Raw genomic sequence first — 57,671 nt, forward strand, 5'->3', positions numbered from 1 at the left:
CTATTTGGCGAATAACCATTTTGTTTTATGTACAGAGTCGTACATTTTTTATATTCTTGCCGTAACCCTGTTTGCTTATTTCCCTATCTATTTAGAACACAAGGACTAAAGCGACCTTGAGTTCTTTTTGGTGTTCAGCAATCTTTAAGGTTCAAAGCTCGTTTTTTCCCTTGTGTAAGCCCTATGAATGGGCATTTCCCACAGGCTTTGATACTTCCTATTTGTTGTACTATGTTTCTTTTTTTCTTTCGGGAACTCAATGAAGCAAGGGGTTTTACTGCGCAGTGGCCGTGCCGATGCTTTCATGGCTTTAGGTGAGGGCGGTCGACCGGTATTTCGCTCCGCTTTACAGTTGCGAGAAGCCTTGCGCCGTCGGGCAGGCAACTTTGCTGACCATCTGGCGATTCCGCAAAGCAATGAAACGGGTTCCACGCTGGATTGGTACAGCCCGGTCTCCGGCCAGGTTGTGCCCTGGACTGCAGCCACCGAGCAAGAACGCGAAGAAGGCTTGAAGCAATTAAGTGCTTTTCAGGCCCGGCTGAACGAGATGGCCCCAACGATGGATGCCCAAGAGCAAGAGGCTTTGGGCGACAAGGCTCTGTTTTCCAGCTTGCTGCGCCGCGTGCTTTATTTCCCGGACGACAACTTTGTTTATCTGGTCAACGGCAAGCCCGTTTTGACCTTCTGGGGGTTTCTGCACCATGGTGCGGATCAGAACCAGGACCCCTTATTGCCGTTGAGGCCAGCGCCTAAACCCGCAGCCGTGGTGGCCCCGCCGGTAGTGCCGCCTGTCGAGCCCGTGGTCGCCCCTGTTGTGGCCCCGGTGGCCGCCAGTTGGTGGTCCCGTTGGTGGTGGCGTTTGCTGGCTCTGCTCTTGTTGCTGGCCTTGCTCTTGTTTGGTTTGCGCTGGTGCACCACGCCGGTCGTGCCCGATACACCGTTGGGTTCTTTCACCTCCAGCGTAGGCAGCTATTTACCCGAGAAAGTCCGTAATTGGTTGGGCTGGTCCTTGCCCAAACTGGATACGGGCGCCTTGCTACCGAATGGTCGTGTGGATGCGACAGGCCTTGTCCCCACGGGCACCGTTCCAGTGCTTCCAGGCGCTACGGGTGCTGGCACCGCTCCCGGTGTTGAAGCACCAGGGGCAGCCGCTCCGGGGGCGGAAGCTCCTGCCGCAGCGGGTGCTCCGGATGCGGGGCAGGCTCCTGATGCCACGCCGCCTACACCGCCAGCCGAACCCGGCGCAGACGCCAATCCTCAGCCGCCTGAATTGCCTCAAGACCCGGCAAACCCGCCTGCTGATCCTGCCGCGCCCCCAGCACTGGATGCCAACCCGACTGCTCCGACAACGCCTGCTACCCCGCCTGGTTCCTTGGTGGTGCCGCCCGATGCCTTGCAGTCCGGCAAGATGGATTTCCTGAATGGCCAGTGGGCTGCCCGCATGGGTGTGCAAGACAGTCAGACCGGCAAACCCGTGCAACTGCAATATCAGTTGAAAGACGGTGCCGGCAATGTGCAGATCAAGCGGGGTGACGGCGTTCAGTGTGAAGCCCCCGTGTCTGCTTCGTCTGAGCAGGGCCGCCTGATTTTGAATGCCAATTCCGCCGCGAAGTGCACGGACAATGCCGCTTACGATATGCCCAAGATTGTGTGCGATCCCGGTGCGGCGGGCGCTGCCGCCCAATGCGCGGGCATGTACGGCTCCAATGCCTTTCCTTTGATCTTGCAGCAATCCGAATGATGAGTGCTTGAATCTTATGTTGCCTGAATTACTCAAACACGATGGCTTGGTTACCTTGATTGAAAACACCGGAGTCCAGTTCATGGACTTCGGTTTTGACATCAATGCTCCCACTTTGGGCAGCAAGAAGCTGGGCACCTTGAACCATTCTTTCTTCAGCACGAACGGCCAGAACTGGCGCTTTCTGTTTGAAGGCCTGCAGTTTGGTCAGGAGCAAACCCTGTTCCATCAGCCCGAAGGCGAGGTTGGGGTGTACCAGGGTGGTGGCCGCAATGATCAGGAATGTGATGTCTCTTTGAGCCGTACCCTGGACCTGTTCGATGGCCTGTGGCTGCCCGTGCCCTATGTGCGCTTTGTGGCGCCGCATCGCTTTGACCATGGCCCGGCCAGTTGGAGCCGCCTGCGCGTGGTGCGCCTGGAAACGCCTGATCGCGACGGCAATACGCACCGTATTACGCTTGCCTGCGATACCAGTGTGGTGGACCTGACCGAGGGCGCGGCCTACCTGGCCCCCTTGCGTGAAGATATCAATGCCGGAGCCTTGTTCCGCATTGCCTGCGACAGCGCGCATATGGACTGGTTCCTGAACCGCGACTGGGTTCAGGAATGGTTGCTGGAAGTCTATAAAGACAACGTCAATAAAACACGCAACATCGATTTTGGTGAAGATGTCAGCGCCTTGCACTCGGCACAGCTGCATTTCCTGAATTTGCTCAGCCTGTTTGCGCCGCCGCATGAGTGTGTGGATGGCCGCTCCGAGGCCTGGGTGCGTCTGCCGGACATCAAGGTGCTGGCCGCTAACTGGCAAAGTGAGCAGGTCATTCCTGTTGATTTGGTGCTGGACGTGGGGAATTCGCGCACTTGCGGGATTCTGATTGAAAACCACGGTCAGGACGATTCCGGCTTGCGGCAGAACTATGTGCTGCAATTGCGGGACTTGTCGCATCCACATCAGGTGTACAGCAAGCCTTTTGAAAGTCGCGTGGAGTTTGCGCAGACGGACTTCGGCAAGAACCACTTGTCCCTGAAAAGCGGACGTCCCACCGCCTTTTCCTGGCCCACTTTGGTGCGTGTCGGGGATGAGGCCGCGCGTCTGGCTGCCCGCCGTCGCGGCACCGAGGGTACGACCGGGCTATCCAGCCCCAAGCGTTACTTGTGGGATGAAAACGAATACAAGCACGGCTGGCGTTTCAGCCAGCAGTACGACCGCTCCGATGCAGAACCGCGTGCCTTGGCGGCACCGTTCTCCCTGCATATCGACGAGCGTGGCGAAGCCCTGTACACCCTGGACGAAGATGATCGTCTGCCGGTGTTCGAGCCTTTCTATTCACGCAGTTCGGTCATGACCTTCATGCTGACCGAGGTGCTGGCCCAGGCGCTGCTGCAAATCAACAGCCCGGCCCAGCGGGTACGCCAAGGCCACTCCAACAAGCCACGTCGCTTGAGTAATATCGTTCTGACCGTGCCGCCCGGCATGCCGCTGGTAGAGCGCAGCCTGCTGGCCGAGCGTTTGCGTCAGGCCATTGGTTTGTTGTGGACCAGCATGGACTGGTATCAAGGCGAAGAAGACCCTTATGGTCTGGAGCCTTCCGAGTCGGGCCGTATGCCGGAGAACCTGCTTGTGCCTCTGCCCGAGTTCCGGGTGGAGTGGGACGAAGCCACCAGCTCTCAACTGGTCTACCTGTTTACCGAAATTACTCAGAACTTTGCAGGCCATGCTGACGAGTTCTTTGACGCGGTTGCCGCTCCCTACAAAGAAGATCGGGAAACCCTGACGCTGGGCATTATTGATATTGGTGGCGGTACCACCGATATCGTGATCAGCGACTACACCTTGCGTCGCCCGGCAGGGGCGGGCGGTGGCAGCAATCTGACCATCTCGCCCAAGCAGCGTTTCCGCGACAGTTTCCGCGTGGCTGGGGATGACATCTTGCTGGACGTCATTCAGCGTTATGTGCTGCCTGCTTTTGAAGACGCCTTGAGCCATGCCGGTGTGCAAGACACGGATGTGTTCCTGTCGCGGCTGTGCGGCAATGAAAAAGCCGATGCTGATAAAGCCGTTTTGCGTCAGCAACTGGCCCTGCAGGTTTTTGTACCACTGGGCCTGGAGTTCCTGAAACGCTACGAAGCCTACGATCCGCATGAAGACCCGCGCGCCGTCCAGTCCTTGCCGTGGGGCGAGCTGCTGGAGTTCGAGCATTTGCAGGGCGATCAGGCCAACGCACCGCTGTCCCATGCTTCGGCAGGTTCGGCGGATGCTTTGCCACGGGTCTCCAGCAAGGTCGTTCAGTACGTTCTGGACGAGCTGCACAAACATGCCGGTCAACGCGTCGATCTGGAATTGGCCAAGGTTGAACAGCCTTTTGATCTGGCCCATTTGCACCAAGGTCTGGTCAGCGGTTCCCTGAACATCAACGACCCCTTGCGCGCCTTCAGTGAGGTGCTGAACTACTACGATTGCGACATTGTGCTGATGGCCGGACGTCCTTCGCGTCTGCCGGGTGTCCAGGCCTATATGCGCTCGCAAATGCCGGTATCGCCAGCGCGTTTGCTGCCTTTGCATAATTACCGCACCGGTAGCTGGTATCCCTTCCATACCAATGGTCGAATTGACGATCCCAAGAGCACGGCCTCGGTAGGCGCCATGTTGTGCCTGCTTTGCTACAACATGAATATTGACCAGTTCAATTTCAAAGTATCGAATCTGCGCCCGCGTTCCACTTTGCGCCACATCGGGATTATTGACTCCAATAATCAGATCAAGGATCAGGACATCGTCTACAAGGACGTGCTCCAGATGGACCCCGATAGCCGCGAGGAAATGGTGACGCTGGAAAGTGTCAGCAGCGAAGACTCCGATGGTTATCACCTCTTGATGCAGGGCAGTTACTTGCGCCTGGGTTATCGACAGCTGGATGTGGAGCGCTGGCCCGCCTCGCCCTTGTATTACCTGCACTTGAACGAGAAGGTGCGTCGCCAGATGGCCGATGCGCCCGACGATGATGGCCAACTGCCATCCATGGAAGTGACCTTGATGGTGGATAAGGCTTCCCAAGGTGGGCAAGGGCGCCGTTTGATCAGCGATCGTCTGAAGATCAAGAACTCGGCACCCCGAGATTTCAAACTGAGTGGCGTGCCCAAAGGGGCCGTCCGTATCCAGCTCAACACCATGCTGGAAGCAGGCCTGGGTGATTCTCCATATTGGCTCGATAGCGGGAGCGTAGTGCTCAAATGATGGACATGACGACCTTACAGCAGGATTTGTGCCAGGACTGGCAGAACGTATACCAAGGTGCCGGACAAGCGATTGACTGGGTGATGCAGGCGCGCGCTTCGTCGCAGCGCCTGAACGCACAGGCCGATAGCCTGGTGCTGGAACTGCGCCGTGCCCGCAATACCGCCCGTAGTCTGGGTGTGGTCTCGGGCCGCCCCATGACGATTGGTTTTTTTGGTCTGTCGCAGGCGGGCAAGTCTTATCTGATTTCCAGTCTTGCCGCGGGTGGCAATGGCCGCCTGGAAACCAATTACGGCGGTGAAACCATCGACTTCCTGCGCCACGTGAACCCTCCAGGGGGCGGTAAGGAAGCCACGGGTCTGGTGACGCGCTTTAGCCGCAATGCCACCGCAGGCCCTGATGCCTATCCCGTCGAACTGCAGATTTTCTCTGAAGTCGATATGGTGAAAATCCTGGTCAATAGTTATTTCAATGACTTTGACAAGGAACAGATCGGCTACACCTTTGCCGCAGACCGCATCAAGGCCTTGATCGAATCGCTCAAGAGCCTTGCTGGTGCTAATGATGCTGGTTTGAGCGCCGATGATGCCGTGTCCCTGTGGGATTACGTGCGCAGCAGCTTTGGCAATACCACTCGCTTGCTGGATAGCACCTACTGGCCGGAGGTCATCAATCTGGCCCCCTCCTTGCGTCTGGAAGACCGGGCACAGTTGTTTTCCATCTTGTGGGGCGAGCAGGCTGAGCTGAGCGAACTTTATATTGGCCTGGCTAAAGTGCTGCAGGCTCTGGGTCACCCCAGCAAGGTCTACGCACCGCTGACAGCGCTGATCCGTCGCGAAGGCGATGGCTTTGTACAGCAAGACAGCATCATGAACGTGGATGTGCTTGAATCGCTGGGCAGCCCCACCGAGAAAAGTCTGAGCGTCTTGCCCGTGCGTGAACAGGATGGCCAGCCCGTCGTTGCCGCCCAAGCGGTGGAAGTGCCTTTGGCTCATCTGGCGGCGTTGACGGTGGAGCTGACTTTCCCCCTGATTGGTGAGACCCAAGGCGGCGGCGTGGACAAGGTCGATCTGCTGGATTTCCCCGGTTATCGTGGTCGCCTGAATATTCGGTCCGTGCAGGATGCCGGTGCCGCTTCGGAAAGCAGCGGTGGCAACCCCGCTTCGCAACTGATTCTGCGCGGCAAGGTGGCTTATCTGTTTGAACGCTATACCGACCAGCAGGAAATGAATGGCCTGGTCATGTGTACCGCTTCGGACAAGCAAAGCGATGTGAAAGATGTAGAGCCCGTGCTGACACGCTGGGTCCATCGCACTCAGGGTGCCACGCCGCAGGAACGCCAGAACCGTAAAGTGGGGCTGATGTGGGCCATCACCATGTTCGACAAACGTATCGGCGCCTCCCTGATTCAGGACGATGCCCAGGTGCGCGACAGCTGGGACGGCTTGATGAAGATGAGCTTCAAAGAGCGTTTCGGCCACTGCGAATGGTTGCAGCAATGGCGTCCGGATCAGCCCTTCTCCAACACCTTCCTGGTGCGCAAGCCCGGTATGCCCACACCCTTTATTGATCTGGACACCGAAAGCCGGGAGCTATCCATTACGGCATCCGTGGCTGACAAAATGGGGCGCATGCGCGGTAGCTTTGTCGAAAACCCTCTACTGGCACAGCAATTAAGCGATCCCGCCGAAGCTTGGGATGCCATGCTGGCCTTGAACGATGGCGGCATGCAGCGTCTGCGTGCGTATGTGGCTCAAATCGGTGGCCTGGACTTCAAGCTGATGCGCTTGCAGGAACAGTTCCGTAGCTTGCATGACAGCCTGGTCAAGAAGTCCCTGCACTCCTGGTACAGCCAGGACGGCGACCGGCAGTCGGTGGTCAAGGAAGCCCTGGCCAAACAGTTCCGAGAGGAACTGCCTGCTTACCGCGCCATTGTGGGCGAGCTGCTGGCTGCGCTGCACTTGCCACAAGACACCTTGCGGGATCTGTTCCTGAGCCTGGGGTCCAGCAAGTCCGAGCCGGACGAGCCGGGCGTTCTGACCCAGGAGCAGCCCTTCGAGCAGCAGTACGCCGATCTGGTGTACCGCAGCTGGGTCAGCCAGTTGCGCGAGCTGCCTGCCAGCCGTACCAATCAGAACGTGCTGCGCATGCCGGTGGATTTGCTCTCCAGTCTGGTTGAAGAGCTGATTGTGGCCTCGGACCGTTGGGCCTTGCGCGACAAATTGCTGGCTGTGCTGACCAAGCGTCGTCAAAGCGGTGTGCGTCGCGAGCGTCTGGCCGATCGTCAGGTTTGCAATGTGGCCATGGCGATCAGCGAGTTTGTGACCTGGTTCTACCTGAAAGGCGGCAGCGACGACTTCTTCAAGAGTCCCAAAGCCTTCGCCCAGGATGGCATGCCGGTCCTGCCGGCAGAGCCCCAGGATCACGGCGCGATTTTCTTTGAACAATGGCTGGCCGCTTTGGCCCATACCACTTTGCATAACGCCGGTTATGAAGGTGGCCGCGAACTGAGCCTGGAACAGAACCAGGCCTTGGGACGCATTCTGGAACGATTTACCGATAAGAGCGTGGCATGAAATTAAGATTTAGTTTGCAGGCTTTGGAGCCCGCGGTCCCTGGCCGCGCTCGTCTGTATGTGCGGGATCTGGATGAAGAGCTGGACCTGGGCGAATACTCGATCGCCATTCAGCGCAGTCAGAACAGCTATTACTTGCACTCGGCCCAAAGCTGGGATGCGTCCTTGCGCTGGTTGCCGCAGCAAGGCTGGACCGAGCATGAAGAAGGTATTGCCGTCCTGCTGAACGCTGACATTGTGGATTCGCTGCTGGCCAATGCCAGTGATGCGTATCAGATCACCCTGGCCGATAGCAGTGGCGAAGAGCTGGGCCGCAGTCCGCTGAAGCTGGACAAGGCGATCTTGCCTTCCACGGCCGGTGGCAATGCCCAGGCCATGGAGTTGACCATGCCAGCAGCGGTTGTGCCCGAACCTCCCGCACCGGAGCCTGTCGTTCAAACACCGCCGGTGGTTGAGGTAGTGGAGCCTGTGCCAGAGCCCGAACCGGTCAAGGTAGAAGCACCTGCTCCCAAGAAGGAGACGGTGGCTCCTGTCGCGCCTCCCGCCAAAAAAGGTGGCATGGGCAAATGGATCGTCTTGCTTGTTCTTTTGTTGATTTTGGCAGGCGCAGCAGGCTACTGGTTCTACAGCCAATCCGCCAAGGGCGACAGCCCGGCCGTGCCCGATGCTCCAGAGTCCAGGCCTGCGGTGGTGGAAACAGACAATTGCACCATGGACAAGTTGGCAGACCGTCCCGGCCTGCAATTTGTGCAAGAGTGCGTCAAGGAGAGCAAAACCTCCGAGCAATGGCTGGCTGTGATTGAAGAAGCCAAAAAAGCGGAACAGTGTGACGTGGCCCAGCGTTTGTACGTGAACAAGGCACAGTCCGGTGATGTGAAAATCGCCATGGCTTACGCCCGTGAATACGACCCCAAAGATCACCAGGCCAACACCTGCTTTAGCAAGCCCAATCCTGCTACCGCTGCATACTGGTATGAAACCGTCTTGCTGTCCGAGCCTGATAACGCGCAAGCCAAGGCCCGCTTCCAGGAGTTGAGTCAATGATGATGCGTCCCCTTGTTCGATTCAGTTTGCTTGGTGCTCTCCTGTTGGGCGCAAGCCAGGCACAGGCCGCGGCTCCCTTGCTGCAAGAGGGCAAGAAGACGCTGTATCAACGTGTTCTGACCACACCGTCCTGCCGTCTGTTCTCTTCGGAAGCGGATCAGCAGGGCAAGCCGGTTCCTGCGTTCAGCCGCTTTTACATTTATCAGCGTACCGAGCAGGGCGGGGCAGAGCGCGTGCAAGTTGGCCCGGATAGCCAGGGCAAAACCGTAGGCTGGCTGGACAAGGCCTGCACGGTGGACTGGAAAATGCAGTTGACCCTGGCCTTCACCAACCCGGCTAACCGCGATCGCATGCTGTTTTTCCAGGATCGCGCCTTGCTGGAAAAAGTGCTGGACACGCCAGACCCGGCCACTTTGGTGGCCCCTATGCGTCAGGCTTTGCGTAAAGACTCGCAAACAGAGGGCGTATTGGCGCAAGAGCCCGAGTACTTTGTGGACGTGCAGGAACAGTTCTACCTCTTGCCCGTTTTGAGTGGCGAAGAGGTCATGACTGAAAACGGCTTCCGTACCCGTTTGCTGAATGTGGCGTCCGTCACCAAGCACACCGCAGATCAAAAAGAGCCGGAAGCCGCCAAACAAGAATCTGAGCAAACCCAGGATCAGGACGCCGCCCAACGCACGTCCCAGATCAAGGGTTTTAGCGCTGCCGTGGTCTTTGTAATTGACTCCACCATTTCCATGGACCCCTACATTGATCGCACCCGCGAGGCCGTGCGCAAGGTCTATAGCAAGGTGGAAGAGCAGGGCTTGTCCGATCAGGTCAAGTTTGGTCTGATCGCGTTTCGCTCCAATATGGAAGCGGCGCCAGGGATCGAGTATTTGACGCATGTGTATGCGGACCCCAATACCGTGACCAGCAGTGAAGACTTCCTGTCCAAAGTGTCGGACTTGAAGCAAGCCAAGGTATCTACCGTTGCTTATGACGAAGATGCCTACGCGGGCGTGCTGGAAGCGCTGGACAAGGTGAACTGGAACAATTTTGGCGCACGTTATGTGGTGCTGATTACGGATGCCGGGGCGCTGGAAGGTAATAACAAGTACTCCTCGACCGGACTGGACGCGCCACAACTGCGTATTGAAGCGGCCAAGCCCGGCGTGGCGATTTACACCCTGCATTTGAAGACGCCATCGGGCAAGAACAACCACGCCAAGGCCGAAGACCAGTACCGCGAACTGTCCACTTACGGTGGCACACAGACCTCGCTGTACTACCCGGTTAATGCCGGTGACGTGAACCAGTTTGGCAAGATGGTTGATAACCTGGCGACCGCGCTGACCGAGCAGGTCAAAGTGGCTTACCAGGGAGGGGATGCGATTGGCAGTGCGGCGCGTGCCCAGGAGACCGGCGACACCACTACCGACCAGATGCTGACCGACGCCGAGCTGATCGGCCATGCCATGCGCCTGGCGTATTTGGGCAAAACTACGGGCACCACCGCGCCTGAAGTGTTCCATGCCTGGATCAGCGACCGTGACCTGGTGCGTCAGAACATCCCGACAACCGACGTCCGAGTCCTGCTGACCAAAGCCCAACTAAGTGACTTGAGCGATGTGGTCAAACAGATTCTGGATGCCGCTAATGAAGGCATGATCTCGCCTACTGATATGTTCAACCGCCTGCGTTCCGTGGCGGCGGCGATGGGAGCGGACCCCAGCACCCTGAAACAGGAAAAGGGCACCAAGCTAGCCGAACTGGGTTTGATGAGCGAGTACCTGGAAGATCTGCCTTACCAAAGCGCGGTGCTGACTTTGGATGAAGATACGTGGACCAGCTGGGATGCCTTGAGCCAGGAAAAATTCATTCGCGATCTGAGCACCAAGCTGCGCCACTACGAGCGCTATAACGCCGATGCGGATCGCTGGGTGTCCTTGGCTGAAGGCGCCGATGCACGTGATGACGTTTATCCCGTGCCTTTGGAGATGATGCCCTGACATGCTCCGCATTCAGCAGCTAGAGGTCTCCCGGGGGCACGGCCCCCACGCTTTTCGTGTGCAACTGCCCGAGCTTGCTCTGGAGGCGGGGCAGATTGTGGCCGTGACTGGCGTCAGCGGATGCGGCAAAAGCACCTTGCTGGAAACCCTGGGGCTGCTCCTGCGGCCCACTCAGGCCCAGGTTTTCACCTTGGGTCAAGAGGCCAAGGATATCAGGGCCTTGTATGCCAGCGGGCGCGAGTCTGAATTGGCTCAATGGCGGGCCAGAAACCTGGGCTTTGTGCTGCAAAACGGCGGCTTGCTGCCGTATCTATCGGTTTGGGAAAACATGGTTTTGCCGCGTCGATTATTGGGTTTGCCTGCCAAGGCAGACCATTTAGACGCCGCTATTGCCACCCTGAACCTGGAGCGGCTGCTGAATCTGTATCCTTCAGCCTTGTCGATTGGGGAACGACAGCGCGTGGCATTTTCTCGCGCCATTGCTCACGCCCCAGGTCTGGTGCTGGCCGATGAGCCTACTGCCGCTCTGGATCCCGAAACGGCTCACAATGTGTTCCAGCTGTTTTTCAGTCTGGCCAAGGAACTGGATTTGGCGGTTTTGCTGGTCTCGCACGATTGGGACAGCTTGAGCCAGTTCGCTATCCCACGCTTGCAAGCCAAGCTGGAACCGGGCTTGAGCATTTTTGTTCCCGAGGTTGCCGCCCCATGTTTGTAAACGTCTTTCGTCTGGCCTGGGCCGACTTGCGTTTTGACTGGCGCATCTCTTTTTGCATGGTTGCTGCCATGGTGGCCGTAGTGGCCCCCTTGCTGCTGCTCTTTGGTCTGAAGCACGGTGTGGTCACCCAGTTGCAGCAAGAGTTGCTGCAAGATCCGCGCAATCTGGAAGTGAAGATGTTGAGCAGCGGCAGCTTTGACCAAGCCTGGCTGAACAAGCTGCGTCAAATGCCCGGCGTGGGCTATGCCATTGGCATGACGCGCTCCTTGAATACCCAGGCGGATCTGCGCCTGGACCGACGCCGCTTTCTGGAAAATGTAGAAGTACTGGCCAGCGCACAGGGCGATCTCTTGTTGCAAACTCAGGCCCGTGACTTGTCTCCCAATGAAATCATCCTGACTCAAGAAGCCGCCCGTCGTTTGAACTGGACGGCAGGTGAGTCTGTGCATCTGCGCCTGAACCGTCGCCTGGACGGGCAGCTTGAACAGGGCAACAAGGCCATGACAGTGGTAGATGTGCTGGCGGAGCACCGCTATTCGCGTCCTGCTGTATTCGTCGCCCCGGAAACTTTGCTGGCCCTGGAGTACGCTCGCGATGGTTTTCAAATCCCCGACTTTTCCCTGCTGACTGGCAAGCCTTTAGCCACCGATATGCCCGTGCTTTACGCCCGCGCCCGTGTCTATGCCAGTACGATTGATCAGGTCGGCGAGGTGGCAAAAGGACTGGAGCAGCAAGGCATTCCAGTCGCCAGCCGCTACGCCGATATTGAAAATGTACGCGCCATTAATCGGGTGCTTAGTTTGATTTTTGGTGTGATCGCTCTGACAGCCATTGTGGGCTGCGCCGCCTCTTTGGGCGGGGCATTTTTAGCGAACGTGGATCGTAAACGTAAAGATCTGGCGGTCCTGCGTTTGCTGGGTATTGATAGCGGTGGCGTCATCCGCTACGTGCTGATTCAGGCCATTTTGTTAAGCCTGCTCGCTTACGCCTTGGGACTGGGCCTGTATGGCCTGGGCAGTACCTTATTCAATCAATTACTGGTGGGAGATGGCCTGCAGACGGACTTCGTGTGTCGCATTACCTTGGCCCATGCCCTGTACGCCTTATTGATGGTGGCAGGGTTGGCTTGTGTGGTGGCAGCAATCGGAGCCTGGCGGGCCGTTCGTGTTCAACCTGCGGAGAGTTTGCGTGAAATTTAGACCGTTGTTTAGTGCAGCCAGCTTGCTGCTGGGTTTCAGCGCAGTGGCGCAGGCAGCGCCCTGGGACGAGAAGTACTACAACCCCAAGCCAGCCGAAGGCGATGTGGTTCTGCCCATGCCTTGCGAAGGCGCCATGGTGTTTCGCCGTGTGGCCGTGCCTGTCGCCGGTCCTTTGGATGATATGCGTGTGGTGGTGGGGCAGGAAGCCGAGGAGTGGGGCTATATCGAACACAAGCGCCCCGAGTTCATTGCAGGCAGCTTTACCGATAGCAAGGCGGGTTCGTCGCGCTACTACCTGATGGCCAAGTACGAGCTGAACAAGTTGCAGTACCAGGCCTTGACCGAAGCCACTTGCCCTACGCCCAAGAACAACTTGGTGGTGCCGCAGACCGACATCAGCTGGATGGATGCGGTGCATTTCTCCGATCTGTACAACCAGTGGCTGCGCGAGAACGCGGCCGACAAGCTGCCCAAAGAAGATGGTTTGGCCGGTTTTGTGCGCCTGCCTACGGAAATTGAATGGGAATATGCTGCCCGCGGCGGCTCAGCCCTGTCCTCGGCCGAGTTCCGTGATGTGCGTTACCCCATGCCTGAGGGCATGAATGACTACGAGTGGTATGCCGGTGCCCAGTCCTCCAACGGGGCGGTTCAGTTGATGGGACGGCTCAAGCCCAACCCGCTGGGCCTGCATGACATGCTGGGCAATGTGGACGAGATCATTCTGGAGTCCTTCCGCTTGAACAAGCTGGATCGTCAGCACGGGCAAGCCGGCGGTTTTGTGGTGCGCGGCGGTAATTTCCTGTCCAAGCCCGAAGCCTTGCGATCCTCGGCGCGTAAAGAGCTGGCGTACTACGGACCTAAAGGGCCAACAAAAGCCAAAACAACCGGCATGCGTTTGGCCTTGGTGTCGATTGCCTTGACCTCACGCGAGCGTGTGCAGGCTATTGAAAAGAGCTGGCAAGCCCTGGGCACCGAGCAAGGCACGGTGAACCCGAATGAACCAGCTGAAGAGTCCGCCGTGCAGCGCTTGGGCTCTTTGGCCAGCAGCCTGGAAGACGACAAGCTCAAAGCCCAGTTGAAGCAATTGGAAGGAGATTTGCGAGCAGCCAATCTGCGTCAGGAGGAGATGCGAGATCAAGCCATTCGCGCCAACCTGGAGCTGGGCTCTTTCCTGTGCACCAAGCTGAAGGACGACGTGCTGTTCGTGGAATTGCTGTACCGAAATTATGACGCCTTGTGTGAAGCCGATACGGACGACAAGCAATGTGCCAGCCGCAAAGTGAAGTTGGACGAACAGGAAGACCGTGTCGCCAAATTGGCCCGCTATTATGCGAGCAATTTGATTGATGCCTCGTCCTTGTATGGTCTGAACTTGCTGGAAAAACAGGTGCCGGTAGAGCGCCAGATGATGGAACAAAACAAGAGCCTCAGTGCCCTGAAACCCTACCTGGAAGTGCATTGGAAAAATCAGAAGGATTATCTGAAAACAGATGCCATTGATATCAATGCCTGGAAAAACAGTTGTAAATCCGTGCCCAACTCGTAAAACACGAGTCAATAAAAATAGACGTACTTCAAATGGAAGAGGAAGTTATGCAACACGTGCGCCGTTTTACCCCTAGAACTTTGCTGGGCAGCCTGATGCTGGGCGTGGCCTTGCTCTCGGGTTGTGCCAGTACTGGCAGTAGTTTGCTGGGCGGTACCCAGGCCGATGACCGTCTGACCAGTGGTCAGGATGCCAAATTCTTTAGCCGCTCGGGCTTTCAGGCGTGTGCGGGTGCCGCGGCAGTGGGTGTACTGGCTTGCATGTTGTCCAACTCCAGCAATAAAGCGGCTTGCGCGATTATTGCGGGTGTGGCCGCTTGCGGTGTCGCCATGGGGACCAACTACTATCTGGACCAGCGCCGCACGGAATACGCCAATACCTCGGATCGTCTGGCCGCCATGCAGCGCGACGTCGAAGCGGATACGGCCAACATCATTGAGCGCACCAATACGGCTCAACAAGTGATTGCTGATGACAAGCGGCAGATTGCTGAAATCGAAAAGCACCTGAAAGAAAAAACGATGGAGAAAAAACAGGCTGAGAAGCAGTTGGCCCGTATCGATAAAAATATCGAAGTGCTCAATCGTGATCTGAAAAACATGAACGAAAAGGTCAGTCTGTACCGCGACGTGGCCGATGCTGAACGCAAGGACGGGGGCAAGAAGTCCGAAGTCCAGCGTCTGGATCGTCAGATTGACCAGATGAATGTGAAAGTGGCCGTACTGCAAAAAGAAGTAGACGACCTGTATTCCATGCGTTCCGCCGTTACTTTGGGTTAAGGATTATGAGAGTATTTCTGCGTTGGGCCCCTTTGGCAGCCAGCCTTTTGCTGGCCGGTTGTGCCACTACCATGAGCGAATGTGATCCTTCTGATCAGGACGCCGGCTTTTTTACCAAAATCAGTTGCGACACCTCGGGTGCGTATCGCCAGCATATTGATGCGCGCGAACAAAGCCTGCTGAGCGCGCAGGAAGCCAATGCGCTGTTTCATCAGGTTTACAAGGATATTCAGACACAGCAAAGCCTGAGCAAGGCCAGTCTGGCCCAGCAGCGTCAGGCCCAGACGGCGTTGAACCGCTCCATGGGGCAACTGGTTCGCAGTTTGCAGGCCAGCAAAGGCAAAGAAGCCGGTTTGCAAAACCAGCTCAAGGACCTCGATAAAGGCCTGAAAGACGTGAACCGCTCTACCGAAGACAACAGTCCGGCCGCGATCGCCCAAAAGCAGCAGCAATTGCAGAAGCTGCAAAAAGACGTCAGCCGCCTGCAGTCCAGTTTGGGATACGACGAGTAAAAGCCTATGCAGCGCGTCATTCTTGATTCGGTTGGACCATCCTCGGCCTATCAGCAGCATCAGCATGCGCTCAATGTACTGAAACGCCAGGACGAACCCTTAACGCATCTGTTTTCCACCTATCAGGTTGATGGTTCTGACACCACAGCCTGGTGGACGGGCATGCAGGGCCAGGCCGTGCCCAAAAGCAGCTTGTCGGCGGCACAGCAACAGGCTCTGGATGCGCGTTACCAGCAATCGCTGGACCGGATCGAGGTTCTGAGCCGCCAACTGCAAGAGCAGGGGGCGACGCAGGACGCGCAAGCGCTGCAAGCCTTGCTGAAAGATGTGTCGGCCAAAGGGGCGGTTTACAGCGTAGGCGGCAAGCCTTTGCTGGTCATGAGCGAGAACCCGGCGCTGTCGCCCGAGCCCTTGTTCGAGTCCTATCAGAAGCGGGTGGCGCCCCCATCGCCTGTGCCTCCTGTGGTGCCTGCGGCAGCAGTCGTGGGGGCAGGGGCTGCGGCGACGACGGGGGCCACCTCCAAAGGTCGTCCGTGGCTGTGGTTCTTGCTGGCTGCTTTGCTGGCTGTATTGCTGGCGCTGTTCTTGTCGTGGTGGTTCAAGTGGCCTCCGGGCTGGTGGGACAAGGAGGTGGTACCAGTAGAGCCGCCCGCCGTGGTCAAGCCTGATCCTGTGGTGGAAGAGCCTGTTATCCCTCCAGCGCCACCACCCGAAGAGCCGGTGGTGCCTGTTCCTGAACCGGAACCCGAGCCAGTTAAAGTAGAGCCCGTACCCGAGCCCGTGGTGGAAGAGCCGCCTGCGCCTCCTGCACCGGAGCCGCCGCCCAAGCCCGAGCCACCACCGAAACCCAAGCCTGAACTCAAACCCAAGCCGGGTCCCAAGGTGTCGTCTGATCCTAACTTTGTGTGTGCTCAGGACGAGAAGGGTGAAGTGCTCAAGCTCGAGGTCTACATCATTTTTGATTCCTCCATGTCCATGTTGCTGAGCGTCGATGCCAAGATCCAGGACGAGGAGTGGTTCTTCAGTCAGGATCTGGACGATATGGGCTCCTGGAGCGATTACGCAACCCAGCGTGCTCAAACCCTGTTCCGGGGTACGTCGCGTATCGATGCGGCGCGCAGTGCGTTCTCCAGCATGGTGGACAGTTTGCCAGCCGGGCAGGATCTGCACTTGGTGACCTTTGCGCAGCAGTGTGCAGTACCCAATTACCAGGGCCGCTTTACGACTGCACAGCGTGGACGCTTGAAGAGCTTGATCCAGAATATTGAGGCCAAGGACAGTACCAACCTGGTGCAGTCCCTGAATCTGGCGGCCAGCCGGGTCGATGGGGTGAATCGGGATGCCTTGATCGTCTTGTTTGTGGATGGCAATGACGGTTGCGATCAGGATATTTGTGCCGTGTCGCGCAGCATTGCGCGTGCCAAGCCACGTTTGCGTATCAATGTGGTGGATATCACCGGCCAGGGTCTGTCGGCCTGCGCGGCAACGGCAACTGGCGGGGTCACGCTGGCTCCGAAGCAGTCTGGTCAGATCGCCAAAGCCCTGCGTGATGCCACAACGGACTTTGTGAAGCGCGCCGAGCAAGCCTGCAAATAAACACATAGCTTGATGATGTGCCGTGATTAGCCTGGGTTCGCCCAGGCTGATTCGTTTCTGGACAGGCAGAAAAAGACAGGGTCACAATAAGGGCCTGGTGACCATGTGTGAGCTTGCCAAGAGGGCTGAGGTCTGGCTCTGTCCGCATTGACTGTAAGTGATGCCAGGCTCGCAATGAGATTTCTGTGACAGAACGGGTGGTCTGAGGCTTGGAATCGTTTTCCCCGAGACTTGGCTTCGCACTATTCAATACCGCTTTTGCGCTGAACTACGCATAGACTGTGGAAATGTCTACATCATCCTCTCGCCCTGACTCGCCCGAACGCCGCCTGCGCCGCATGAAGCGCAGCGCTTTGGCCTTGTTGGCGCTGACTATCTGTCTGTTCCTGCTCAGTCACGCCATGATGCGGCAAGGCCAGGCGGCACCTATCGCCGCATTCTGGCCCTGGCTGCGTGCTTTTAGCGAAGCCGCCACAGTCGGTGCGTTGGCAGACTGGTTTGCTGTCGTCGCCTTGTTCCGCCACCCGCTGGGTTTGCCGTTTCCACATACTGCGATTATTCCCAACAAGAAAAACAGCCTGGGTGAAAGCCTGGGCGTCTTTGTGCGCGACCACTTTCTGGACTCCGCAATGCTGCTGGAAAAGCTGCGTAGTCTGGACCCGGCGGCGCGCTTGGGGCAGTGGCTGTCGCAACCCGAACAAAGTGAACGTGTCAGCCGTGCCTTGCAAACCGCTATGGGTGAGGCTCTGCGTTTGCTGGACGAGCGCAGTGTCAAACAAGCACTGACCGATGGCGTACGCGGCTATTTGATGCGGGTGGATATGGCTGGCTCCAGTTCCCAGATTCTGGGGCTGCTGACACGCAATGCCCGGCACCAGCGCCTGCTCGATGAGGTCTTGCAGCAATTGGGTGGCTATCTGTCCAATGAGGCGGTCAAGCAGCGCGTGGCCGATGTGTTGGTGCGCTACGCCCAGCGTGAATGGCCCAAGCTCCTGGCCATGGTCGGAGTGGTCACGTCGGTAGATGAGCTATCGGGAAAAATGGCGGACCGTCTGGCGCGTGCCCTGGTGGACGAAGTGCAAACCATTTTGAGCGAACCCGAGCACCCTTTGCGCAAGGATTACGAGCAATGGGTACACGACTATATTCAGCGTTTGGGTCAGGACCCGGAGTTGATGGAGCAGGTGGAGGCCATCAAGCAGCGCTTTTTGCACCATAAGGATGTGGGTGAGTACATTGATGGTGTCTGGACGGATGTCATGCGAGTTGTACGCAATGACCTGGCCAAAGAGGACTCTTCTGTGGCGGCCCATCTGCGTCAGGTCGCTCAGGATTTGGGTACGCGCTTGAATACGGATGCGACGCTGCGTGAAACCTTGAATGAACATATGCTATCCGCGGCAGCGGGCCTGGCCGAGCAATTGCGCGAGGGGGCCAAAGACCATATCGCGCGCACCGTGCGTCAATGGGATGACAGGCAACTGGTGCGCGAGCTGGAACTGACTGTAGGTACGGATCTGCAATACATACGCTTTAACGGCACGGTGGTGGGCGGCTTGGTTGGTGTAGGCCTGCACGCGATCCTGTTATTGGGTCTGGTTTAAAAAAGAGCCTGCTAGATCAGCCTTATGCGAACGCCTTGGCCGTGTTTGGAAAACATAACAGGGCATTGCTGATCAGGATGGGCTTAATCCACGGCCTTGTCGAATGTGGAATATAAGGGGGGCTAAGAGATGTTTGGCGCTTTGCCCCCAATATTTTTTATCAGGCCACTTTCAGCAAGGGCACAGGCTCCTGGGTGGCATTCGGATCAGGGACATACGTGGAGCGGCTAGCCACACCCGTATTCAGCAATTGAATGGACAGTTTCAGCTCTTGTGCCTGGCGACTTAGCTCGTGGACGGTCTCTCCCAGGCTGCGGGCCAGATCGGCATTGTCGTTGGTGTCATTGTCCATGGTGGAGACGGCATCGTTAATCTGTGCTAAGCCGCTGGCTTGCTCATTAGAAGCCGTGGAGATCTCGCTGATCAGATGCGTGACATCCGAGACCGACTGCATGATCTCATCCATGGTGGTGCCGGCGCGTTTTGCATGATGAGCACCAGTTGCCATGCGGGCCAAGGAATCTTCCACCAGGGTTTTAATTTCCCCAGCGGCCTGTGCGCTTTTTTGCGCCAGGCTGCGTACTTCACCAGCCACCACCGCAAAACCCTTGCCGGCCTCACCGGCCCGAGCCGATTCCACGGCGGCATTCAGCGCCAGAATATTGGTCTGAAACGCCAGCCCTTCAATAATTGACACAATATCGCCAATACGTTCGGAGCTATTGTGGATGTCCTGCATGGTGCTGACCATATCCTGGACCACTTCACCTCCACGGCGCGCATTGGACAGGCTTTGGTCGGCCAACTGATTGGCCAGTCGGGCATTGTCTGCGGTTTGCTGCACATTCATGGTCAGTTGCTCCATGTTTGCAGCTGTGCGTTGCAAGGAGCCGGATTGGGCGGCGGTACGGTTGGATAACTGGCGGTTGCCGTCTGCAATTTGCGTGGAGACATCCAACGAGGCCTGAATGCCTTGATGCACGTCGGTGGCCAGGCTCAGCAGGCTTTTGCGCATCATATCCATGTAAAAGTACAGTTGCGCAATTTCCTGGCTGCGGGTGTGTTGCGGGTTCAGGTCGATCAGCAAATTGCCAGTCGCAATTTGCTGGGCGATATGGGTGGCACTGTGCAGGGGTTGCATCATGCGCTGGGTCACAATCCAGCCATAGGCCAGCGTGGCCAGACTGACCACCCCCAGGCAGGCTAGCCCGGTTGTCAGATAGGAGCCCGAGGCACCACTGCCCAGGAGCAGTCCAACGCTTAGGCTGACCAAGGCGCCTGTTAGAACCCCGAAGCGCAGCAAGCTGGCGCGCAGGCTGCGGTTCAAGGGCTGCAACAGGGTGCTCAGGGCAGAGCGCCAGCCTCTGGCTTGCAACTGGCCTTCATGCAGACGAAAGCCGCGCAGCCCTTGTTGCTGGATGGAGTGGTACAGATATTCTGCTTCTTTGATTTCTTTGGGCTGGGCGCGTACTCGTACCGAGGCATAGCCATTGACGCGGCCGTTTTCGATTAAAGGAATGACGCGGGCCTTCACCCAGTAAAAGCCGCCGTCTTTGCGGCGGTTCTTGATCAGTCCCGACCAGGATCGTCGTTGCTTGAGGGTCTGCCATAAATCCTGAAAAATCACGGCGGGCATATGGGGGTGGCGCACGATATTGTGGGGAGCCCCGATCAACTCATTGTGGCTGTAGCCGCTAACCTCGATAAAGACCGGATTGGCGTAAATGATGCGCCCCTTCAGGTCTGTTTTGGAGATTAAATAGGTTTTTTCGGGTACCTGTGTTTCATGAGACGTAATGGCTTGATTTTCACGCATGATCTGGCCCTGTTAAAGACGTAGGCGGAAAAGGACAGATCATTATGTTGCATATCGACTCAATTTTGTTACCTAGTATTTGTATTAGAGTCTAAATGTTTCATTGTGATGACATGCAGAACCCAGGGTTTAAGGGGCAGGGTTTTGTGTCTTAGTTAGTTGATTTTATTATTGATTATTTTTTTCAGGGATGTCGGGTTTAAAACTCGATCCCAGATTTATTGTTTTGTCTAGCTGTCAGTTGTGTCAGGCTCGGTGAGGGAACCGCCGAGCCTGATTTTATGGTTTAGCGGCGAATCGCTTCCAGGCGGGCGTTCGCTGTTTTGGCACTTTGAGCCTGAAAGGGGGGCGTGTTCTGGTAAGACAGCACCTGCATGGTGGGCGCCTTGCTCAGTTGGGTCAACGCGGGGGCATTTTGGGTGGTTTCGGCTGAACCGGTATTCAAGGCCTTGATCGCGTCAGCCAGTTCGGACGCTTCCGTGGCCAGATCGCTCATGGTGTTGCCCAGATCCTGCACCAAGGCTGCATTTTGCTGGGTGACTCCATCCATCTTGGCCATGGCTTCGTTGATCTGATCCAAACCGCTGGCTTGTTCGATCGAGGCGGTGGAAATCTCGCCAATAATGTCGGTGACGCGTTTAACCGAATCGACGACCTCACCCATGGTGTCGCCCGCGCGGGCGGCTTGCTCGGCACCCACGGCCATGCGGTTCACCGAAGCATCAATCAGGTTTTTGATCTCGCCTGCGGCTTGCGAGCTTTTCTGGGCCAGACTACGCACTTCACCGGCCACCACGGCAAAACCACGGCCTGCTTCACCAGCACGGGCTGATTCCACGGCCGCATTCAGCGCCAGGATATTGGTTTGGAAGGCAATGCCTTCAATCACGGTGACGATATCGCCAATACGACGCGAGCTGTCGTGAATGCCTTGCATGGTCTGCACTACTTCATTGACCACTTCGCCACCCCGTTGGGCAATCTGCATACTGGCATCGGCCAGTTGGCTGGCTTGATTGGCATTGTCGGCGTTCTGGCGTACGGTCACCGTCAGCTCTTCCATGCTGGCGGCGGTTTCTTGCAAGGACGCGGCCTGGTCCTCAGTGCGCGAGGCCAGATTGGTATTGTTCACTTCCAAAATGCGCGCAGCATGGATAGAGGCGTCAATGCCGGCGCGGGCGTCGCTGGCAATCCCCACCAGGCTCTTGCGCATCAAATCCAGACAGAAGTAAAGCTGACCAATTTCCGAATTGCTTTCGCTGGAGTTCAGGTCAATGTCCAGTTGCAGGTTGCCGGTCGCAATTTGTTGAGCAATCAGAGAGGCTTGGTCCAGGGGGCGGATCACGCGTTGGGCAATCAGCCAGCCGTAGCCCATCATCACGGCACTGGCCAGACACAAGCCGCCCGTCAGCCACAAGCCCGAACCTTGTGGAACTCCACCGGTCAGGGCGAAGTATAGGGCCGTGCCGGTGGTCGCCAGCGCCAAGGTGCCCATGCGGAACAGGCTGGCACGCAGGGAATTGCTGAAAGGGCGGCGTAGTTGGCTCAGGGCTTTGCGCCAGCCTGTGGGAACGGCACGGCCTTCATGCAAGCGCACGCCCTTGGCGCGTCCTTCATTGATGGCGGCATACAGGCTTTCTGCCTCGTCGATTTGTTCCTGGCTGGGTTTGACGCGCACGGATGCATAACCGGCCACTGTGCCATTTTCATAAATGGGCACCGCCATGGCGTACACCCAGTAAAAGCCACCGTCTTTGCGACGGTTTTTGACCACGCCCATCCAGGGGCGTTTGCTTTGCAAGGTATCCCAGAAATCCTGGAAGGCCTCGGGCGGCATGTCGGGGTGACGGACCAGATTATGAGCCTTGCCAACCAGCTCCTCACGCGTAAAGCCGCTGATTGCAATAAAGGCCGCGTTCGCGTAGGTAATTCGACCTTTCAGATCGGTCTTTGAAATGAGGTACTGATCGGCCCGGACGCGAACCTCGTCCTGGGTAATGGGGAAATTCTTACGCATTCATCATCCTGGAGGAGAACAAAGGGGGCGCGGGGGGCCGTCAAGCCCGCATGGACCATGCAAAAGGCATAGGCTTCGGTTTGTCTGGAAACAAGCTAAATTGTCAAAAGCCTTATATTTTTGCGAATGGCGGAGCAGAACAAAGCGTGAAACTGTTGTCTGATCAGGCCTCTGACTGAGCGCTTGCTTGTCATTTATGGCAAACACATACAGTTCAAACGCTTAACGGCAGCCAGGTTCATTTCTTTAGGCTTAGATGTTCATGAATGATAATTTGATCATCTGAAAATAATGTACTGACTGTATTTGCCGGTAGTGTGGCTGTCGTCAACCGGAGCAAGGCGGGCCTCGCTTATAATCCGCCAGACGCGCACTGGCGCGATTCAGAAGGAGAATATGTGAGCGATATGCAGGAACCTGTAGTCAGTGCGGAACTGGTGGCTGTTTTGGTGGCTGTCAGTGACGGTGAGCCTCGTGTTTTGACCACGGATGCCGGACAGGCCTTGCCCGCCGGACCGTTTCAGCACACGCACCGTTCTTTGCAAACGGGGCTGCGCGATTGGGTGGAAACCCAGACTCATCACCCGGTAGGGTATGTGGAGCAGCTATATACCTTTGCAGATAGGGATCGTTTTGATGCGCAGGGCATGCGTATTGTGTCGGTCAGCTATGTCGGGCTGACACGTGAAGTGGGTCAACCGGATGTGGCCCAGGTGATCTGGCAGGATTGTTACCGCTATTTCCCGTGGGAAGACTGGCGCGACGGCGCGCCCAGCATTATTCAGAGCACCATCGTGCCTGCGCTGCTGAACTGGTGCGAGCAGGATGAGTCCTTGCGCGCCTTGCGTCGTCAGCGAGTCAATTACAGCTTTGGCCTGGAAGGGGCAATCTGGAACGAGGACTTTGTCTTGCAGCGCTACGAGCTGCTGTATGAGGCGGGCTTGTTGCCCGAGTCCTGTCGCCGTCGCCAGCGTGAACAGCAAGAGCTGGGCAAGCATGATGAGCTGGGTCTGGGCATGCGCCACGATCACCGCCGTATTCTGGCCACTGGCTTGGCGCGTCTGCGTGCCAAAATCAAATACCGTCCCGTGGTGTTTGAGCTGATGCCACCGGAGTTCACCTTGTTGCAATTGCAGCAGGCTGTGGAAGCTTTGGCTGGGCGGGGACTGCATAAGCAAAATTTCCGCCGTTTGATCGAGCAGCAAGCTTTGGTGGAAGAAACTGGCGCCATGAGCCTGGGAGGGTCAGGCCGACCCGCCAAGCTGTTTCGCTTCCGTGGGGACGTTTTGTTTGAGCGCGCCATTTCGGGCAGTAAATTGCCGCTGGCCAAACAAGCCCGCTAAAAATTGGGCCGATGGCTTGACAGTGCTTATGCTCAGGAATAGCATAAATGCACCGTGCCAGTAGGCCTTATTTTTAGTAATTTAAATACTCATAATGAGCATAACGAATGCCCCCGAGCCGGCAGCGCAAGCTGCACAGACACGAGCTCACCGTATCCCTGCCTTGCCCGACGTCATTCTTGAGCCTTTGGTGCGCGCCACCTTGCAAGAAGACTTGGGCCGCGCCGGTGATTTGACGACGGATTCCATCGTTCCTGCAGCAACACGCACACAAATGCGTTTGCTTGCCCGAGAGGAAGGCGTATTGGCGGGTCTGGATTTGGCGCGTTTGGCGTTTACCTTGTTGGACCCTACGCTGCGCTTTGAAGCCCAATTGCAAGATGGGGATGCCTTGACGCCAGGTGCACAGATTGCGGTCATCAGCGGCTCGGCCCGTTCCATGCTGACGGCAGAGCGTTGCGCCTTGAACTTTCTGGGGCATCTAAGTGGCGTGGCATCGGCAACGGCCTCCATCGCCCGCGCGATTGCGCCTTATGGCACCAAAGTCACCTGCACCCGCAAAACCATGCCAGGCCTGCGTGCCGTGCAGAAATACGCGGTGCGGGTCGGTGGTGGTAGCAACCATCGCTTTGGTCTGGATGACGCGGTACTAATTAAAGATAACCACATTGCTGTGGCCGGAGGCGTCAAAGCCGCCGTGGAAGCGGCCCGTGCGTACATTGGTCATCTGGTTTGCATCGAGGTGGAAGTTGACACCCTGGAGCAACTGGACGAGGTGCTGGAACTGGGGGTGGACAGCATTCTGCTGGACAATATGGACACCGCAACCTTGACCGAGGCCGTGGCCCGTGTGGCAGGCCGTGCCAAAACCGAAGCCTCTGGCCGTATCACCCCAGAAACAGCCGTAGAAATTGCCCGTTGTGGTGTAGACCGAATTGCAGTGGGCTGGATTACGCACAGTGCCCGTGTACTGGATATTGGTCTGGATGCTTGAGTAGAGAAACGTGTTGGCTGTCATGGCGGGTTTTCAGGTGGGTAAGCGGGTGGCTGTCGCCGCCTTGCTGGCAATCGTGGCGTTGGGCATGAGTTATCAGGCGGCGCAGGCCAAGGAGACGACTGCCGGGCAGGTGGAGAAGTATCCCGTCAGGCCTATTACCGTGATTGTCACCTTTCCGCCTGGCGGCGGGACGGATTTGCTGGCCCGCAAGTTGGGGCCCGAGCTGGAAAAAAACCTGGGTCAACCCGTCATTATCGACAACCGCCCCGGTGCCAGCGGCAATATTGGCGCACGCGCAGTAGCCTACGCTCGTGCCGATGGCTATACCTTGTTGATGGCCAATAGCTCTTTTGCCATCAATCCCGGTGTTTTTCGTAATCTGGGCTTCAAGCCCAAAGAAGACTTTGCGCCGATCGCCAATATCGGTTTTGTACCTTCCGTGATTGTCACCGGGCATGACTCGGATATTCAGACTCTGGAACAGGTGCTGGAGCAGAAGTCCGAACCGTCGTTGGCGTATGCCTCCTGCGGTAATGGCACTCCCCAGCATCTGGCCGGGGAAATGCTTTACGACTTGTGGAGCACGACCTTGTTGCACATCCCGTATCGTGGCTGCGGGCCGGCATTAAATGACGTGGTTGCCGGGCAAGTGCCTATCGGGATCGTGACCTTGTCCAGTGCGGCCACCTTGATCGAGTCTGGACACTTGCGTGCCTTGGCCGTCACTTCAGCCCAGCGCAGTCCGGTTTTACCCCATGTGCCTACCGTGGCTGAAATCAGTGAAACTGATTTCGAGCTGGACCAATGGCACGGTTTGTTGGCGCCGTCCCATACGCCTGAACACATCATCAAAACGTTGAATCGTGTCGTGCAACACATTGTGGCGGACCCAGCCATGCAATCGCAACTGCTGGGACTGGGCTATACGCCGCAAGAAGGCAATCAATCAGCGCAAGCCAGTGGCTTCAAGGCCATGATCTGGAATGATATCGACCGTTTTGGGGACTTGGCGTATAGGATTGGTTTGCAGGTGGATTAGAACGGGGAAGGACTTGTTTCAGTGCAATGCCTGATCGAGGACCGTGAGCCCTAGTTGTTGTTGTCCTGCTCCAGCACTCGAATACATCAGCGCCTCAGGCAATAGTCAGCTTCTCTATAGAGTCGTGTCGGCCTTTCAGATAGTTTCAGGCCCAGACAGCCGTTTGGGCGTGTCTGGGCCAATGTCTATAGAGAGGGGGGAGATAACTGAGCTTGTGTCTGTCTAACTAACGGTTATGCACTTACAGACAAACCTGCTTCTATTAGAAGAAGCTGTCCTCGCTGGGAGTTTCAGGAACAGGCTGGGTCGCAAACCAGTGTTTTTCCAGTAGCAACGTGTGGGTCAAACCGTCCTTGCTGCAGTTGGAGTCGATCTCTATCTGGCCGCGCTGGCTGCCGCCTGCATTGAAATTGTCAGCTTCGACCTCGGCGGCGGCCATATAAGCCTGCAGGTTCAGATCAGGCTGGCCACGATCCAGAACAAACTGACGAATGGCTTCAGTGCCTAACTCATTAAGGGTGTAGGTGTAGTTCATGGTGTGCTCCTGATTATTGATCTTGATGACTCGGGAACCTATTTCTGAATCCTAGCACGCTGAGGGTGGTTGCCGGATGGCAAAGCGTTACGGATTTTCGCGAAAAAAAGATAGGGCCCATAAAAAAAGCAGCTAGGCGGAAATCCGCACATCGCTGCTTTATAGAGAGTCTGTTTTTTTAAACCTGCTTAGAAGCTGCCAAAAATCGTCCCCAGTGTGATGACTGCAATCAGCGCAATCAAAGGCGTCACCATGGTCACCATGGCGATATTGCCATAGGACTGGCGGTGATTGAGCTTGCAGATGGACAGCAAGGTAATAATCGCGCCGCAATGGGGTAGCGTATCCAGACCACCGGCAGCCATCACCGCCACACGGTGCAGTAGCTCCGGGCTGATGCCGGCTTGTTGAGCCATCGCCAGATAATCTGAACCCAGCGTCTGCAAGGCAATGCTCAAACCACCCGAGGACGAACCTGTAATCCCGGCCAGCGTCGTCATGGCGACCGCTTCCGAAATCAGCGGATTGCCGGGGGCCACGTTCAACACAAAGTCTCGAATAATCGCAAAACCTGCCAGGCTGGCAATGACGGCACCGTAACCAACTTCAGAGGCTGTATTGAACAAGGGCAGCATAAAACCAAACACGCCTTTGTTGATGCTCTCGCGCAGGCTTTTCCAGTGACCCAGACGACTGATGATCAGCACCAGACTTGCCGTAATCAAGGCGATAATCAGCGCCCACAGACCCGTAATCTTGGCAGGGTCAACTTGAGGGAAACGCTCGGCCATGAATGTAAAGTTCGTGCCGGGAAAAATGCGATAGGTAAACAAGGCATTGATGCCAATCACCAGAATTAAAGGCAGGATAGCCAAGAAAATGGGCATGGGTTTCTGAGTATGTGTGCTGTCTTCGGCGTTAGCATCAAAATGATCCTGTCCGTGATCGCCATAGTCTTCACCTTGGGCAATGGCTTTGCGCGCACGCGACTGTAGCCACCACAAACCACCCAAAGCCATGATCAAAGCACCAATAATCCCCAGGCCAGGGGCCGCAAACACGTTGGTGCCGTAGTAAGGAATAGGAATCGCGTTCTGAATGGCAGGCGTGCCAGGCAGAGCAGTCATGGTGAAGGTGAAGGAACCCAAGGCAATCGAAGCCGGGATCAAACGCTTGGGAATACCTGCCGCACGAAACAGATCCTTGGCAATCGGGTAGATGGCAAAGGCCACCACAAACAAGGACACCCCCCCATAAGTCAGTACGCCGCATACCAACACAATGGTGGCAATCGCATGGCGATGCCCCAGTTTGTGTGTAATCCATTGAGCAATTGCCTGAGCCGCTCCGGAGTCTGCCATCAACTGACCAAACAAGGCACCTAACAGGAAGATGGGCAAGAACTGAAGTACATAGCCGCTAAGCGCGCTCATGAAGGTGGAGGTGTAGATGGGCAACAAAAACCCGGAGTCCCCCGAGAGCAGCACAGCCAAGGCGGCCATCAAGGGAGCCAGCAACAGAACCGTCACCCCCCGATAAGCAAAAAACATCAGCAGCAAAAGCGAGACAACAATAGCAAGCGTACTGGCCATAAACAAAATTCCTGTGGAAAGTCCGGATCACGGACGAGTCATTAAATGAAGACGGATCTAGCGCCGAGCAGGCAGTGTAGCAACAGAGAATGACAAACAGGATTGATAGCGCGCAAGGGAGAGAGAAGGGGGGATGGCTTGAGTGCTTACTTTTTGTAGCATGTGCCTGGTCTGGGTAAGAGCATCCGGAAACGGCTAAGCCTAATAAATACAAGGGCTTAGCGTTTCCATAGGAGAAAATCATCAAAAAGATGAAAAAAGTTCGAGATAAGTGCTTGCCAAAAGAAGAAACCTTGCTATAATTTCTTCTTCGGCGCATTAGCTCAGCAGGTTAGAGCGACGGAATCATAATCCGCAGGTCCCCTGTTCGAATCAGGGATGCGCCACCAGAATATCCCTGTTAAATCAGGACATTAAAGCCACCCAATCGGGTGGCTTTTTTGTTTTCTGCTGTTCGGGTGTCAACCAAGTGTCAACGCAGGATTGGATAACGACGGTTGCTGATGCTGACCACTTCTTGTCTTCGCCGCTTGCATGCGTGTTTCGACTTCATGTGTGGGTACGCTGAAATTGTCTTGGCGACACATCATTGACCTGGCCAAGTGCTGCTTGTCACCATTTGCATTTTGAGATGGTGCCTGCCATGTCAAGGGCGGGCACGGAAGCCGCAGCCCGGCTCGCCGGGACCGGGTGAATACTCGGCGAAGCGAATCCTTGACATTATCCCCTGATAAAAACACGCTTTAGGTTGGGTTTCAGGGGCTTTTTACCCTACAACCCTGTCTAACGATGAGTGTTGAGCTTGAGGTAATGTCTCAACGTAAATTTTCTGATACTCCTCAGCTGACGTGACAGTAGTAAAAATATGTACTATAACGTTATTCGAAAAAAAGCGAGGGTTGGCATGCAAATAAAGTTGTTTCCTGCTGTGCTCTTATTTATTGCTTCATATTTTCCGTTAGCGGTAATTCTTGTAGTGCAGGATATAAAAACTGAATTTTGGGAGCGACCGTTGTGTGGGGATTTAAGGTTTTGGATCGGTTGTGAATTTCCGAAGCTAGAAAATACAGCTCTTGCGACCACGTTATTAATAATTTGCTTTTTAAGTTTAGTTTTTTTTCTGTTTGTCCTAAAAAATCTTCACGGATCTACAGAAATGACTGTTGAGGCAAGTAAGGCGGTCCCTAATGATTTAATTAATTATGTATTTCCATATATTGTTTCTTTTATGGGGGTTGAGCTTGGTAATACAGGGAAAGTTATTGGGTTTGGGCTTTTTCTTGTATGGCTGTTTCTTATAATCTATAGATCAGGTCAGATATTAATGAACCCTCTTTTGTTAGCGGTAGGCTGGCAGCTATATGAAATTCAAGCAGATATTGAAGGGAACAAACGCAGTCTTAGGGCACTCTCGCGAGATCTCGTTGTACCAAAACAAAAGCTTAGATCCTGCTTGGTGCAAGGCATCTATGTCCTTTCTAAGGAAAAGAACAATGACGAAAGAACAAGCGCTAGCTGATTGCAGGGGATTTGATATTGACAGTGGTGTGTTGTCTCTATGGGTTTTCAAAAAAAAACAAAGTGGGGGGTATGCAGTAAATTCCATAGATATTACAGAGAATCTTGAAAATGAGCTGAAAACCATCATCCGAGCTGTGTTACAGGGACGAACTGAGGTTGAAGATTACTGTCTTGTTGCGCAGAATAATGAGGTGAGTTGTTTGCATGTCGGCACTGATGAAACTTCATTTGGGGATTTGAAGTCGTTGGTTGATGCACCTGCGGAGGAGCATCGTATTAAGGGGGGGCGTGCCTTCCAGGGTATTGATGGTTATTTGGTTAGATTGCGTATTGGTACACGTGTAATTTATTTTGTCAGGCGGGTCACTGATGCTTGGAAGACAAGAAAATCCAAACAGCTTATAAATGTTGTTATGCGTGCAAATCGCCTAGAATTGGTTGAGGATCGAAGTTTTACTATTGCTAAAAGTTTTGATTTTTTTGTTATTGATAATGAGGTTTTTATTATAAATAAATCTTCTTTTGAGCGCTTGATGAACTACAGGGTTGAGTACTTGAATTCTTTCTCGTCATTGCAGAGTGATGCTGCTTTTTCAGGATGTTTTGTTAATATTCAGCCTGTAATTGACTATGTGGGTACAAATGTTATGCAGCTTCGACGCATGGCAGTAATTCAACAGAGGGCGAATTATGCTAACCGTGGTTATATGGATAGGTTGCGTGAGGCAAATAATGAAGAGGGATGGCAAATAGAATTCGATCCAGATGGAAAAATAGTAGCTACTGCAGATACGATGAAAGTAATTATGCAGGTTTTACTCAATCATCGTCTGTATTCGAAATTATCCTTAAGCACCTATGATGTTCAGGCTAGTTCTGCGGTGCAATAGTAATGTTATAGAATATTTTTTTGTTAGTGCTGGCGAAAAATTAACGTTCTAGCTAACTGTATTAGCGGTTCGTATTGTACGCCCAGGACGAGGTTTTTTTCATTATGCTGGATGGCAAAAACGATGCAGTCCCAGCCTTTTATCGACATCATAGCTTTATTGATTTGCCTGGAGCACAGCTGTGCTAGTTCCTGCCTTCCAAGTAGCGAGCCAGTGTCCACAAAGTGTCAACCGCATAGCAAAACATAGCATATGCTTAGCAGTGATCGAATTGGCTAACCATTTGATAGAAAAGACAAAGCATCATCAAGGCCTTGCTATCAAGCCGAATCATAATCCGCAGGTCCCCTGTTCCAATCAGGGATGCGCCACCAAGAATTCAGTAGGAAAATTAAGCGCTTAGGTCAAAAGATTTAAGCTTTTTTTTCTTGCGCACTCCCTACCTACCAGACGCTATGTGTCCCGCTCCTGTCCCAAATCCGAAGTTTGTATAAAAGCTACGCGGGACTCTTCCACAGTCCGATGGAGTCCCTTTCGGCGGGCTCTTGCCTCTACCCATCAACGATGTGGTTTCTCGGAAAGAGCCGTTATTGCCATGTATCCCGAGGAGCGACGGGCATCGACAGTCCCACCTACCCAGGCTGACAGAGCCAGGAAACACTCTCAATGATCCTTCAATTCCACAGCACTCGACTCAATGAGATGGCGAAAGTGTGTGCGCGGAAACATAATTAAATCTTGGCTGTGTGCCGTTAGGGATCTTCTACTCACTCTTGAAGATCAGAAGGTTTCCATCCACGTGCTCGCCCGCCCGGCCAGACAGGTTGCGGAAATTAGCATCAGTAATTCTTCTATAGAGTGTCGCCCTGCCGAGGCCGTGATTTTCATCACATCTCGGATGTGATGAAAAGCTGGCGAAGCATCCCGTATGACGATTTCTCCCAGACCCTGGCTGCAAGCTTGATAATTCATTGGCGCGGTGATCTCCTGATGTCTTTCATAGCCTCAGAATGCATCATTGGTCTTGAGTTGAACACGTCCCCGAGCACGCCACATCGTAGCCCATCACTCGGTCAAGTATAGAAAGTCGCTCCTCCTAACTTCGGCATAGTCTTCTTCATCGTTACCTATTCAGAACGAAGAATGCGCTGTGTTCGGCTGCACCCTCGAGGGATGATAAACGTAGTTGCTGTATATATCGTCAGCTTGGTTCTGGTGGCGTAACCTTACCTCCGCTCCCTCTCTTAAACCCCCGATCCCCCGTCATGAAGGCTTCCAGCATGTGCGGAATCAGCGTCACGGCATCAACCGATTCCCTATAGGTCTGCACATGCAGTGTAGCGTAATGCTCCAACCTGGCTATCGAGCAGAATCAGTCCGCATACTTCGTGCTACCGTGAACTGTTCAACCTCATCCGCAGAAAATCGCGCGCTGTCGCCGAGTTGTCCAGCGTCTGTCCATGCACCTCATCAACATTGACCAGCTCACGCACCACGGAAAGAATTTCTTTTCGGCTGGCCGTACGCACCGCGCTATCGGCCTCGCGCACCAGCAAAGCACCCGTATTCAACGATTCAAGGAAGAGATAATATTGCGTCATAATTGCCTCCGATTCAGAACTCAGGCGGAATTTCCTGGAACCGAAGAGGTCACGCCGCAGCGATAGCCGTCACAGGGTCAAAGACGGCCACTGGCTGCAAGCGCACCTGTGCGCGCCGCCCTTGACGGCCAAGTCGGGTGTGAAACACTAGGAGGAAAGCAAGGCTGCCCCTCTTTCAACAGCCAGTGACCTCGGGGTTAGGAAAATGCAAGGTACGCGGCAGGAGCCAGGGATGTACACGGCTGGGTAAAACCATTCTCGAACGGGATAAGCGAATAGCGAACCTGGAGCAGCTCGGTCTGGCTTAGCCGGGAGACGCACTGGGGCTGTCGCAAAATGGATAGGTAACAGTCTAAATGTATGTCTTCAAAATTACGCACAGATATAACCACCAAGAAGAACTCTCTTCACCCGTCAGGTGGGCCGAAAAAGACGAGTCACCGTCGGGATTTCTCCGCTCATTTTGAGCTCATAATCGCTTCGCACGGCACGAGAGCTAAGTCGATGATTGCCATTTGAAACCGCTAACTCAAAACCGGCGGGATCAAGCCACGCGATACTGCCTTCACGGGCGATTGGAATAACAGCGTACCGACCTCGTGCCCCATTCGTGCCTGTCAGATCTACTTTGACTTTAGGTGTTGTGGTAGCGGTACGCTCAGCTCTGGGAAGACTCCTTTGCCAGCGAAGGAACCACTGTGGATCGATAAGATCTTCACTCGTGACATCGCCAAGTTCTCCAGATAACCACTCGTCATATTCTTTGCGGCGGGTTGTCGCGATTTCGCGAGTTTGAGCAAGACCCTGAGATAGACAAAATGCTACAAATGGGTCGTGCGTACCCCAACGCAGCAGTTCTCTCGCCCAAAAGCCAAACCAAGGCAGGCCGGTCGTTTGCTTCCACTCGGAAAGACTAGGCACTGCAAAGGTGTTCTCTGTTCCTTCCGCCCACGCCCGGGCGACGATCGCCCCAATAGCTGTACCTAGGCGAAACTCAAGGTTATCCGTTACAAACCGCTGCCATGCGCGCAAGCTTTCTGGCTCCGGTCCGCCGACATTGGGTTCATTTAGCCACCACCCTAATACGTCAATCCAACGTTCTAAAAGTACTTCATCACTAGTTGTGCGTCGTACCCTAAAGCCAAATCCACGTTCTTCGACAAGCAATTCGCCAATATCTTGGAATAAGTCAATGCGAGTGGTAGCATCCGCTTTACCGTATTCCGTAGCCTCAGCAAGTGTCTCGCGTATTTTCTCTGCGACTGCTTCGAACCTGCGTCCAACAACAGGAGAAAAACCGTAGTGGTAAAGCCGACGTCGCTCTCCTGGATCAACATAAATATGTTCAATAATTCCAGCGCCACGCCGAATAAAAGCATGCTCCAACCATGCCTCTTGTTGGGCAGCTACCGCTGAAAAGGTAGCACGCCATAGCTGCGTCAAATGCTGCTCGACACTAGAACGAACCATCTCCTCGTCCTCGATTTTTGCAATCTCTTCGAGCGAACTCAGTAACAGGCCATCAAGCTCGTCCATGGCATCCGCGAGTCGAGAAAGATCATCATTAGCTCCTGCGCCCGCATTGCTGCTGATTTCGATTGGCGCAGTCATCTCTAGCCAAGTGAAAAAGGCGTCTGGCTCAATGCGGAGTAGATTCGAGGCTTTCTTCCAAATGCCCTGCAACAGCGTTGCGATAGGGCTCGAAACAGTATCGTGTTCTTGCTCTTCAATTAAGAGAAAGGCTCTCAAGTTTTCGTAATCGTTGGCCAACTGTTCTTTTTGTCGAGTCTGGGTGGCGCGCTGACCCTCCGCCGTGGTGGAAATATGCTTAGGTAAGGCTATAAGCGTCATGCCTTCGATGCCCCGAGCGGTACCTGGTCTTCCGGCCCGTCCAGCGAGGTTTCTAAATTCGGAGGTGCTGATCGGTGTCACTTCCTGTTCTTCATTGACTGGATCCCAGCCCCGCCGTTTTAATGAAGTAAGAAAAATCAAGTCAAATGGCAGGTTTACGCCTTCAGTCAATGTGGCAGTCGCCACGGTGATCGGGCATATTTTCTTTTCAATCATCTCAACCATAAGGCGACGCAATCGCTGGGGCATCTGCCCATGGCTCGTAGCAATGCCATGGTTAAGAAGAAAAAGCTCAAAGGAATCCGGCCCACAATAGTCGATGCATGCTGCACGCGCTTCATCAAATTGAGCACGTAGAGATCCATCTGGGGGTGAAAACTTGATGGTGTCTTGCCAATCCTTATGTCCGAGCGCCTCCTTGAACCAGCGCATGGTTTTCTCCGGCTCCTGCATCACTGAGATGAGAATGCGCTGATCCTCTTCTGCAAGATGCAATGCGGTCCATAGTACATTCAGGCAATTGAAACGGTTAAGGCTATTGCGCCAGGTGGCCGGCAAGTCTGGCATTGCTCCGATGCGGAGGGGTAAATAGACCGGATCCTCTTCGCCTCTAAGGTAGAGCGGAAGACCGTTCATGAGGTCGAGCAATATTCGGCCTTGACCGTTAGGGACGGTTTCAAGTACGCCAATAAGTTGCCTCGTACTCCGATAGCGAGTACCAACCGCCTGCGCGTCAGGACGTCCCTCAATCCATCTTGCCACTGGGCCCGATGCGCCACCCGCTACTGCTGTCAGCGCAATGCGAACCACATCTGGCCGATATGAAAGTATCCTTGAAATCAGACTCTCTAGCCTGATGGAGCGATTAGCATGATCAGAAAAGCTGACCAGTTTAACTTCATTGCCGGTTGGCACGACTTGGTGGGCTTCATCAATTACAAGTAGTTTGAGACGTGCAAGAAGGAGGGGCCCCAGATACCGCAGCAGTGCGTCAGCTTTTTCCACTGTTGCAATCAAGGTAACTGGCTTATCAGACAAAAGCCAATTGTCGGTAATGCCCCAGTCTGCACCACCATATAGGCCGGTAATCGTTATTTCCTTGCCAAGTTCTGAATTAAGTTTGCTCTCTACCTCACCAGCAAGCGCGCGCGAAGGAACCAGGTAAAGCGCAAGCGGCGCTATTAGCTCTTCATCCGCGCTTAACAACAGCTCCTTTATTAGAGCAATGTTTGCTACCAGCGTTTTTCCCGACCCTGTTGGCGTGCATAACGCGAAAGAGCTTCCTGTTAGAAGCCGCTCCAAACCATGTAACTGTGATGACCATAGAATGCCCCGGCCACGGCTGTATTGATCTCTTGCGTAGGAGAGTAGTTTTTTAATGTTTTGCGGCCGAGTCTCAGCGAGCGCCCGTAGAGGTCGATAGATCGTCGATCTAGAGAATCCCTCGGCAACTTCCCGAACAATTGAAATGACCAATGCTGCATCATCACTAAACGACCGGGTAGCCATCGTATCGAGCGCACGCAATTTTTTGAGGGCAATGCCGAGGCGGTTATCATCTCCTCGGCGTAATGAGTCGGCTGTTAACCCCAGTGTTCTCACGAGTTCAATGGTAAACAACCAAGCACCAACCCCGTCTTGCTCGGCATTCGCTTGGTGTTGCACGAATGTGGCGGTGGCGTCGATCGAGGTCAAGTCTGGATGCTCATTCCAGAATTCAGTTGATTTCAGGATGACATGATCAAAATCAGCTCGAAGGAATGCAGCATACAGTTCTACTCCCGTGTGCTCCAACTGTGCCTGCGCAATTAATCCTGCAGCCATGGCAGGCAATCCTCCAAGCTGGTAGGCGCCTGCAGCGAGCAACTCAATAGGAATAATCGTTCGGATGTCGTCGTATGCTCGTGAGAGCCATTCCAGAACTTCGCCAGTCCGCCGAAAGCATTCGAGTGCGCGTGTCGATGCCGGACCTTCTATTGAACGGAAGATATGACCAGCTTGAAGCAGACGGCGGGCATCGTTCAATTGCCGGGCCGAGTCCTTGTCGCCCCACTCAATGACCGGAACCTGCCATGTGGTTTGAAGGCAACGAACATAGGCTTTCGCTTGCGGCCGACTGAGTTGGTTTTCTAGTGCTAGCTCTCTACGGGTCTGCTCGGCTGCGGCCAATCGATCCTGATTACCTGTTGCCATTAGTTGTTCTGCCAAAGCGAAGAGTAGAGTTCGTCGATAAGAAGTTCGCCGTCTTGAAGAACAACTTCTGCAACCTGCAGATCATGCGAGGCAGTGTATTCGGAGGGAAGCGCTTCGGAAGGAACCAGACAAGTTAGCTCTTCTCGTTTGCTCGAACCGTTACCGATGATTAAGACCATATTTGTCCGAGCGGGCTGGGGTCCTTTCCCGAGAACTGCCCTATCAATTGAGATAATAGTGGAGGAATAGCCACCGGGGTCGGTCGCCTCAAGGATTCTCTGGAGTTGCCTTAGACCATGCGGTATAGGCGTATCTCGGTTCAGCTCGAACCAGATGCCGCGGCCGTTATGAACGCTTTCCTCTGTCTCAGAATTTTTTTGTTTGGGCCCATTCAGCAGCGCATCCACGACAGATTGGCTCAGTTTTGCACGCCACTTTGCTTCTCCAACAATGACTCGAATGACTTCGTTCTCTGGATTAAGTGCAATGCCAATAAAATCACTGCCAAGCCTACCGAATATTTGACGTTTTCGGTCGGGCTCGAAGCGCAATGTCCATAGATACTGTTCAGCGGCCTCATGTGCACGAAAAAGAAAGACTGGTACTTTCCAGTCATGAGAACCGACAAACTCGTGCTTGTATCCCTCAGTGATCAAACCCGCCATGACCTCACCAAATAAGCCTCGACGGGCTGTCGAGGGTAGACACTTAGGATATTCGATCTCTGCGTGATGCCCTTCAGAGTCAGGATGAAGGGATATACCTATTTGTTCATGGAAGTAACTTCGCGCATCTAGGTGAGCCGACTCAAAATAAGGTCGTAATGCATCTACTAACGCTTTTCCAGCAGTAACCCTCTGCTCTAGAAGAAGATGTCCATAGCGACCCTTAACAGTACCGTTTGAGTCGAGCCATTGACTGAGTGCATCAGTTGGAGGCGGATAGGTATGCATATGAACTCCGGATGCTTTTACATTCGCTTCAGGAATACCTAAGCCCAGTGAACCTATCACCAAACTGGTGCTCCGCGTCTCCGATCCCAAGAGGATTAAAGCAAGACTCTTACTCGGATCTGTATTTTGTAACACATTGCGAGTTGTCTGGCACTCTTGGGTACCAGTTAGCAAGGCTAGCCTGCTACAGCTTTCTTACTCATAACGACATTTTTTGCTCGCAGATAGACTTCCCCCGGAGATTGAGGCCAAGATGCTGTCACTCAAGCGCATCGATCACTGTATCAGGATTACGCTCGATCACGTTCAAAAGCACCAGTGCCGGAGCGCGTGGCGTCCTGTCGCCGTGTTCCCAATGCTGCAGAGTGGCTGTTGAAAATCCGAACCGCGCCGCAAACTGCTCTTGCGTCATACCCACTTTGGCGCTCACGGCCTTCACATCCACGGATCTGGGCCGTTTTTATTGTTTTTCGGGATGCTGGAAAGCCGTCGGTGTTTACTTATACTGGGCTCATGACAAAACTCATCATCCGGTCCGAGACCCTAGCTGATCTTGCTGACATCGAGGCCGTAACAGAGGCCGCGTTTCGTGGCGCGCCTCATACGAGCCACAACGAACAGGTTATCCTTGCCGCCTTGCGCGATGTGGGGGCACTAAGCGTTTCCCTGGTTGCAGAGCAGGATGGCTCCATTATTGGGCATGTCGCTGTGTCACCGGTTTCCATATTCGATCGCGCTTCAGGATGGTTTGGGATTGGCCCCATTTCTGTTACCCCAAAGCGCCAGGGGCGTGGTATTGGATCGCAGTTGATGCGGGAGACCTTGGCTAGGCTTTCTGAGCAGGGCGCATCGGGCTGCGTTGTGCTTGGCGATCCATCCTATTATCAACGATTCGGCTTCAAGCCGGAAGCCACGCTTGTGTTGCCGGGTGTACCTCCTGAATACTTCATGGCAATGTCTTTCGGGCAAGCTTTGCCGGTAGGTACAGTCACTTACCATCCAGCATTCAGCATGTCGGTATGATATTGGCGATTGGCCTGAGTCAAGTGTTCAGGATGGTTCAGGCTCATCAAAGACTGCAGCATTTCAATAGTCCGCAGTGCCTTTTGTTTAACTGAAGGTTAGGCCGATGAATTTATTCAAATGTGCAGGAGCCTTTGCGCTGTTCGTACCTGTCCCGGCTTTGGCCTCCGATGGGCTGCTTACCCTGGTTGTTGGAATTCCTGTCCTGTTTGTGGCGACTATTGTTTTTGCTGTGCTACTGGCAATACGATCCCGCAAATTTATCAAAACGCTGGCGACGGTCCTGTTTGTCCCAACCTTGGCTTTCGGCCTGTATACCGCCTTGGATGCAGTAACTATGCTGCGTGACTTTGGGACGGAAAACTTCAGCATTGGTCTGGCTTTCTTTGCACTATTGGTGCTGGTTTGTGTTTTGTTCTTCCTGCTTGTTCGTGGGCACTCAAAGGCACACTAGCGACTGGATGATGGGCATTGCTTTAGCCTTGTTCCCGCTCGTGTGGGGGCAAAGCCTATTGGAGCTGAATTAGCCGCTTGTAAGCAGGTTTATCGCCCGCTCACCTTCACACCTCATAAATTCGCGCACTAACAATAAGCGAAATCGTTCTTTTGCCCGTCGCCTCGCTTTGTCTATCCTGATTCCTCGACCTCACGGCTTATCCGGCCGCAAAAATAATCGAGGAATGCTCCATGTCGTTGACGAGAACTCTGCAGCATCTGGGCCTGGCCTTGGCGGCCAGCGTCGTATCTTTGACAGCCCAGGCCACCAGCCTGACGGTCGCTTATCAGACCATTCCCACTCCGTCGAACGTGCCTCAGGCAGACGGTGTTTATGAAAAAGAAACCGGCGCGAAAATCGATTGGCGCAAGTTTGATGGTGGTGCTGAAGTCATCAATGCCGTCGCTTCGGGCGATGTGCAGATTGCCTATTTAGGCTCCAGCCCCTTGGCCGCTGCGACCAGCCGTAAATTACCTATCGAGACTTTTCTGATCGCTGCCGAACTGGGCACCAGCGAAGAGCTGGTTGTGCGTAACGGTTCGGGTATCCAGGCTCCGCAAGATCTCGTTCGCAAGACGATTGCCACGCCTTTTGTGTCGACCAGTCATTACAGTCTGCTGGCTGCGCTCAAGCATTGGAAGATCGACCCCAAGCAGGTCAATATCATCAATCTGACTCCGGCCAATATCGTAGCGGCCTGGGCTCGTGGTGATATTGATGGTGCTTATACATGGGACCCGGCCTTGAGTAAGGCCAAGGAAAGCGGCAAGGTGCTGATCAGTTCTGGGGAGCTGGCCAAGTTGGGCGCGCCAACGTTTGATGTCTGGTTGGTGCGCAAGGATTTTGCGGAAAAACATCCGATATTGTGTCGGCTTTTGCTCGTGTCACTTTGGCTTCCTAAGAGAGCTACACATGTGATCCCGCCGCCTGGGTTGCCAATGTCGACAACATCAGCAAGCTGTCCCGCTTGACTGGCGCGACGCCTCAAGAAATCCCCAATGTCCTGGCAGGCAGCGGCTTTTTATCTGCTGTTGATCAGATCAAGACTCTGGGTCAGCCTACCGCCAAGGCCTTGGCCGATACCTCTGCCCTCCTGAAAGAGCAGGGCCGTATCGACGAGGTCTTGCCTGATTACGCGGGTTACACCACCAGCAAATATGTCGAGGCGGCTGCCTCGCAGGCCAAGTAATTCTGATGGCGCAGTTAACACTGAATCACGTCAGCGCACGTTACCCCGGTGCTGATCACCTGGCGCTGCGAGACGTATCGCTGCAATTGGGGCCGGGGCAGTTGGTGGTGGTGCTGGGGCCTTCGGGTAGCGGCAAGACTACTTTGTTGAACCTGATTGCTGGCTTCACCTTGCCTAGCGCTGGAACGATTACCTTGAATGGCGAACCCGTGCACGGCCCTGGAGCTGATCGCGGCGTGGTGTTTCAGGATGATGCCTTGTTGCCTTGGCAGACGGTCCTGGAGAACGTGGCTTTTGGTTTGACGTTGCGTGGTGAATCCAGGGAGCAGCGTCAGGCTGTGGCGCGTCATCAATTGGCTTTGGTGGGGCTGGAGGGCTTGGAGCAGCGCCGTATCTGGCAATTGTCTGGTGCTCAGAAGCAGCGGGTGGGGATTGCTCGTGCTCTAGCGGCTGACCCGCGTGTGCTCTTGCTGGATGAGCCTTTTGGGGCGCTGGATGCCTTTACCCGAGAGCAGGCTCAGACGCTTTTGCTGAGTGTCTGGCAGCGTAGCGCCAAGCCTGTTTTTCTGATTACTCACGATATTGAAGAGGCCGTGTTTTTGGCTACCGACCTGATCATTTTGGGTGGTACGCCTGGGCATGTGGTGGAGCGTTTGGCGTTGGGTTTTGGTCGGCGTTATACCGATGAGCAGCCGGTGCGTCAGGTGAAGTCCTCTCCGGAGTTCATCGCGGCGCGAGAGCGTGTGCTGGAGCATGTGTTCTCGGCGCATCCTGTTGCTGCTTCGTCCTGAGTTTAGGAGATTGTTCATGAAATCCTCTGCCGCTGGCGAGGTTCTGCAAGCAGGCGATATGGCTGGTTTATCGGGTGCTTCGTCTTTAAGCGTGGGTGGCGAGTCCAAGCCTCATCAATCAGCGTCCACTAAGCCTCGGCAACTCTCTATTGCTGTGATCAGTTTGCTCACTTTAAGTGGGGTGCTGTTCTTGTGGTGGGCCGTTACCGAGTGGGGCTATGTGGACCCGCTGTTCCTACCGTCACCCCAGGCTGTGCTGAGTCGTGTTGTCCGTTTGTTCTCGGTGGGCTATATGGATGCCACGGTGCAGCAGCATTTGGCAGCCAGTTTGTGGCGGATCGGCTTGGCATTGATTGCGGCTGTTCTGTTGGCGATTCCTACGGGTATTGCGATTGGCCGTAATCGTATTGCTCAAGGCATTCTGGATCCTTTGATTGAGTTCTATCGCCCGATTCCTCCGCTGGCGTATTTGCCTTTGATCGTGATCTGGTTTGGGATTGGCGAGTTGTCCAAAGTGCTGCTGATTTATCTGGCGATCTTCGCGCCGATTACGATTGCGACGGCGGGCGGGGTGCGTAATGTGGATCCGGTGAAATTGCGGGCGGCTCAATCTCTGGGGGCGACGTGTGCTCAGCTGCTGCGTTACATCATCATCCCCAGTGCCTTGCCTGATATTTTGACAGGCTTGCGCATTGGGCTGGGAGTAGGGTGGTCAACCCTTGTGGCTTCGGAGCTGGTGGCTGCCACGCGTGGGCTGGGATTCATGGTTCAGTCAGCAGGGCAGTTTCTGGCAACTGATGTGGTGATGGCGGGGATTCTGCTTATTGCCTTGGTGGCGTTTGTGCTTGAAGTTGGCTTGCGTCGTTTACAGACCAAGCTTGTTCCGTGGCACGGGCAAGCGCGTTAACAACCCCCCCTTGTTTAGCGTGAACACCGCAGCCTAAGCAGATTTAGTTAGTTCACACCGACCGAGTCAGTCCACCATCCACCTTGATGTTCTGGCCGGTAATATACCCAGCGCCATCCGATAACAAAAACGCAATTGTCGCCGCAATTTCCTCGGCTTTGCCATAGCGTCCCATGGGTACGCTTTCTCGTCGCTCTTCCGTGGCGGGCAGGCTATCAATCCAGCCGGGCAGCACGTTGTTCATGCGTACATTCTTGTCGGCATAGCTGTCTGCAAAAATCTTGGTGAAGCTGGCCAGTCCGGCGCGAAATACCGCCGACGTGGGGAACATCTCCGCAGGCTCAAACGCCCAGGCTGTAGAAATATTCACAATAGCCCCACCACCTTGCGCGGCCATGATGGGTGCCACCAGTCGCGCTGGACGCACGGCATTCAGAAAGTAGACGTCCATGCCTTTGTGCCAGTCTTCGTCGCTGATCTCCAGAACCGGGCCACGCGGGCCGTGTCCGGCGGAGCTGACCAGGGCGTCGATACGTCCCCAGCGTTGCATGGTCAGGTCAACCAGCCGCTGCAAGTCCTCGTTGGATTGATTCGATCCGGTCAGACCGATGCCGCCCAACTCCTTGGCCAAAGCCTCGCCCTTGCCGGACGAGGACAGGATGGCGACGTGGTAGCCATCTTGGGCCAGTTTGCGGGCCGCTGCGGCACCCATACCCGAGCCGCCTGCGCTAATAAGTGCTACTTTTTCTACAGTCATGAAATCCTCCTTGTATTGAGATTGATACTATTATTTCAGCCTGCATTAGAAAAATCATGCGATAAATAAGCCTTCAAGGGTGTAGAAAAACTACTGTTAAAAAATGATGAAATCTCGCCGTTCCTTGCCTCCGCTCAATGCCTTGCGTGCTTTTGAAGTGTCTGGTCGTCGTTTGAGTTTCCGTGCCGCCGCGGATGAGCTGGGGGTGACGCAAGGGGCTGTTGCCCAGCAAGTCCGGGCCTTGGAAGAGCATTTGGGCCTTGCGCTGTTTCAACGTCATCCGCGTGGTTTGCAACTGACTTTGCCGGGTGCGGCCTATCTGGCCGAGGTGACTCGTGCTTTTGATACTTTGGCCGATGCAACCGGGCGTTTGCTGGTGCGCCCGGATATGGTCACGATCAGCGTCACACCTACGGTGGCTGCCAAATTACTGATTCCTCGCTTGGGGGATTTGCAGGCGGCCTTGCCCGATGTGGAGCTGCGTACCGTGGCAACGGAGGCCTTGTCGGATTTTGAGCGCGATCAGGTTGACATTGCAGTACGCCTGACTCGCCCGCCTTTTGCGGCGGACCTGGAGGCCCAGTTGTTGTTTCGTCAGGATGTCGTGGCCGTGGCCAGCCCCCGTTTGGTGGGGAATATGACGCTTCCTTTGTCCAGTGAACAACTGCGTGCCTTGCCTTTATTGCATGACGCTCAAGGGCATTGGGCTACCTTCTTGAAAGCCGGCGGCAAGTTGCCGGGCGCGGTATTCAACCAGACAACGCTGGCATTGGATGCTGCTATGGCAGGCCAAGGCGTGGCTTTGGCCTGCAAGGCTTTTGTGGCAACGGATCTGGCCGCTGGGCGCTTGGTGCAGGTGGCGCAGGCAGGGATTTTGGGACCGGACTTCTATCTGGTGCGCAGGCGCTCAGCCCCGGTCAGACAGTCGGCCCAGGCGGTATGGGATTGGTGCTTGAACAGATTGTTGCCTTGTTAGTGTGATGCTCAACAGGTTCGAGTTTGTGCAGACAACCGTTTCGCAATACGCAGGCAGGTGCCCGTGAAAGGTACGGTCTGGCTGTATTGGGGCTCAGCGTTTTTGGCCTTCCTGATGCAAAGGGCTAAACTGGCCGCACTTCTGGTGCAGCAGCACCCAGTTTTTTACAGGAAAAAAATATGAGCACACCGCTTCCCTGTCCTCAGTGCACCTTGGAAAATACCTACCATGACACCGAGCAATGGGTATGTGCCGATTGTGGCTATGAATGGCAAGACGCAGACCCGGCCTTGGAGTCTGAAACTGATGGTGATGAGCTGATCGTTAAAGACAGCAACGGCAATGTGCTGGCCGCTGGCGACGATGTGATTCTGATCCGAGACCTGAAGGTGAAAGGTTCCAATACCTTGAAAAAGGGGGCCAAGGCCAAAGGCATCCGTCTGGTTCAGGGTGACCACGAAGTCGATTGCAAGATTGATGGCATTAGCTATTTGTTAAAGGCCATGTACTTGAAGAAAGCCTAAGCACTCAAACTTGGGTTTTTGGCAGGCGCAGCGTATAGACACGCTGCGCTTTTTTTATGCCTGCAGACAGGGGAAGGCATCCAGGCGACGGCAACCATTAGTCAGCGTATTAATGGCAGGTAGTAGCAAACAAGGTGCTGGGCGTGTATATAATAATGAGAATGATTATTAATTATATGTTTATCTGATTGTCTTTCTATGTCCAAGCTGACGGCGGCGTTCCTGACCCATTACCCGGATTTGATCCGTTATTTGCGCAGGCGTACGCATTGTTCTGAACTGGCGCAAGACTGCGCACATGACACGTGGCTGCGTTTGTTGGAGAAGGGGAAGCAGGTTACGGCGGACAACCACAGAGCCTATGTGTTCAAAGTTGCCGCCAATATCGCGGCGGATTGGTATCGGCGTCAAACACGCGAGCAGGCTGCGTTCGATGGCTACGCCTTGAGTGTCGCCCATCACCATGCGCCGGATACGTACGAAGAAGTGCAGGCCAAGGAAACCTTGCAACGTCTGGAGCAGGCCCTGATGGCTCAGTCCCAGCGCAGCGTACGTATTTTTATGATGCATCGCTGTGAAGAGATGAGCTACGCGCAGATCGCCCAGAAGTTGTCGGTGTCCGAGAGCACCATTGAAAAACACATGATGCGTATTTTGCTGGTGGCGCATCAAGTCTTTAATTGCGCAGAATGAACGCGCAGCCAGATTCGGCCTGGAGCCGTGTAGACGAAGATGCCGCTCGCTGGGTGGTGCGCAAAGAAGGTGCCAAGCTAGAGCCGGACACCCTGGCTCAGTTCGATGCCTGGTATGGGGCTGATCCTTTACATGCTCAAACCTATGATGCCTTGGCGGCCAGTTGGCGGCGACTGGATCAGGTGTCGGTGCTGCCCATTGCCCGTAAAAAGCGAAAATCCCGTGTCAAAACGCTGGCCAGTGCCTGTGTCTTGATGGGGGCGTCTTTTTACGCCTGGCAGATGTTTGAGCAGCAAGGTTTGATTAACAGTGGGGTAGAGATCACCCAATTAAGTCTGCCTGATGGCTCGGTGGCGATTCTGGACGCGCAGACCCGTGTGCGTCTGAATTTTGAACATGGCCAACGGCAGGTCAGCGTGGAGTCGGGGCGCGCCTTCTTTCAGGTGGTGCCTGCCACGGCTCAGACCGGTCCGTTCACTGTGCAAACCGGCCTGGCGCAGGCGACGGCCTTGGGGACGCGCTACGAGGTCAGCTTTAACGATCAGGTCAGTACTGTGGCAGTGTATGAACATACCGTGCAGGTGCAGTGCCAGTCTTGCGATACGTCGCAGCCGGTGATCTTGCTGCCGGGAGACAGGGCCACGGTGGCGCACGGGCAATTGCAGGCGCAATTGGCCCAGTCTACGGCTTCCACACACGCGGAAGCGGTCCCGGCCTGGACGAATGGTTTACTGAGTTTTGATGATGTCAGCCTGCGGGAAGCGGCCCGTCAGTTGGGACAGCACACGCATCGCGTGATCTGGATGGGTAGCGAGAAGGCGGAGGCAACGCGGGTGTCCGGTGTGGTGCAAGCGGCTCGGCCAGCCGCCGCCCTGAACTTGCTGACCGTGGGGCAAGGCTTACAAATCAGGGAGTTGCCGGGGCTTATAGTTATTTACTAATGATAATTATTATCAATAAAAAAATACGATGGTCATCAGGGGTGAGGAAAGAGGGGTAGCACAGCGTCCTGAGGGTAGTTGTTTACATAGGATGCTCCATCATGAAGTGCGCTTTGCAGGACACGCCGCCTCTTTTTGCCATGCGCAGGCATGTTCGTTCCGGCGTGGCAACCGACTCTTTTTCTTCTTCCCAAGGCTCGCGCTTTAAGCAGGGGCAAGTGGCTATCTTGATGGCCAGTGTCTTGCTGCTGATGCAGCCCATGCAGGCGCACGCGGCCGGGCCGATCGTGCTGGATATGGCGTCTCAGCCTTTGGCCGATGCACTCTTGCAGATTGGCCGTCAAGCCCAGGTGGAGATCGCGTTTTCACCGGGGCAGGTTCGGGAAAAGCGCGCTGTAGCCTTGCAAGGCGAACTGACGGTTGAGCAGGCTTTGGATACCTTGCTGGCCCCTTGGGGACTGGCGGCCAGAGCTCAGGGCGATCAGCGTTATACGATTGTGACGGCTCCTGTTGCCAAAGGCTTGTCCGTGCTCGATCCCGTCCGTGTCCACGGGCAGCGCGTCGGAGAGCGCCGTTATTCCCGCGAAGAACTGGATCAACGCGCAGCGGGTAACCGTGATCTGTCCAGCCTTCTGGCCGACAACCCGGCTGTTCGTCAGAACGAAGCCGCAAAAACCAGTGCAAATCGTGGCTCTTTGGCGCTGGAAGATATCAGCTTTTATGGGGCCAGCCCCTTCCAGAATCAGTTCCAGATTGATGGCATCAGCTCCACCAATCAGATTGATCCGGCCAGCCGTAATTTGAACCTGCAGGTGGGCAACGTGCCCGCCTATGCTCAGGCCTACAACCTGGATACCCATATGCTGGAGAGCGTAACGGTGCTCGATAGCAGCATTCCCGTGGAGTATGGTCGCTTTACCGGGGGCGTGGTCGATGCCAAGGTGCGAGATCCCAAGGGGGATAACAGCTTTCGTGCGGACTTCAGCTACAACTCTTCGGGGCTAACGTCGCAGACTGTGCCCGAAGAGCAAAAGAAAAAGTTTGGGGCCGGTGAACCGGGTTTCACTCCTGCCTGGACCAAGCGCTTTTCGTCCGCCATGCTGGATGTGGGCATTACGGATAGCACCGCTGCCTTGATCAATGTGTCCCGGCGTGAGTCCAGCATTGATCGCACCATGCGCGTCTTGCACGAGAAGGCGTTCATCGATGTGAATACGAACTCCAAGGACCGTGTCGATAATGTGTTCGCCAAAGTTCATACCCGTTGGAGTGCCAGCACGGACTCCGCCCTGACCTTCAAGTACGCGGATCGGCGCGAGGACCTGGTGGATTCCGGCATCCTGGCCAATCGGGTTCAGTGGCAGCATCAACAGAAAGCCTATGGTCTGGGTTTCGATCTGAACCATGACTTTGGGTGGGGGCTAGGCCGTGTGCAACTGGGTTATGACCAGATGAACAGCTACCGTAATTCCGACGGCACGGAGTACATGGTCAATATGGTGTTTTTGCCTAATGGCCGACCAGACTACACCTATATCAGCGGCGGGTTTGGGCAGGAATCCACCGAGCAGCGCAACCTGACCTTGAAGTCTCGACTGGAGTTCAAGCCGTTCCAGACCGGGGCCATTGAACATACGCCTTATGTGGGTTTTGAGCTGGCCCACACCAAGGGAGAGTTTGTCCGTCATCAGGATGCGTATGGGGGGCAAAAACGTCATTACAGCGGCGGGCAAGCTAGCAAGGTCCAGACCTTGAACTACTACCGTGCTGGAGAGGTAGGAGTCAGCTATACCAATGCATCCGTTTATGTGTCGGATCGCCTGTCCTGGCAGAATCTGGCCCTGACCACGGGCTTGCGCATGGATAAAGACAATTACTTTGGCAACACCAATCTGGCGCCACGTACCTTGCTGGAATGGGATGTGCTGGGAACAGGAGAAACTCGCCTGTCGGGTGGCTGGTCGCGTTATTACGGCATGGATATTCTTGGAACCGCCATGCGTGAGCGCAAGAGCCAACTACACACTTTGTTGGTGACGGGGGGCAAGCCGGTCGACCGGCCGTCGCACACGGCCTACAAGCTAGATGGGCTGAGAACACCGTATGACGACGAGTGGGCCTTGCGCTTGCAGCAGCAGTTATCAAGCAAGGTGGCCGCCGAGTTGGCCTATGTACGCCGTTATGGCCGTCAACAAGTCTCTCTCGAAGGGCTGGCCAAGACAGGCTACACCTACACGAACAACGGTAAGTCCAAAACGGATGCTTTTACCTTGAGTCTGATGAGCACGGCCCCTTGGACCTTGGGCGAGAGCCTGTGGACAGCGCGTGTGGATGTGACTTATCAGCACAGCAAGCGCAATAACAAGCTGGCTGACGGCTACGATGGCGAGGCCGAAGCACAGGAGGAGAACATCTATTACAACGGTGACCTGATACGCCGGGGCGATCGTCCAGTGGGGGATTACAACCTGCCTTGGCGAGTCAGTGCCGGTGTGACTGGTAGGTGGGCGCGTTATGGTTTGCAGATGAACAACCGGATCAACTGGAACAGTGCGCGCATGGATGTGCATTATGTGGGTCTGAGTCGGAACGACGGACTGGAAAAGTATGAGTCCGGTCGGGTCGGTTCCTATTGGACCTGGGATATGCGCCTGGATTGGGAGCCGGCCATGCTTAAAGGTCTGGGCCTGGGGCTGGATGTGCTGAACGTGCTGGACAAGCAAGCGCCCGTAGTGGTCTCGACCCCGACTTCGGTGCTGAACCCGAACCTTTATCGCACAGGACGAGAGCTGTGGTTGCGCGCTTCCTATCGATATTAAAAGGGGGGCGAGCAGGCGCAAGTTTGCTGATGGTGGCACTGGCAACCGTGCTGCCAGGAGCCGCTTGCGCGGCGGGGGGAGTGGAGACAGGAGCGGACCAGAAGCTTGGCTCAGGTTTAGCTTCTGCTCCTGTGCTCACTACGGGGCCTTCCGCGTCGGAGATAACAGAGCAATCCTGTGGAGCTAAGGACAGGCTGGAGGCCGAGTGTCTACGCATCCTCTATAAAAATGTCCCCGCTCAATGGCCTGCGCCCACTATTGATCCGGGGCAGCCCTGGCAAGAGTGGGGGCCCGTGCCGGGGCCGGGCTCCAGCGCCCAGCCCCAGGCGGCAGAGGATGCCAGGAACACACAGATTGTCTCCTTGGGTGCCCGGTTATTTTTTGATAAGCAACTGTCCCGCAAAAAGCAGATTTCTTGTGCGTCCTGTCATCAGCCGGACAAGTCCTTTACCGATGGCAAAGCCTCCGCCGTCGGGGAGGACGGCTTGATGGGTAAGCGCCGTACTCCGCCCTTGTTTGCTGCGCCGTTTGCCAAAGCTTTGTTCTGGGATGGCCGTGCCAACACCTTGCAGGAGCAAGTTGTTGGCCCTATTGAAAATCCGCTGGAAATGAACCATGCCTTGAGTGACTTGATGCCGCGTTTGCAGGAGTCAGAGGACTATAGACAGGCATTTCAACAAGCCTTTGGCGCATCCTCATCCAATCCCATCGACGCCGCGCGATTGGCCCGAGCCTTGGCCGCTTATGTAGTCACCCTCCGTCCGGCAGCAACGCGCTTTGATGACTTTATCGCCGGGGATACGGCCGCTTTGAATGATCAGGAGCTGATCGGCCTGCATCTGTTTCGTACCAAGGCGCGTTGCATGAACTGTCATAACGGCCCCATGTTGACGGACAACGGTTTTCACAATATTGGCCTGTCTTTTTATGGACGTCGTTTGCAGGATCTGGGGCGGTTCGAGTGGAGCCGAGACCCCGCTGATCTGGGCTTGTTCCGCACTCCCAGTTTGCGTAATGTCGCCAAGGCCGGTCCCTGGATGCACAATGGTTTGTTCCCTAGTCTGGACGGCCTGCTGCGTATGTACGATGCGGCAATGGGCCCGGACCCTAAAGAAACCGGTCCATTGGTGCCGCGCAAGTCTGAACGGATCCGGGAGCTGAACTTGAGTGACGAGGAAATCCAGGCTTTACGTGCTTTTCTGGAGGTCTTGTAGAGATCAAAGCAGGCCAAACCTGACTGGCGGGCACAAAAAAAACGATCGTGTTTACCACGATCCAGATTGCTGATGAACCCCACGTTTTTTGATTTGGGGTTTATTTTTTATTTTCGCTGCGACGAGCAGGAGTGGGTCAAGACACGACTGTTCTTGAAGGCCGCTTAGGTCCAGAGTTGAGCATACAGGGCCTCAATCTCTTCTTGAGACGCAAGCCGGGGGTTATTGTTGGGTGATCCTGAAGCCAGGGCTTGTTGGGCCATGGTTGGGCGTAGAGAGTCAAAATGTGATTGCTCAATACCGAGGGCACGTAGGCTGGGAACCTGCAAGTTCTGGTTAAGTTGATGTAATGTGCTCAGCAGTTTTTGATTGGCCAGGGTGTCGTTATCCTCAGGTACAGCGAACCCTAAGGCTCGGGCACATTGTGCATAGCGTTCAGGGGCTGCCGGGATGGAGAAGGCCGTGACCGTCGGTAGTAGGATGGCATTGGACAGACCATGCGGAACATGAAAGAAGGCGCCGATGGGGCGGCTCATACCATGCACCAGCGCCACTGAAGCGGCAGAAAAGGCAACACCTGCCAGGCTCGCTCCAAGCATCATGGCTTCACGGGCAGGACGGTTTTGACCGTCCTGGTAGACTCGCTCCAGGTTGGGACCGATCAGGTTCATTGCCGCCAAGGCCTGGCTGTCACTGTAGGCATTGGCCTTGCGACTGACATACGCTTCGATAGCGTGTGTCATGGCGTCAATGCCGGTGTCGGCAGTCGTGCGCGGCGGGACTGTCAGAGTCAACTCATAGTCGATCAGCGCTGCGTCCGGTACAAAGGCCGGGCCAGTGCACAGTAGCTTTTCGTCGTTTTGTTCGTCGGTAATGATGGTGAAACGGGTGAACTCAGAGCCGGTGCCGGCCGTAGTGGGGATGGCAATCAGAGCAAGCCCTTTGCGGGTGACGTGGGCTGGAACGGCGTAGTCTCGGATCGTACCGCCATGACGGCTCAGAACGGAAATAGCTTTGGCGCTATCAATCGGGCTGCCACCGCCCAAGGCAATCAAGACATCGTACGTATCGCTGCTGGCTTGAACGACACCGGCCTGAATCGAGGCGGCGGTGGGTTCGGGGACAGTCTCGGAAAAGATATCGCAGTGTATGTTGTGCTGGGCCAGCAAAGTCTGGACCCGCTGTGGATGGCCTAACGAGACCATGGTGGGGTCGGTAATGAGAAGCGCTTTCTGGCAGTGCATCGAGCGCAGCAAATCGGGTAGTTGCTCTAGAACACCACCACCAATCAGTAAGCTGCCGGGTAAAGAGATCAAACTCATGACGGTCTCATTGTTGCGGGGTCTGGCGAGTTAAAAAACGATAGTGGCGAACCACTATCGTTTTCTGACTCATGAACGAGCAGGCTCTTACTTCATGCAGGCCTTGATTTTTTCCAGGTCCGGGCCGTCAATGGGGCGTCCCAGATTAAAGGGCATGGAGGTCTCGCGCCAGTCTTTGTAGTCTTGCAGGTATTCGATCTGGCTGGCATAGACTTTGGCGGCATCGGGGTTGCTGCAGGCCACGGAAATCATGACCTCGTTGGTTACCTGCTGAATGGTTTTCAGACTTTCGTCATCCATGCGGTGGATTTGAACACCCGCTTTTTGGAAAGTGCGCAAACCTTCGGTGGCTCGTTTTTCGGTAAAGGCAATGGACCACATCATGGTTGCGTCGGCGGCAATCTTCAGCTTTTCCTTGGTGGTGTCGCTCAAGGCATCCCAGGCCGCTTTATTGATCATGACGCCAAATACAGAGGCAGATTGATGCCAGCCAGGTGTGGACCAGTGCTTGGTGACTTGATGCAGGCCCGCCGAGACATCCACGTTGGGCGTCGAGAACTCGGCGCCGTCAATCACGCCGCGCTCCAGCGATTGATACAGCTCCTGGCCGGCCATCGATACCTGGGTGCCACCGATTTTCTCCAGCACCTGACCTTGTTCCAGACCGGATAAGCGCAGGCGCTTGCCTTTTAGCTCTTCCAGGTTACGAATGGGGGTGTTGGTGCGAAAGCCCGACTCATTATTGGTAATGGCATAGGGCAGATAGACCATGCCGTATTTACCGTAAATCTCGTTATAGAGCTCTGCACCGCCCCATTCTTTGATCCAGTTGGCATAGTCAATGGCATTGAACAAGCTCGAGTGCGTGGCCAGCGGGGAGAAGGCTGGGTTACGGCCTGCCCAATAGCCGGGCCAGTCGGCACCGGCCTGAATGGTGCCGGACTCTACCGCGCTAAAGACCTCACCGGTTGGGACAAGAGAGCCGCCTTCAAAAAATTCAATTTTCAGCTCGTCGCCGACCAGCTTATTGGCAAGCTCGACCCACTTTTTGTCCATCTCCACTAATTCGATGGAGGCGGGCCAGGTGCTGGTCATTGTCCATTTTTGAGGGGCTGCCTGGCTAAGGCCTGTCATGCTGAGCAGAGCGGCCGTGGTCAGTGCGGTGAGTATCTTTTTTGTTGGCTTCATGGTGTCTCCTAGTTGTATTAACTGCCGTACAGCACGTGTGGTAGCCATGTGACCAGATTGGGGAAAATGGCTATCAATATACACATGAGAATGACCAGGAAAATAAACGGAATAACCCCCGTAATAATTTCCGTAGTTTTGACTGAGGGAGGGGTAATGGCACGCAGATAAAACAGGGCGTATCCAAAAGGAGGGGTCAGGAATGAGGTTTGCAACACAACAGCAACCAAAACAACAAACCACAGCAGGCTGACTCCCATTTCCTGAACGATGGGCAACAGAATGGGGAAGGACAGCAGCACAATACCCGTCCAGTCCAGGAAACAGCCCAGGATAAAGACAATCAGCAGCATCACCACGATCAGCAGCCAGGGCTCCATATCCAGGCCGCGCATGATGTCCTGGACCGCACCCAGTCCGCCCGTAATGTTGAACACTCCGGTAAACGCCGTGGCACCGACCACAATGAACAGGATCATGGCCGAGGTGCGACCCGTTTCATACAGGGCATTAAAGAAGGTGCGCCACTGGAATTTGCCTCGGAAAATGACGATCAGCAAAGACAGCAAGACCCCGATGGCTGATGCCTCTGTGGCCGTTGCAATACCCGCTAGCATCGAGCCCAAAATACCCAGAATCAGGAAAATAGGTGGGACGGCCTCCAGGAGCAACATTTTGATCAGGGCCGGTTTTGAGATCTGTTCTTCCGGCTCGACGGACGGGGCTCGTTCGGGGTGTCGCCAGGCAATAAAGACGACCCAGGCGGCATAGAGCAAACCCAGTAGCACGCCTGGAATCAGGGCGCCTGCAAACAGCTCGCCAATGGACAGCGGTGAGTAGCTGGCCATCAGGATCAGCATGATGGACGGTGGGATCAAAATGCCCAGGCACCCCGAGGCGGCGATCACGCCGGTGGTCAGCTTGGGGCAATAGCCATATTTCAGCATGGGGCGTAATGCCATCATGCCGGTGACGGTGATAGAGGCGCCGATAATGCCGGTGGTCGCCGCCAGCAAAATGGAGAGAAAAACAACGGCAAGTGCCAGGCCACCGCGCACCCGCGACATCAAGAGTCGCAAGGCCTCGAACATCTTGTCCGTGACTTCCGAGTCGGACAGAAAGCGGGCCATCAAGATGAACAAGGGAATGGCGATCAGCGTGTAGTTGTCCAGAACATCGCCATAGATGCGGTTGACGACAATGCCCAAGACCATGGGTTTGCCGGCAATGAGCGTACCAATAACGGCTGTTCCACCCAGAACGAAAGCCAAGGGATGGCCCATGAATAGGCCCAGCAACAGCAGGCCACCCATCAGCAGTGCAATCAACTCAGGCGTCATGATGGCCGGGCTCCTTTTGGGTCAGCAGACGGATTACCTCGGCAATACCTTGAATCAGCAACAGGGCGGCAGCCACCACCATGGAAATCTTCAGTGGGTAAACGGGCAGTTGAACGGCGCCGTAGGTCGTTTCACCTTGGGCCAAAGAACGCATGGCAAACTCATAGCTGCGAGTCAGAAATACCCAGGCGAAGGGGAAGAAGAAAATGAGGTAGCCCGCAAGCTCGGTCCATTTGCGAGCGGTAGGGGAAAACTTTTGGATCAGCAGGTCAACGCGGACATGAGATTGATGCTTGAGGGCATAGGCGCCCAACATCAAAAAGTAAAAACCGTAGAGCTGTTTGGTGGCATCAAATGTCCATCGGGTAGGCTGATTGAGCACATATCGCATGAACACTTCATAAATAATAATGGTGGCAAAAATAATGGCGATAAATGAGAGGATTTTGCCGATGAATTCATTGAGTGAGTCAATAGCCTTTAAAACCATCGTTTTCCTTTGGCGCGAATTGTTATTGTTTCAGACTGACGGTTTAGTCTATGAGCAAGGCAAGCCCTGTCACAACGTGGGTTTACCCTTACGTAAACCTAACTCGTTATAATCGCTTGGCCAAGGACGGCGCAATTGGAGGAAAAGTGCAGGATCACACCTTGTTGATCAAATACCTGACAGGTATGGGGATCTTTCTGGCCTGCTTGCTGGCGGCATTTATTCTGGCTTTTATGAGACATCGTCGGCGCAAGTGGTCGCACAATGTCATCGCGCAAATCGTGCAGTTGGGCTTGTTGTACGGCGCCATTGCGGTTGCCCGCCAGTACGTAAACATGGCTATTGCCGATTACCACGTGACGTTGGTGACACCGCGCATGGTCGATTTTGTGGCTGTGCTGACGGCAGCGGCGGTGTTGATGCATACGCTATCGCTGTTGATCAACCGTCTGGAGAAAACGCAGCTTAGCAAAGGGGGGGATCCGACCTCGGCACGCCTGATTGCACGGGTGTTGAAGTTCGGCGCATTTGTTCTCATGTTGCTGTTTTTTGGCGAGCACTTCGGATTAAGTATGTCCGGACTGTTGGCCTTTGGCGGTATCGGCGGCATTGCGATCGGTATGGCAGGCAAGGATATTTTGAGCAATGTCTTCTCCGGTGCCATGTTGTACTTTGATCGTCAGTTCAAGATTGGCGACTGGATACGTTCGCCTGATCGCAATATTGAAGGGACGGTGGTTGAGATTGGTTGGCGCCTGACCAAGATCATGACGTTTGATAAACGGCCGCTTTATGTGCCCAACTCCTTGTTTTCTTCCATCAGTGTGGAAAACCCGGGGCGCATGACGAATAGGCGGATCAATACCGAGGTGGGGTTACGGTATGAGGATGCCGGCAAGCTGCGCGGTATTGTGGATGATATTGGCCAGATGCTGGCTCAACACCCTGATATTGATCAGACACAGACGACGCTGGTCTATTTCAATGCCTTTGCAGACTCATCACTGAACATCATGGTGTATTGCTTTACCAAAACAACTCAGTGGGCCGAGTGGTTGGGCATTCAGCAGGATGTGTATTTGAAGATTATTGATATTGTGCAGCAGCACGGTGCCGATTTTGCCTTCCCCAGTCAGACTTTGTATGTGGCGAAGGGGGGCGAGCCAGAAGGGGCAGCCCGGACCGAGTAAACACACAGGTCCAGCAGTACGGCCAGTCCCGGTGGCGGCAGCACAGTGCGGGGGCGCACTGTGCTGTGTCCTGCTTGGTTTAGCGTACGCTTTGCGTCGCCAGACTCAGGGCCAGATCTTGTTTCATGCGTTTCTTGTAGAAAGGCAGGCAAATAAGCAGAGCCAGGAACCAGAAAGGTGTGGCAATCAGGCCGATCAGGGTTTCTTCTTCCTGGCTGAACAGGTACAGCGCAAAGGCAAAGAACACCAGAGTCAGATAGCACATGGGAATGGCAAAGGGCATTTTGTAGCTTGATGCAGCGTGTGCCTCAGGACGAACCCGGCGGTACTTCAGGTAGGTGATCAGGATCACGGCCCAGACAAAGATAAAGCAGATGCTGGCCACGGTGGTCACAATTGTGAACACACGCATCACATCGCCTTCTGCGTATAGCAGGAACAGGCTGGACAGCAAAAGGGCGCACGAATAGATCAGACCATTGCGGGGAGTACCGTTACGCGACAGTTGGCTGAAGGCTTCGGGAGCCAGCTTGTTCTTGGACAGACCGTACAACATGCGGCCCGTGGAGAACATGCCGCTATTGGCGGACGACAGGGCCGAGGTCAGCACCACAAAGTTAATGATGGCCGCTGCTGCACCTACGCCAATCAGCAAGAACATATTTACAAACGGACTCTTGTTGGGCGCGACAATATCCCAAGGGGTGACGGTCATGATGGCGGTCAGGGCCAACACGTAAAACACAATCACGCGAACCGGAATCTTGTTGATGGCTTTGGGCAGGTTCTTGGCAGGGTCAGCCGTTTCAGCCGAGGCGGTACCCACCAGTTCGATACCCACAAAAGCAAAGATGGCGATCTGGAAAGCGGCAAAGAAACCATTCAAACCATTGGGAAACATCCCGCCGCGATCCCATAAATGGGTCAGGCTGGCTTTTTCGCCGGTTGGGCCCACAAAGCCGGTAAACAGCAGGTACGCGCCCACACCAATCAGTGCCACGATGGCAATGATCTTGACCAGGGCAAACCAGAACTCGAGCTCGCCAAACAATTTGGCCGACAGCAGGTTAAAGATCAGCAAAAAGGCAATACAAGCCAGACCGGGTAGCCACAGTGGAATGTCCGGCCACCAGAATTGGGTATAGCCGGTAATGGCGACAATATCGGCAATGCCAATAACTACCCAGCAGAACCAGTAACTCCAGCCTAGAAAGTAGCCCATGGTGGGCCCGAGAATATCGGCGGAAAAATCCACAAAAGATTTGTATTCCAGGTTATGCAGGAGCAATTCTCCCATTGCCCGCATAACAAAAAATAAAAAGAAGCCGATGATCATGTAGGTAAACAAGACCGAGGGTCCGGCCAGACTAATAGTGCGGCCTGATCCCATAAATAGCCCGGTACCGATAGCGCCTCCAATGGCTATCAGTTGCAGATGCCGGTTTTTCAACGAGCGTTGCAGTCCAGATGAATGTTGCTGAGACACACTGTACTCCTAGTTTTTTTTCGTTCAAATGCGTAATTATGACTGTGCTGCGAGAAAACAATGGGCACAACCCGTCCTCAAGAACGGTTTTCTTGATGCCGATCTACATAAAGTAGGGAGCGCACAGCAGTCCTCCTTGTTCTGACGACATGAAATGCCAAAACAGACCTGCGTGCGAATAAAAATGGGAATAAAGGGGTGGTGTGCCAGGCGGTCAGACAAGGCGCCTGACTATCTGCTCATAAATAGGCTCCGGACAAATAGGTGGACAAAGACCATATGGCCTTTGTACCCCCTCTGTCCGTTTACCTGAGAGCTTATCCATCGGCGGGCGACGGTCCCCTTCGGTGGGCACTGATGTGCCTCTCTCCAGAACGTCAAGGGTTCAAGATTCTTTTGCCTGAGAGATTCCGGGGTCGTTGCTCCGTCGGCGCTTCATCAAGGTGAAGACTCTCACCTGAACCGTTATTGACGTCGCTATTGTATAGACAGGTAAAAAGCGATGACTACTATCGTTAACCTGTAGGTGATTGATGAGAATGGTTCTTGTTTATCGGCGAGGTTTGTGCTGGGCATTTTGCCGTGACGTCACCAAGGATGCGTCCTTTGCACAGAGCCGCATTGTCTTGAATCGGGCTGGTTGCCTTGCTCCAGACGATGCGGCTCTTTAGTTCTGCATGCCGATGTCAGTGTTGCTTACTCGTCGTTGGCATGTAAAAAGCGATACACCAAGGCGCCGATCACACCACCAATCAAGGGGGCCACCCAGAACAGCCACAACTGTTCCATGGCCCAGGTGCCTTGGAAAAAGGCCACGCCGGTGGAACGGGCAGGGTTCACGGAGGTGTTGGTGATGGGGATGCTGATCAGGTGAATCAAGGTCAGCGCCAGACCAATCGCCACACCGGCCAGGCCAGCGTGACCACGCTTGTGAGTCGCACCCATGATGATGAACAGGAAGAAGGCGGTCAGCACAATTTCTGCGATCAGGGCCGCGTTGCGGCTGTAATTGCCTGGCGAGTGCTCGCCAAAGCCGTTGGAGGCAAAGCCTGCCACGGGATCAAAGCCGGCTTTGCCGCTGGCGATCAGGTACAGAACGCCGCCGGCCAGCAGGCCGCCGATAACTTGGGCAAGGATGTAGGGAATAGCGTCACGAGCGGGGAAGCGTCCGCCAGCGACCAGCCCCAGCGTGACAGCCGGATTGATGTGGCAACCAGAGATATTGCCAATGGCATAGCACATGGTCAGCAAGGTCAGGCCAAAGGCCAAGGCTACTCCGGCAAAACCAATTCCCAGTTCAGGATAGGCAGCGGCAAAGATCGCACTTCCGCAGCCCCCAAAGACCAGCCAGAAAGTGCCCAGCGTTTCTGCGGTGCATCGTTTAATTAAAGACATGATATGGCCCTGTTAGTGATGTAACACGGCAGCATTCTAGCGATA

Annotated in this window: 44 protein-coding genes, 1 tRNA gene, 2 pseudogenes and 1 riboswitch; of the genes and pseudogenes, 31 read left to right on the plus strand and 16 right to left on the minus strand. The window is 54.8% G+C overall.

From position 1 onward, the window contains the following. Nucleotides 1–259: 259 nt before the first annotated feature. The 12 genes from AB7E06_RS11920 to AB7E06_RS11975 all read left to right on the plus strand — a co-directional run bounded on the left by AB7E06_RS11920 (nucleotide 260) and on the right by AB7E06_RS11975 (nucleotide 18,537). Entirely contained in the window at nucleotides 260–1,741 is a 1,482-nt protein-coding gene (locus tag AB7E06_RS11920) for an SrfA family protein (RefSeq protein ID WP_427957123.1), read from the plus strand. Between the two features lie 16 nt (nucleotides 1,742–1,757). After that, nucleotides 1,758–4,976, plus strand: a complete 3,219-nt coding sequence (locus AB7E06_RS11925) for a virulence factor SrfB (protein WP_094196144.1) — start codon at nucleotides 1,758–1,760, stop codon at nucleotides 4,974–4,976. 5 nt (nucleotides 4,977–4,981) lie between these two features. Then, nucleotides 4,982–7,552: a virulence factor SrfC family protein gene (locus AB7E06_RS11930; RefSeq protein ID WP_376913814.1), complete on the plus strand. Its 2,571-nt coding sequence runs from the start codon at nucleotides 4,982–4,984 to the stop codon at nucleotides 7,550–7,552. After that, nucleotides 7,549–8,595 carry a hypothetical protein gene (locus AB7E06_RS11935; protein WP_094196146.1) on the plus strand — a complete coding sequence of 349 codons (1,047 nt, stop codon included), beginning with the start codon at nucleotides 7,549–7,551 and terminating at the stop codon, nucleotides 8,593–8,595. The genes AB7E06_RS11930 and AB7E06_RS11935 overlap by 4 nt, the downstream gene beginning before the upstream one ends. After that, on the plus strand, nucleotides 8,592–10,586 hold the full coding sequence (locus AB7E06_RS11940; RefSeq protein WP_094196147.1) for a vWA domain-containing protein: 1,995 nt from the start codon (nucleotides 8,592–8,594) through the stop codon (nucleotides 10,584–10,586). The genes AB7E06_RS11935 and AB7E06_RS11940 overlap by 4 nt, the downstream gene beginning before the upstream one ends. Before the next feature lies 1 nt (nucleotide 10,587). Continuing rightward, complete coding sequence (locus AB7E06_RS11945; protein WP_094196148.1) at nucleotides 10,588–11,301, plus strand: ABC transporter ATP-binding protein; 714 nt, start codon at nucleotides 10,588–10,590, stop codon at nucleotides 11,299–11,301. Beyond that, entirely contained in the window at nucleotides 11,292–12,500 is a 1,209-nt protein-coding gene (locus tag AB7E06_RS11950) for an ABC transporter permease (protein ID WP_094196149.1), read from the plus strand. The genes AB7E06_RS11945 and AB7E06_RS11950 overlap by 10 nt, the downstream gene beginning before the upstream one ends. Then, complete coding sequence (locus tag AB7E06_RS11955) at nucleotides 12,490–14,046, plus strand: formylglycine-generating enzyme family protein (RefSeq protein WP_094196150.1); 1,557 nt, start codon at nucleotides 12,490–12,492, stop codon at nucleotides 14,044–14,046. The genes AB7E06_RS11950 and AB7E06_RS11955 overlap by 11 nt, the downstream gene beginning before the upstream one ends. A gap of 47 nt (nucleotides 14,047–14,093) precedes the next feature. After that, complete coding sequence (locus AB7E06_RS11960; protein WP_094196151.1) at nucleotides 14,094–14,825, plus strand: hypothetical protein; 732 nt, start codon at nucleotides 14,094–14,096, stop codon at nucleotides 14,823–14,825. 5 nt (nucleotides 14,826–14,830) lie between these two features. Next, nucleotides 14,831–15,337, plus strand: coding sequence for a hypothetical protein (locus tag AB7E06_RS11965; protein WP_094196152.1), 507 nt, complete (start codon nucleotides 14,831–14,833; stop codon nucleotides 15,335–15,337). A gap of 6 nt (nucleotides 15,338–15,343) precedes the next feature. Then, nucleotides 15,344–16,933, plus strand: a complete 1,590-nt coding sequence (locus AB7E06_RS11970; RefSeq protein ID WP_395029843.1) for a vWA domain-containing protein — start codon at nucleotides 15,344–15,346, stop codon at nucleotides 16,931–16,933. A 287-nt stretch (nucleotides 16,934–17,220) separates the two neighbouring features. Next, the gene (locus AB7E06_RS11975; RefSeq protein WP_376913811.1) at nucleotides 17,221–18,537 is read left to right on the plus strand and encodes a DUF445 domain-containing protein; all 1,317 of its coding nucleotides are present in this window, start codon (nucleotides 17,221–17,223) and stop codon (nucleotides 18,535–18,537) included. Nucleotides 18,538–18,697: 160 nt separating this feature from the next. Here the strand turns inward: AB7E06_RS11975 and AB7E06_RS11980 are convergent, their stop codons facing one another. Both AB7E06_RS11980 and AB7E06_RS11985 read right to left on the minus strand, forming a co-directional pair. Beyond that, a complete protein-coding gene (locus AB7E06_RS11980) occupies nucleotides 18,698–20,353 on the minus strand; it encodes a methyl-accepting chemotaxis protein (RefSeq protein WP_376913810.1) in 1,656 nt (551 codons plus the stop codon). 286 nt (nucleotides 20,354–20,639) lie between these two features. Then, on the minus strand, nucleotides 20,640–22,370 hold the full coding sequence (locus AB7E06_RS11985) for a methyl-accepting chemotaxis protein (protein WP_395029844.1): 1,731 nt from the start codon (nucleotides 22,368–22,370) through the stop codon (nucleotides 20,640–20,642). Between the two features lie 407 nt (nucleotides 22,371–22,777). Between AB7E06_RS11985 and AB7E06_RS11990 the strand changes: the two genes are divergently transcribed. From AB7E06_RS11990 to AB7E06_RS12000, 3 genes are all read left to right on the plus strand, one after another. Further along, nucleotides 22,778–23,713, plus strand: coding sequence for an NUDIX hydrolase (locus AB7E06_RS11990; RefSeq protein ID WP_162496925.1), 936 nt, complete (start codon nucleotides 22,778–22,780; stop codon nucleotides 23,711–23,713). A gap of 94 nt (nucleotides 23,714–23,807) precedes the next feature. Further along, nucleotides 23,808–24,707, plus strand: coding sequence for a carboxylating nicotinate-nucleotide diphosphorylase (gene nadC, locus AB7E06_RS11995; RefSeq protein WP_108727161.1), 900 nt, complete (start codon nucleotides 23,808–23,810; stop codon nucleotides 24,705–24,707). 22 nt (nucleotides 24,708–24,729) lie between these two features. Beyond that, the gene (locus AB7E06_RS12000; protein ID WP_395029846.1) at nucleotides 24,730–25,749 is read left to right on the plus strand and encodes a tripartite tricarboxylate transporter substrate binding protein; all 1,020 of its coding nucleotides are present in this window, start codon (nucleotides 24,730–24,732) and stop codon (nucleotides 25,747–25,749) included. A gap of 262 nt (nucleotides 25,750–26,011) precedes the next feature. Here AB7E06_RS12000 and AB7E06_RS12005 read toward each other — a convergent pair whose 3' ends face one another. Continuing rightward, a complete protein-coding gene (locus AB7E06_RS12005; RefSeq protein WP_094196159.1) occupies nucleotides 26,012–26,284 on the minus strand; it encodes a hypothetical protein in 273 nt (90 codons plus the stop codon). Nucleotides 26,285–26,472: 188 nt separating this feature from the next. Further along, the gene (locus AB7E06_RS12010) at nucleotides 26,473–27,876 is read right to left on the minus strand and encodes a GntP family permease (protein WP_395029847.1); all 1,404 of its coding nucleotides are present in this window, start codon (nucleotides 27,874–27,876) and stop codon (nucleotides 26,473–26,475) included. Nucleotides 27,877–28,188: 312 nt separating this feature from the next. Between AB7E06_RS12010 and AB7E06_RS12015 the strand changes: the two genes are divergently transcribed. The 3 genes from AB7E06_RS12015 (at nucleotide 28,189) to AB7E06_RS12025 (ending at nucleotide 30,287) form a co-directional block, all read left to right on the plus strand. Further along, a tRNA-Met gene (locus AB7E06_RS12015) sits at nucleotides 28,189–28,265 on the plus strand. 476 nt (nucleotides 28,266–28,741) lie between these two features. Further along, a complete protein-coding gene (locus tag AB7E06_RS12020) occupies nucleotides 28,742–29,395 on the plus strand; it encodes a hypothetical protein (protein ID WP_395029848.1) in 654 nt (217 codons plus the stop codon). Beyond that, complete coding sequence (locus AB7E06_RS12025; protein ID WP_395029849.1) at nucleotides 29,370–30,287, plus strand: Kiwa anti-phage protein KwaB-like domain-containing protein; 918 nt, start codon at nucleotides 29,370–29,372, stop codon at nucleotides 30,285–30,287. Before AB7E06_RS12020 ends, AB7E06_RS12025 begins: the two co-directional genes overlap by 26 nt. Before the next feature lie 1,201 nt (nucleotides 30,288–31,488). On the opposite strand, the pseudogene AB7E06_RS12030 reads toward AB7E06_RS12025, so the two are convergent. From AB7E06_RS12030 to AB7E06_RS12050, 5 genes and pseudogenes are all read right to left on the minus strand, one after another. Further along, nucleotides 31,489–31,647: pseudogene (locus AB7E06_RS12030) on the minus strand (DUF2274 domain-containing protein); the annotation flags it as partial. Between the two features lie 31 nt (nucleotides 31,648–31,678). Beyond that, nucleotides 31,679–31,888: a hypothetical protein gene (locus tag AB7E06_RS12035; protein ID WP_395029897.1), complete on the minus strand. Its 210-nt coding sequence runs from the start codon at nucleotides 31,886–31,888 to the stop codon at nucleotides 31,679–31,681. 414 nt (nucleotides 31,889–32,302) lie between these two features. Further along, a complete protein-coding gene (locus tag AB7E06_RS12040) occupies nucleotides 32,303–35,932 on the minus strand; it encodes a DEAD/DEAH box helicase (protein WP_395029898.1) in 3,630 nt (1,209 codons plus the stop codon). Then, nucleotides 35,932–36,885, minus strand: coding sequence for a hypothetical protein (locus AB7E06_RS12045; RefSeq protein WP_395029899.1), 954 nt, complete (start codon nucleotides 36,883–36,885; stop codon nucleotides 35,932–35,934). The genes AB7E06_RS12040 and AB7E06_RS12045 overlap by 1 nt, the downstream gene beginning before the upstream one ends. A 259-nt stretch (nucleotides 36,886–37,144) precedes the next feature. Next, a pseudogene (locus AB7E06_RS12050) lies at nucleotides 37,145–37,342 on the minus strand (helix-turn-helix domain-containing protein); the annotation flags it as partial. A 56-nt stretch (nucleotides 37,343–37,398) separates the two neighbouring features. On the opposite strand from AB7E06_RS12050, the gene AB7E06_RS12055 reads away from it, so the two are divergent. From AB7E06_RS12055 to tauC, 6 genes are all read left to right on the plus strand, one after another. Then, nucleotides 37,399–37,908 carry a GNAT family N-acetyltransferase gene (locus AB7E06_RS12055; RefSeq protein ID WP_395029900.1) on the plus strand — a complete coding sequence of 170 codons (510 nt, stop codon included), beginning with the start codon at nucleotides 37,399–37,401 and terminating at the stop codon, nucleotides 37,906–37,908. Between the two features lie 106 nt (nucleotides 37,909–38,014). Beyond that, entirely contained in the window at nucleotides 38,015–38,362 is a 348-nt protein-coding gene (locus AB7E06_RS12060; RefSeq protein WP_395029901.1) for a hypothetical protein, read from the plus strand. 233 nt (nucleotides 38,363–38,595) lie between these two features. Then, a complete protein-coding gene (tauA, locus tag AB7E06_RS12065; protein WP_395029902.1) occupies nucleotides 38,596–39,375 on the plus strand; it encodes a taurine ABC transporter substrate-binding protein in 780 nt (259 codons plus the stop codon). Then, nucleotides 39,372–39,593 (plus strand): hypothetical protein, encoded by a 222-nt coding sequence (locus AB7E06_RS12070; RefSeq protein ID WP_395029903.1) that lies wholly within the window; start codon nucleotides 39,372–39,374, stop codon nucleotides 39,591–39,593. The genes tauA and AB7E06_RS12070 overlap by 4 nt, the downstream gene beginning before the upstream one ends. 5 nt (nucleotides 39,594–39,598) lie before the next feature. Then, nucleotides 39,599–40,384 (plus strand): taurine ABC transporter ATP-binding subunit, encoded by a 786-nt coding sequence (gene tauB, locus AB7E06_RS12075; protein WP_395029904.1) that lies wholly within the window; start codon nucleotides 39,599–39,601, stop codon nucleotides 40,382–40,384. Nucleotides 40,385–40,400: 16 nt separating this feature from the next. Beyond that, nucleotides 40,401–41,291, plus strand: a complete 891-nt coding sequence (gene tauC, locus AB7E06_RS12080; protein ID WP_395029905.1) for a taurine ABC transporter permease TauC — start codon at nucleotides 40,401–40,403, stop codon at nucleotides 41,289–41,291. A 52-nt stretch (nucleotides 41,292–41,343) separates the two neighbouring features. Here the strand turns inward: tauC and AB7E06_RS12085 are convergent, their stop codons facing one another. Beyond that, nucleotides 41,344–42,048 carry an SDR family oxidoreductase gene (locus tag AB7E06_RS12085; RefSeq protein ID WP_094196161.1) on the minus strand — a complete coding sequence of 235 codons (705 nt, stop codon included), beginning with the start codon at nucleotides 42,046–42,048 and terminating at the stop codon, nucleotides 41,344–41,346. A gap of 103 nt (nucleotides 42,049–42,151) precedes the next feature. Between AB7E06_RS12085 and AB7E06_RS12090 the strand changes: the two genes are divergently transcribed. The 6 genes from AB7E06_RS12090 (at nucleotide 42,152) to AB7E06_RS12115 (ending at nucleotide 49,215) form a co-directional block, all read left to right on the plus strand. Next, complete coding sequence (locus AB7E06_RS12090) at nucleotides 42,152–43,024, plus strand: LysR substrate-binding domain-containing protein (RefSeq protein ID WP_395029906.1); 873 nt, start codon at nucleotides 42,152–42,154, stop codon at nucleotides 43,022–43,024. Nucleotides 43,025–43,203: 179 nt separating this feature from the next. Beyond that, on the plus strand, nucleotides 43,204–43,548 hold the full coding sequence (locus AB7E06_RS12095) for a zinc ribbon domain-containing protein YjdM (RefSeq protein WP_125277626.1): 345 nt from the start codon (nucleotides 43,204–43,206) through the stop codon (nucleotides 43,546–43,548). Between the two features lie 198 nt (nucleotides 43,549–43,746). Then, nucleotides 43,747–44,241, plus strand: a complete 495-nt coding sequence (locus AB7E06_RS12100) for an RNA polymerase sigma factor (RefSeq protein ID WP_108727219.1) — start codon at nucleotides 43,747–43,749, stop codon at nucleotides 44,239–44,241. Further along, nucleotides 44,238–45,182, plus strand: coding sequence for a FecR family protein (locus AB7E06_RS12105; RefSeq protein WP_395029907.1), 945 nt, complete (start codon nucleotides 44,238–44,240; stop codon nucleotides 45,180–45,182). The genes AB7E06_RS12100 and AB7E06_RS12105 overlap by 4 nt, the downstream gene beginning before the upstream one ends. Nucleotides 45,183–45,283: 101 nt before the next feature. Continuing rightward, nucleotides 45,284–48,001 carry a TonB-dependent receptor gene (locus tag AB7E06_RS12110; RefSeq protein ID WP_094196166.1) on the plus strand — a complete coding sequence of 906 codons (2,718 nt, stop codon included), beginning with the start codon at nucleotides 45,284–45,286 and terminating at the stop codon, nucleotides 47,999–48,001. A 29-nt stretch (nucleotides 48,002–48,030) separates the two neighbouring features. Further along, the gene (locus tag AB7E06_RS12115) at nucleotides 48,031–49,215 is read left to right on the plus strand and encodes a cytochrome-c peroxidase (protein ID WP_395029908.1); all 1,185 of its coding nucleotides are present in this window, start codon (nucleotides 48,031–48,033) and stop codon (nucleotides 49,213–49,215) included. A 164-nt stretch (nucleotides 49,216–49,379) separates the two neighbouring features. Here the strand turns inward: AB7E06_RS12115 and AB7E06_RS12120 are convergent, their stop codons facing one another. The 4 genes from AB7E06_RS12120 to AB7E06_RS12135 all read right to left on the minus strand — a co-directional run bounded on the left by AB7E06_RS12120 (nucleotide 49,380) and on the right by AB7E06_RS12135 (nucleotide 53,555). After that, on the minus strand, nucleotides 49,380–50,537 hold the full coding sequence (locus AB7E06_RS12120; protein WP_121738578.1) for an iron-containing alcohol dehydrogenase: 1,158 nt from the start codon (nucleotides 50,535–50,537) through the stop codon (nucleotides 49,380–49,382). Nucleotides 50,538–50,624: 87 nt separating this feature from the next. Then, entirely contained in the window at nucleotides 50,625–51,725 is a 1,101-nt protein-coding gene (gene dctP, locus AB7E06_RS12125) for a TRAP transporter substrate-binding protein DctP (protein WP_094196168.1), read from the minus strand. Nucleotides 51,726–51,742: 17 nt separating this feature from the next. Beyond that, nucleotides 51,743–53,065: a TRAP transporter large permease gene (locus AB7E06_RS12130; RefSeq protein ID WP_094196169.1), complete on the minus strand. Its 1,323-nt coding sequence runs from the start codon at nucleotides 53,063–53,065 to the stop codon at nucleotides 51,743–51,745. Beyond that, nucleotides 53,055–53,555 carry a TRAP transporter small permease subunit gene (locus AB7E06_RS12135; RefSeq protein ID WP_094196170.1) on the minus strand — a complete coding sequence of 167 codons (501 nt, stop codon included), beginning with the start codon at nucleotides 53,553–53,555 and terminating at the stop codon, nucleotides 53,055–53,057. Before AB7E06_RS12135 ends, AB7E06_RS12130 begins: the two co-directional genes overlap by 11 nt. A gap of 50 nt (nucleotides 53,556–53,605) precedes the next feature. On the opposite strand from AB7E06_RS12135, the gene AB7E06_RS12140 reads away from it, so the two are divergent. Next, entirely contained in the window at nucleotides 53,606–54,745 is a 1,140-nt protein-coding gene (locus tag AB7E06_RS12140; protein ID WP_427957137.1) for a mechanosensitive ion channel family protein, read from the plus strand. A 79-nt stretch (nucleotides 54,746–54,824) separates the two neighbouring features. Here AB7E06_RS12140 and AB7E06_RS12145 read toward each other — a convergent pair whose 3' ends face one another. Continuing rightward, nucleotides 54,825–56,231 carry an amino acid permease gene (locus AB7E06_RS12145; protein WP_094196171.1) on the minus strand — a complete coding sequence of 469 codons (1,407 nt, stop codon included), beginning with the start codon at nucleotides 56,229–56,231 and terminating at the stop codon, nucleotides 54,825–54,827. A 378-nt stretch (nucleotides 56,232–56,609) separates the two neighbouring features. Further along, a riboswitch (glycine riboswitch) is annotated at nucleotides 56,610–56,699 on the minus strand. Nucleotides 56,700–56,927: 228 nt separating this feature from the next. Continuing rightward, on the minus strand, nucleotides 56,928–57,626 hold the full coding sequence (gene aqpZ / locus AB7E06_RS12150) for an aquaporin Z (RefSeq protein ID WP_094196172.1): 699 nt from the start codon (nucleotides 57,624–57,626) through the stop codon (nucleotides 56,928–56,930). Nucleotides 57,627–57,671: the final 45 nt, after the last annotated feature.

Origin of the sequence: Alcaligenes sp. (genome assembly GCF_050255915.1) — a bacterium.
GTDB lineage: Bacteria > Pseudomonadota > Gammaproteobacteria > Burkholderiales > Burkholderiaceae_B > Alcaligenes > Alcaligenes aquatilis.

What these genes read in the sequence shown, in the direction of transcription:
- AB7E06_RS11920 (WP_427957123.1), top strand. Translation starts at nt 260, where the DNA reads ATGAAGCAAGGGGTTTTACTGCGCAGTGGCCGTGCCGATGCTTTCATG.
- AB7E06_RS11925 (WP_094196144.1), top strand. Translation starts at nt 1,758, where the DNA reads ATGTTGCCTGAATTACTCAAACACGATGGCTTGGTTACCTTGATTGAA.
- AB7E06_RS11930 (WP_376913814.1), top strand. Translation starts at nt 4,982, where the DNA reads ATGACGACCTTACAGCAGGATTTGTGCCAGGACTGGCAGAACGTATAC.
- AB7E06_RS11935 (WP_094196146.1), top strand. Translation starts at nt 7,549, where the DNA reads ATGAAATTAAGATTTAGTTTGCAGGCTTTGGAGCCCGCGGTCCCTGGC.
- AB7E06_RS11940 (WP_094196147.1), top strand. Translation starts at nt 8,592, where the DNA reads ATGATGATGCGTCCCCTTGTTCGATTCAGTTTGCTTGGTGCTCTCCTG.
- AB7E06_RS11945 (WP_094196148.1), top strand. Translation starts at nt 10,588, where the DNA reads ATGCTCCGCATTCAGCAGCTAGAGGTCTCCCGGGGGCACGGCCCCCAC.
- AB7E06_RS11950 (WP_094196149.1), top strand. Translation starts at nt 11,292, where the DNA reads ATGTTTGTAAACGTCTTTCGTCTGGCCTGGGCCGACTTGCGTTTTGAC.
- AB7E06_RS11960 (WP_094196151.1), top strand. Translation starts at nt 14,094, where the DNA reads ATGCAACACGTGCGCCGTTTTACCCCTAGAACTTTGCTGGGCAGCCTG.
- AB7E06_RS11965 (WP_094196152.1), top strand. Translation starts at nt 14,831, where the DNA reads ATGAGAGTATTTCTGCGTTGGGCCCCTTTGGCAGCCAGCCTTTTGCTG.
- AB7E06_RS11970 (WP_395029843.1), top strand. Translation starts at nt 15,344, where the DNA reads ATGCAGCGCGTCATTCTTGATTCGGTTGGACCATCCTCGGCCTATCAG.
- AB7E06_RS11975 (WP_376913811.1), top strand. Translation starts at nt 17,221, where the DNA reads ATGTCTACATCATCCTCTCGCCCTGACTCGCCCGAACGCCGCCTGCGC.
- AB7E06_RS11980 (WP_376913810.1), bottom strand. Translation starts at nt 20,353, where the DNA reads ATGCGTGAAAATCAAGCCATTACGTCTCATGAAACACAGGTACCCGAA.
- AB7E06_RS11985 (WP_395029844.1), bottom strand. Translation starts at nt 22,370, where the DNA reads ATGCGTAAGAATTTCCCCATTACCCAGGACGAGGTTCGCGTCCGGGCC.
- AB7E06_RS11990 (WP_162496925.1), top strand. Translation starts at nt 22,778, where the DNA reads ATGCAGGAACCTGTAGTCAGTGCGGAACTGGTGGCTGTTTTGGTGGCT.
- nadC (WP_108727161.1), top strand. Translation starts at nt 23,808, where the DNA reads ATGAGCATAACGAATGCCCCCGAGCCGGCAGCGCAAGCTGCACAGACA.
- AB7E06_RS12000 (WP_395029846.1), top strand. Translation starts at nt 24,730, where the DNA reads ATGGCGGGTTTTCAGGTGGGTAAGCGGGTGGCTGTCGCCGCCTTGCTG.
- AB7E06_RS12005 (WP_094196159.1), bottom strand. Translation starts at nt 26,284, where the DNA reads ATGAACTACACCTACACCCTTAATGAGTTAGGCACTGAAGCCATTCGT.
- AB7E06_RS12010 (WP_395029847.1), bottom strand. Translation starts at nt 27,876, where the DNA reads ATGGCCAGTACGCTTGCTATTGTTGTCTCGCTTTTGCTGCTGATGTTT.
- AB7E06_RS12020 (WP_395029848.1), top strand. Translation starts at nt 28,742, where the DNA reads ATGTACTATAACGTTATTCGAAAAAAAGCGAGGGTTGGCATGCAAATA.
- AB7E06_RS12025 (WP_395029849.1), top strand. Translation starts at nt 29,370, where the DNA reads ATGACGAAAGAACAAGCGCTAGCTGATTGCAGGGGATTTGATATTGAC.
- AB7E06_RS12035 (WP_395029897.1), bottom strand. Translation starts at nt 31,888, where the DNA reads ATGACGCAATATTATCTCTTCCTTGAATCGTTGAATACGGGTGCTTTG.
- AB7E06_RS12040 (WP_395029898.1), bottom strand. Translation starts at nt 35,932, where the DNA reads ATGGCAACAGGTAATCAGGATCGATTGGCCGCAGCCGAGCAGACCCGT.
- AB7E06_RS12045 (WP_395029899.1), bottom strand. Translation starts at nt 36,885, where the DNA reads ATGCATACCTATCCGCCTCCAACTGATGCACTCAGTCAATGGCTCGAC.
- AB7E06_RS12055 (WP_395029900.1), top strand. Translation starts at nt 37,399, where the DNA reads ATGACAAAACTCATCATCCGGTCCGAGACCCTAGCTGATCTTGCTGAC.
- AB7E06_RS12060 (WP_395029901.1), top strand. Translation starts at nt 38,015, where the DNA reads ATGAATTTATTCAAATGTGCAGGAGCCTTTGCGCTGTTCGTACCTGTC.
- tauA (WP_395029902.1), top strand. Translation starts at nt 38,596, where the DNA reads ATGTCGTTGACGAGAACTCTGCAGCATCTGGGCCTGGCCTTGGCGGCC.
- tauB (WP_395029904.1), top strand. Translation starts at nt 39,599, where the DNA reads ATGGCGCAGTTAACACTGAATCACGTCAGCGCACGTTACCCCGGTGCT.
- tauC (WP_395029905.1), top strand. Translation starts at nt 40,401, where the DNA reads ATGAAATCCTCTGCCGCTGGCGAGGTTCTGCAAGCAGGCGATATGGCT.
- AB7E06_RS12085 (WP_094196161.1), bottom strand. Translation starts at nt 42,048, where the DNA reads ATGACTGTAGAAAAAGTAGCACTTATTAGCGCAGGCGGCTCGGGTATG.
- AB7E06_RS12090 (WP_395029906.1), top strand. Translation starts at nt 42,152, where the DNA reads ATGATGAAATCTCGCCGTTCCTTGCCTCCGCTCAATGCCTTGCGTGCT.
- AB7E06_RS12095 (WP_125277626.1), top strand. Translation starts at nt 43,204, where the DNA reads ATGAGCACACCGCTTCCCTGTCCTCAGTGCACCTTGGAAAATACCTAC.
- AB7E06_RS12100 (WP_108727219.1), top strand. Translation starts at nt 43,747, where the DNA reads ATGTCCAAGCTGACGGCGGCGTTCCTGACCCATTACCCGGATTTGATC.
- AB7E06_RS12105 (WP_395029907.1), top strand. Translation starts at nt 44,238, where the DNA reads ATGAACGCGCAGCCAGATTCGGCCTGGAGCCGTGTAGACGAAGATGCC.
- AB7E06_RS12110 (WP_094196166.1), top strand. Translation starts at nt 45,284, where the DNA reads ATGAAGTGCGCTTTGCAGGACACGCCGCCTCTTTTTGCCATGCGCAGG.
- AB7E06_RS12115 (WP_395029908.1), top strand. Translation starts at nt 48,031, where the DNA reads ATGGTGGCACTGGCAACCGTGCTGCCAGGAGCCGCTTGCGCGGCGGGG.
- AB7E06_RS12120 (WP_121738578.1), bottom strand. Translation starts at nt 50,537, where the DNA reads ATGAGTTTGATCTCTTTACCCGGCAGCTTACTGATTGGTGGTGGTGTT.
- dctP (WP_094196168.1), bottom strand. Translation starts at nt 51,725, where the DNA reads ATGAAGCCAACAAAAAAGATACTCACCGCACTGACCACGGCCGCTCTG.
- AB7E06_RS12130 (WP_094196169.1), bottom strand. Translation starts at nt 53,065, where the DNA reads ATGACGCCTGAGTTGATTGCACTGCTGATGGGTGGCCTGCTGTTGCTG.
- AB7E06_RS12135 (WP_094196170.1), bottom strand. Translation starts at nt 53,555, where the DNA reads ATGGTTTTAAAGGCTATTGACTCACTCAATGAATTCATCGGCAAAATC.
- AB7E06_RS12140 (WP_427957137.1), top strand. Translation starts at nt 53,606, where the DNA reads ATGAGCAAGGCAAGCCCTGTCACAACGTGGGTTTACCCTTACGTAAAC.
- aqpZ (WP_094196172.1), bottom strand. Translation starts at nt 57,626, where the DNA reads ATGTCTTTAATTAAACGATGCACCGCAGAAACGCTGGGCACTTTCTGG.